Annotated in this window: 49 protein-coding genes (2 of these 49 running past the window's edge); 19 read left to right on the top strand and 30 right to left on the bottom strand. The window is 65.8% G+C overall.

From position 1 onward, the window contains the following. On the top strand, positions 1–1,859 hold the end of the coding sequence (locus DFS21_RS08450) for a hemagglutinin repeat-containing protein (protein WP_111532135.1). The gene continues 2,137 nt to the left of window position 1, outside the view; only the last 1,859 of its 3,996 coding nucleotides appear in the window; its start codon lies beyond the left edge, outside the window; the stop codon is at positions 1,857–1,859. 187 nt (positions 1,860–2,046) lie between these two features. Beyond that, positions 2,047–3,666, top strand: coding sequence for a ShlB/FhaC/HecB family hemolysin secretion/activation protein (locus DFS21_RS08445; protein WP_111532134.1), 1,620 nt, complete (start codon positions 2,047–2,049; stop codon positions 3,664–3,666). A 12-nt stretch (positions 3,667–3,678) separates the two neighbouring features. Here the strand turns inward: DFS21_RS08445 and DFS21_RS08440 are convergent, their stop codons facing one another. The 12 genes from DFS21_RS08440 to DFS21_RS08385 form a co-directional block, all read right to left on the bottom strand. After that, positions 3,679–4,338 (bottom strand): general secretion pathway protein GspN, encoded by a 660-nt coding sequence (locus DFS21_RS08440; protein WP_111532133.1) that lies wholly within the window; start codon positions 4,336–4,338, stop codon positions 3,679–3,681. Then, positions 4,335–4,721, bottom strand: coding sequence for a type II secretion system protein GspM (gene gspM / locus DFS21_RS08435; RefSeq protein WP_102682919.1), 387 nt, complete (start codon positions 4,719–4,721; stop codon positions 4,335–4,337). The genes DFS21_RS08440 and gspM overlap by 4 nt, the downstream gene beginning before the upstream one ends. Further along, a complete protein-coding gene (locus DFS21_RS08430) occupies positions 4,718–5,779 on the bottom strand; it encodes a GspL/Epsl periplasmic domain-containing protein (RefSeq protein ID WP_111532132.1) in 1,062 nt (353 codons plus the stop codon). The genes gspM and DFS21_RS08430 overlap by 4 nt, the downstream gene beginning before the upstream one ends. Further along, on the bottom strand, positions 5,776–6,366 hold the full coding sequence (locus DFS21_RS08425; protein WP_111532131.1) for a prepilin-type N-terminal cleavage/methylation domain-containing protein: 591 nt from the start codon (positions 6,364–6,366) through the stop codon (positions 5,776–5,778). The genes DFS21_RS08430 and DFS21_RS08425 overlap by 4 nt, the downstream gene beginning before the upstream one ends. Beyond that, positions 6,363–6,731 carry a type II secretion system protein gene (locus tag DFS21_RS08420; protein WP_102682922.1) on the bottom strand — a complete coding sequence of 123 codons (369 nt, stop codon included), beginning with the start codon at positions 6,729–6,731 and terminating at the stop codon, positions 6,363–6,365. Before DFS21_RS08420 ends, DFS21_RS08425 begins: the two co-directional genes overlap by 4 nt. Continuing rightward, complete coding sequence (gspH, locus tag DFS21_RS08415; RefSeq protein WP_250888469.1) at positions 6,728–7,162, bottom strand: type II secretion system minor pseudopilin GspH; 435 nt, start codon at positions 7,160–7,162, stop codon at positions 6,728–6,730. Before gspH ends, DFS21_RS08420 begins: the two co-directional genes overlap by 4 nt. A 109-nt stretch (positions 7,163–7,271) precedes the next feature. Next, the gene (gspG, locus tag DFS21_RS08410) at positions 7,272–7,706 is read right to left on the bottom strand and encodes a type II secretion system major pseudopilin GspG (protein ID WP_111532129.1); all 435 of its coding nucleotides are present in this window, start codon (positions 7,704–7,706) and stop codon (positions 7,272–7,274) included. Between the two features lie 14 nt (positions 7,707–7,720). Next, complete coding sequence (gene gspF / locus DFS21_RS08405) at positions 7,721–8,917, bottom strand: type II secretion system inner membrane protein GspF (protein ID WP_110699797.1); 1,197 nt, start codon at positions 8,915–8,917, stop codon at positions 7,721–7,723. A 2-nt stretch (positions 8,918–8,919) separates the two neighbouring features. Continuing rightward, on the bottom strand, positions 8,920–10,368 hold the full coding sequence (locus tag DFS21_RS08400) for a GspE/PulE family protein (protein ID WP_110699799.1): 1,449 nt from the start codon (positions 10,366–10,368) through the stop codon (positions 8,920–8,922). Continuing rightward, positions 10,368–12,317 carry a type II secretion system secretin GspD gene (gspD, locus tag DFS21_RS08395; RefSeq protein WP_111532169.1) on the bottom strand — a complete coding sequence of 650 codons (1,950 nt, stop codon included), beginning with the start codon at positions 12,315–12,317 and terminating at the stop codon, positions 10,368–10,370. The genes DFS21_RS08400 and gspD overlap by 1 nt, the downstream gene beginning before the upstream one ends. Positions 12,318–12,320: 3 nt before the next feature. After that, entirely contained in the window at positions 12,321–12,740 is a 420-nt protein-coding gene (locus DFS21_RS08390) for a pilus assembly protein PilZ (protein ID WP_102682925.1), read from the bottom strand. Next, a complete protein-coding gene (locus DFS21_RS08385; protein WP_111532128.1) occupies positions 12,737–14,383 on the bottom strand; it encodes a lipoprotein UxpA in 1,647 nt (548 codons plus the stop codon). The genes DFS21_RS08390 and DFS21_RS08385 overlap by 4 nt, the downstream gene beginning before the upstream one ends. Before the next feature lie 207 nt (positions 14,384–14,590). Here DFS21_RS08385 and DFS21_RS08380 point away from each other — a divergent pair, with 207 nt between their 5' ends. Next, positions 14,591–16,636, top strand: coding sequence for a PhoX family phosphatase (locus DFS21_RS08380; protein ID WP_102682927.1), 2,046 nt, complete (start codon positions 14,591–14,593; stop codon positions 16,634–16,636). A gap of 72 nt (positions 16,637–16,708) precedes the next feature. Here DFS21_RS08380 and gspK read toward each other — a convergent pair whose 3' ends face one another. Further along, a complete protein-coding gene (gene gspK / locus DFS21_RS08375; protein WP_110699807.1) occupies positions 16,709–17,674 on the bottom strand; it encodes a type II secretion system minor pseudopilin GspK in 966 nt (321 codons plus the stop codon). A 136-nt stretch (positions 17,675–17,810) separates the two neighbouring features. On the opposite strand from gspK, the gene tatA reads away from it, so the two are divergent. Genes tatA through tatC form a run of 3 tightly spaced genes read left to right on the top strand, consistent with a single transcriptional unit; the run spans position 17,811 to position 19,050 of the window. Next, the gene (tatA, locus tag DFS21_RS08370) at positions 17,811–18,029 is read left to right on the top strand and encodes a twin-arginine translocase TatA/TatE family subunit (protein ID WP_046854345.1); all 219 of its coding nucleotides are present in this window, start codon (positions 17,811–17,813) and stop codon (positions 18,027–18,029) included. Continuing rightward, entirely contained in the window at positions 18,029–18,316 is a 288-nt protein-coding gene (gene tatB / locus DFS21_RS08365) for a Sec-independent protein translocase protein TatB (RefSeq protein ID WP_046854344.1), read from the top strand. The genes tatA and tatB overlap by 1 nt, the downstream gene beginning before the upstream one ends. Beyond that, on the top strand, positions 18,316–19,050 hold the full coding sequence (gene tatC / locus DFS21_RS08360; protein ID WP_110699809.1) for a twin-arginine translocase subunit TatC: 735 nt from the start codon (positions 18,316–18,318) through the stop codon (positions 19,048–19,050). The genes tatB and tatC overlap by 1 nt, the downstream gene beginning before the upstream one ends. 101 nt (positions 19,051–19,151) lie before the next feature. Here the strand turns inward: tatC and DFS21_RS08355 are convergent, their stop codons facing one another. Both DFS21_RS08355 and DFS21_RS08350 read right to left on the bottom strand, forming a co-directional pair. Next, positions 19,152–19,391: a DUF3077 domain-containing protein gene (locus DFS21_RS08355; RefSeq protein ID WP_050704173.1), complete on the bottom strand. Its 240-nt coding sequence runs from the start codon at positions 19,389–19,391 to the stop codon at positions 19,152–19,154. Beyond that, a complete protein-coding gene (locus DFS21_RS08350; RefSeq protein ID WP_094011672.1) occupies positions 19,388–19,627 on the bottom strand; it encodes a hypothetical protein in 240 nt (79 codons plus the stop codon). Before DFS21_RS08350 ends, DFS21_RS08355 begins: the two co-directional genes overlap by 4 nt. Positions 19,628–20,088: 461 nt before the next feature. Between DFS21_RS08350 and DFS21_RS08345 the strand changes: the two genes are divergently transcribed. From DFS21_RS08345 to nagE, 5 genes are read left to right on the top strand one after another with little or no spacing between them, the layout of a single operon-like run. Further along, a complete protein-coding gene (locus DFS21_RS08345; RefSeq protein ID WP_038706720.1) occupies positions 20,089–20,820 on the top strand; it encodes a GntR family transcriptional regulator in 732 nt (243 codons plus the stop codon). An 11-nt stretch (positions 20,821–20,831) separates the two neighbouring features. After that, a complete protein-coding gene (gene nagA / locus DFS21_RS08340) occupies positions 20,832–21,920 on the top strand; it encodes an N-acetylglucosamine-6-phosphate deacetylase (RefSeq protein ID WP_110699811.1) in 1,089 nt (362 codons plus the stop codon). Then, positions 21,917–22,939, top strand: a complete 1,023-nt coding sequence (locus DFS21_RS08335) for an SIS domain-containing protein (protein ID WP_110699813.1) — start codon at positions 21,917–21,919, stop codon at positions 22,937–22,939. Before nagA ends, DFS21_RS08335 begins: the two co-directional genes overlap by 4 nt. An 18-nt stretch (positions 22,940–22,957) precedes the next feature. Continuing rightward, complete coding sequence (gene ptsP / locus DFS21_RS08330) at positions 22,958–25,501, top strand: phosphoenolpyruvate--protein phosphotransferase (RefSeq protein ID WP_111532127.1); 2,544 nt, start codon at positions 22,958–22,960, stop codon at positions 25,499–25,501. Between the two features lie 12 nt (positions 25,502–25,513). Further along, positions 25,514–27,175, top strand: coding sequence for an N-acetylglucosamine-specific PTS transporter subunit IIBC (nagE, locus tag DFS21_RS08325; RefSeq protein ID WP_111532126.1), 1,662 nt, complete (start codon positions 25,514–25,516; stop codon positions 27,173–27,175). Positions 27,176–27,285: 110 nt separating this feature from the next. Here the strand turns inward: nagE and DFS21_RS08320 are convergent, their stop codons facing one another. Together DFS21_RS08320 and purL are read right to left on the bottom strand one after the other, a co-directional pair. Next, positions 27,286–27,597 carry an NIF3 1 gene (locus DFS21_RS08320; protein ID WP_023632229.1) on the bottom strand — a complete coding sequence of 104 codons (312 nt, stop codon included), beginning with the start codon at positions 27,595–27,597 and terminating at the stop codon, positions 27,286–27,288. Positions 27,598–27,600: 3 nt separating this feature from the next. Beyond that, positions 27,601–31,500, bottom strand: coding sequence for a phosphoribosylformylglycinamidine synthase (gene purL / locus DFS21_RS08315; RefSeq protein ID WP_110699819.1), 3,900 nt, complete (start codon positions 31,498–31,500; stop codon positions 27,601–27,603). 325 nt (positions 31,501–31,825) lie between these two features. On the opposite strand from purL, the gene mltF reads away from it, so the two are divergent. Then, positions 31,826–33,283, top strand: a complete 1,458-nt coding sequence (mltF, locus tag DFS21_RS08310; RefSeq protein WP_111532125.1) for a membrane-bound lytic murein transglycosylase MltF — start codon at positions 31,826–31,828, stop codon at positions 33,281–33,283. A 57-nt stretch (positions 33,284–33,340) separates the two neighbouring features. Here mltF and tadA read toward each other — a convergent pair whose 3' ends face one another. Together tadA and DFS21_RS08300 are read right to left on the bottom strand one after the other, a co-directional pair. Further along, positions 33,341–33,820, bottom strand: a complete 480-nt coding sequence (tadA, locus tag DFS21_RS08305) for a tRNA adenosine(34) deaminase TadA (protein ID WP_046854335.1) — start codon at positions 33,818–33,820, stop codon at positions 33,341–33,343. Beyond that, positions 33,820–35,202 (bottom strand): multicopper oxidase family protein, encoded by a 1,383-nt coding sequence (locus tag DFS21_RS08300; RefSeq protein WP_111532124.1) that lies wholly within the window; start codon positions 35,200–35,202, stop codon positions 33,820–33,822. Before DFS21_RS08300 ends, tadA begins: the two co-directional genes overlap by 1 nt. Before the next feature lie 150 nt (positions 35,203–35,352). Between DFS21_RS08300 and DFS21_RS08295 the strand changes: the two genes are divergently transcribed. Together DFS21_RS08295 and DFS21_RS08290 are read left to right on the top strand one after the other, a co-directional pair. Then, positions 35,353–36,204, top strand: coding sequence for an alpha/beta hydrolase (locus DFS21_RS08295; protein ID WP_111532123.1), 852 nt, complete (start codon positions 35,353–35,355; stop codon positions 36,202–36,204). Positions 36,205–36,416: 212 nt separating this feature from the next. Next, on the top strand, positions 36,417–38,708 hold the full coding sequence (locus tag DFS21_RS08290; RefSeq protein ID WP_111532122.1) for an autotransporter outer membrane beta-barrel domain-containing protein: 2,292 nt from the start codon (positions 36,417–36,419) through the stop codon (positions 38,706–38,708). Between the two features lie 180 nt (positions 38,709–38,888). On the opposite strand, the gene guaA is transcribed toward DFS21_RS08290, so the two are convergent. The 4 genes from guaA to DFS21_RS08270 all read right to left on the bottom strand — a co-directional run bounded on the left by guaA (position 38,889) and on the right by DFS21_RS08270 (position 43,463). Next, the gene (guaA, locus tag DFS21_RS08285) at positions 38,889–40,466 is read right to left on the bottom strand and encodes a glutamine-hydrolyzing GMP synthase (protein WP_011535447.1); all 1,578 of its coding nucleotides are present in this window, start codon (positions 40,464–40,466) and stop codon (positions 38,889–38,891) included. 77 nt (positions 40,467–40,543) lie between these two features. Then, positions 40,544–42,013, bottom strand: coding sequence for an IMP dehydrogenase (gene guaB / locus DFS21_RS08280; RefSeq protein ID WP_023628475.1), 1,470 nt, complete (start codon positions 42,011–42,013; stop codon positions 40,544–40,546). Between the two features lie 86 nt (positions 42,014–42,099). Further along, entirely contained in the window at positions 42,100–42,657 is a 558-nt protein-coding gene (locus DFS21_RS08275) for a sugar ABC transporter ATPase (protein ID WP_102682938.1), read from the bottom strand. Positions 42,658–42,707: 50 nt separating this feature from the next. Further along, positions 42,708–43,463, bottom strand: a complete 756-nt coding sequence (locus DFS21_RS08270) for a sulfite exporter TauE/SafE family protein (RefSeq protein ID WP_111532121.1) — start codon at positions 43,461–43,463, stop codon at positions 42,708–42,710. Between the two features lie 97 nt (positions 43,464–43,560). Here DFS21_RS08270 and DFS21_RS08265 point away from each other — a divergent pair, with 97 nt between their 5' ends. The 4 genes from DFS21_RS08265 (at position 43,561) to leuA (ending at position 48,850) form a co-directional block, all read left to right on the top strand. After that, on the top strand, positions 43,561–44,439 hold the full coding sequence (locus DFS21_RS08265) for a LysR family transcriptional regulator (RefSeq protein ID WP_111532120.1): 879 nt from the start codon (positions 43,561–43,563) through the stop codon (positions 44,437–44,439). Positions 44,440–44,615: 176 nt separating this feature from the next. Next, positions 44,616–45,995: an exodeoxyribonuclease VII large subunit gene (xseA, locus tag DFS21_RS08260; protein WP_102682974.1), complete on the top strand. Its 1,380-nt coding sequence runs from the start codon at positions 44,616–44,618 to the stop codon at positions 45,993–45,995. Positions 45,996–45,998: 3 nt separating this feature from the next. Continuing rightward, positions 45,999–46,826 carry a M23 family metallopeptidase gene (locus DFS21_RS08255; RefSeq protein ID WP_110699832.1) on the top strand — a complete coding sequence of 276 codons (828 nt, stop codon included), beginning with the start codon at positions 45,999–46,001 and terminating at the stop codon, positions 46,824–46,826. 350 nt (positions 46,827–47,176) lie between these two features. Further along, entirely contained in the window at positions 47,177–48,850 is a 1,674-nt protein-coding gene (gene leuA / locus DFS21_RS08250; RefSeq protein WP_102682942.1) for a 2-isopropylmalate synthase, read from the top strand. Between the two features lie 188 nt (positions 48,851–49,038). Here leuA and DFS21_RS08245 read toward each other — a convergent pair whose 3' ends face one another. The 3 genes from DFS21_RS08245 to zwf are packed head-to-tail and all read right to left on the bottom strand — an operon-like array spanning position 49,039 to position 51,900. Further along, complete coding sequence (locus DFS21_RS08245) at positions 49,039–49,713, bottom strand: bifunctional 4-hydroxy-2-oxoglutarate aldolase/2-dehydro-3-deoxy-phosphogluconate aldolase (RefSeq protein ID WP_046854326.1); 675 nt, start codon at positions 49,711–49,713, stop codon at positions 49,039–49,041. Positions 49,714–49,730: 17 nt separating this feature from the next. Beyond that, the gene (gene pgl / locus DFS21_RS08240; RefSeq protein ID WP_111532119.1) at positions 49,731–50,444 is read right to left on the bottom strand and encodes a 6-phosphogluconolactonase; all 714 of its coding nucleotides are present in this window, start codon (positions 50,442–50,444) and stop codon (positions 49,731–49,733) included. After that, the gene (gene zwf, locus DFS21_RS08235) at positions 50,431–51,900 is read right to left on the bottom strand and encodes a glucose-6-phosphate dehydrogenase (protein ID WP_110699838.1); all 1,470 of its coding nucleotides are present in this window, start codon (positions 51,898–51,900) and stop codon (positions 50,431–50,433) included. The genes pgl and zwf overlap by 14 nt, the downstream gene beginning before the upstream one ends. Positions 51,901–52,091: 191 nt before the next feature. On the opposite strand from zwf, the gene hexR reads away from it, so the two are divergent. Next, on the top strand, positions 52,092–52,955 hold the full coding sequence (gene hexR / locus DFS21_RS08230; protein WP_172670918.1) for a DNA-binding transcriptional regulator HexR: 864 nt from the start codon (positions 52,092–52,094) through the stop codon (positions 52,953–52,955). On the opposite strand, the gene DFS21_RS08225 is transcribed toward hexR, so the two are convergent. The 4 genes from DFS21_RS08225 to DFS21_RS08210 form a co-directional block, all read right to left on the bottom strand. Beyond that, positions 52,948–53,802, bottom strand: a complete 855-nt coding sequence (locus DFS21_RS08225; protein WP_046854323.1) for a D-hexose-6-phosphate mutarotase — start codon at positions 53,800–53,802, stop codon at positions 52,948–52,950. The genes hexR and DFS21_RS08225 overlap by 8 nt on opposite strands. Before the next feature lie 119 nt (positions 53,803–53,921). Beyond that, positions 53,922–55,295 (bottom strand): carbohydrate porin, encoded by a 1,374-nt coding sequence (locus DFS21_RS08220; protein ID WP_371926796.1) that lies wholly within the window; start codon positions 55,293–55,295, stop codon positions 53,922–53,924. 13 nt (positions 55,296–55,308) lie between these two features. Beyond that, positions 55,309–56,463: an ABC transporter ATP-binding protein gene (locus DFS21_RS08215; protein ID WP_111532117.1), complete on the bottom strand. Its 1,155-nt coding sequence runs from the start codon at positions 56,461–56,463 to the stop codon at positions 55,309–55,311. 3 nt (positions 56,464–56,466) lie between these two features. Further along, on the bottom strand, positions 56,467–57,217 hold the 3' portion of the coding sequence (locus tag DFS21_RS08210; RefSeq protein WP_111532116.1) for a carbohydrate ABC transporter permease. The gene runs 95 nt beyond the window's last position; 751 of the gene's 846 nt are visible here — the last part of the coding sequence; the start codon falls outside the window, past its right edge; the stop codon is at positions 56,467–56,469.

The raw sequence follows: 57,217 nt of genomic DNA, 5'->3' as shown, positions 1-57,217 counted from the left end.
AAGACAAAGCGTCCTCACCGAACGCTGGCGCCGAACTATCGCTCCAACACACGTCACGCCTGCACAAGGACACCGACAGCACCGCGCAGGTCACGGCCTTCGATGGCGGCGACATCATCGTTCGGGCCGATCAGCTCAAGGATGAAGGGAGCGCCTACAATGCCGGGGCTGGGCGCTTGCACATCGAGGCTGGAGAACACCAGCTGCTGGCCGCCCGGGATCAGAGCAGCAGCGAAATACGCGACACCACCGGTGGCGGCAGCCTGCGTGTAAGCACCGTCACAGGAACGGATGTCAACGCAAGACTTGAAGGTCATGGCAACACGCTGAACCAGCTAAAGCAGGCAACCACAGCTCGAGTCGGCAGTTTGCAGGGCAGCCAGGGGGTCCAGGTAGAACTCGAACGTAGTGGTCACTATGAGGGTGTCCGCTTCGAGGGCGGCAACGGCGCGGTCAGCCTGCGCAGTGGCGGCGACCTGACACTCGCAGCAGCCCATGATCACAACACTGAACACACCACCACGCTGGACGCCGGATTGGCGGTCAAGGCCGGCACCGGCCTGCTCGGCCCCAACGGCGGCCTGGACGGTAATCTCAAGCGCCACAGCCTGGATACGCAGCACAGCCAGGCACGGGTCGCACAAATCGATGGCAAAGGTGCCGTGGAACTGACCAGTGGCGGTGATATGCGCCTTGAAGGCACGCGCATCGGCAGCCGTGCGGGCACCGGCGACATTACCCTGCACAGCGAAGGCCGGCTGAGCGTGACAGCCGCCAGCGATACCCGCCAGAGCCTGGGCAAGACCTGGGGCGGCAAGCTGAATGTCGACGGCAGCACTACCGGTGGTGGCTTGGGTGGCAAAGGCACCTTCGGCTGGGTCAATGAGCAGGCCAGCACAGCCATTGGCGCGCAGTTCGACAGCAAGGGCTTGGTGCAGATTACCAGCTTCGCCCATGACGATACCGCGCTGCAGGTACAGGGGCTGCAAGCCAACGCCAAACGGATAGCACTGGACGCCCGCAATGGTGGCCTGCTGGTCGAGGCAGCCAGCAACACCGAGCGCCACGACAACCTCGACGTTACCATTGGTGGCGGCCTGAAGGTCGATGCCATGGACATTGGGGGCATCAACGCCCAGGTCAAGGTCGGTCTGGATAAACGCGACAACACCACCTGGCATGACAGCAAGCTGCGCGCCGGCCTGATCGACTTGCGCAGCCAGGGCGATACCCGCATCGAAGGCGCACAGCTTGAGGCGCAGGCAATCGAAGGCAAGATCGACGGCAACCTGCGGGTGGCCAGCCGTCAGGACCAGGTCGACAGCGTAAAGCTAGAGGTCGACGCCAGTCTCGCCCAGAAGCAAGCGGCAGCATCCGAGACTGAAACCCCGGCCTCGCTGGCGAGCGTTTTCGAGGGCGGCAACATCACGGAAATCGCCGGGGCGCTGTGGAACAAAGTCACCGCGAAATTTACCCCGTCGGTCAAGATGGACTACGCCAAGCGCAACAACGACACCGTCAGCCAGCAGACGCTCCTGTCCGGCACGCAAGGCATCGATCTGCAGGTAGCTGGCGACACCCGCCTGGTCGGCGCCACGCTGCAGGCGGCCGATGGCCAGGTCGAACTCGGTGGCGGCGCGGTCTCCCGCGACAACCTGAGCGGTCGGGACTACGCCAAGGATGTGAAGGTCAACGTCGATTTGTCCACGACTGGCCTTGCCAGTACCGCCTATTCGTACCTCTCGAACCTGTTCACCGGCAGCACCGACAAGGCTGACGACCACAAGGCATACAGCAACACCGGTCACGACCGCACTACGGAGTATGTCTCGCAGATAAAGGAGAGCCGCCAGCGCTGACGCTTGCCAGGCAGCGGCCTGTGGGTCGCTGCGCCTCCCACACGGATTCTGCGGGAGCGGGCATACCCGTTCCCACAGGGGCATCGGACCGAACCCCATGAACGCACCGATCTTTTCCTCCCATACTTTCCGCCCATCAAGCGCAGGCATACGCCACATCGCCACTGTCCTGCTGGCTTGCCTCATCATGACGCTATCGGCCAACGCCATCGCCACGGTCGACCCGGCCAGCCAGCAGTTGCGGGATCAGCAACAAGCCGTGCGGCAACTGGAGCAGCAGCAGCGGCTCGAACGCTGGCAGCGCAGGCAACCCGCCAACTCCACTGAAGACAGCGGTACTGCAATGCTCGACCCCGACCAGCACTGCTGGGCGATCAGCGGGGTACGCCTGGCCGGCAACCGCATGCTCGATACCCGGCAACTGCAGCCGATCGTGCGTGCGCTGTCGTCCACTTGCATGGGGGTCGCCGAAATTGACCAGCTACTCAAACAACTGACCCGGCACTACGTGCAAGCCGGATATCCCACCAGCCGCCCCTATGTGGCCCGCGCCCCTGAGCACGGCGCCCCGCTGGACATCGTCATCGTCGAAGGCTTCATCGAATCGATCGAACTGGCTGGCGCCGACCTGCCCCTGTCGCTGCAAGGCGCATTTCCGGGCATGCTCGGCCTTCCCCTGCACCTGCCGGATCTCGAGCAAGGCCTGGACCAACTCAACCGGCTGCGTGCCTATGACCTGCAAATGGCCTTGCTGCCGGGCGAGATGCAAGGCGGCACCCGCGTCGTGCTCGAACCCCGGCGCGTCGCTTCACGCGCCCACCTGGACGCCCTGCTCGACAACCGCGGCGGGGAACTGACCGGCCGCCACCGCCTCAACCTGGGGCTTGGCCTGGACAGCCCGCTGGGCCTGAACGACGACCTGCGCCTTTCGCTGAGTTCGGTGGTGTTCGACGCGTCTGGCCAAAGCGAAGGCGTCAGCCTGTACTACAGCATTCCCCATGGCCGCTGGACCTTCACCCTGAATGCCAGCCAGATGCGCTACCGAGCGCCGATCCCAAACACCCGCTACGCCAGCAGTGGCCGCAGCGAGTTCTACGGCGTCGGCGCCGAGCGCGTGCTGTGGCGCAACCAGCAAGGCATGCTCAGCGCCAGCGCCCGGCTGGACCGCAAGCAATTGCTCAACCGCTTCGGCCCCGCCGTACTGGCGCTGCAGAGCCCGACCCTGGCCACCCTCGAAGCTGGCCTGAACCTGCTGTGGCTCGAAGGTGGACTGTGGAACGCTTACCTGGGCGTAAGCCAAGGGGCACGCTGGTTCGGCGCCGACCGACCGTTCGCCCACAAGCAGGCGCCACGTCCGGACTTCACCAAGTACCGCGCCAACCTGCTGCACCTGCGCCAGGGCCAAGCTCAATGGCCCTGGCGCTGGCAAAGCGAACTGGCCCTGCAATACAGCGCCCATGTGCTGCCCGCCGTCGAGCAACTGCAATTGAGCGATCACTCGGCCGTGCGCGGATTCCGCAAGCACAATGTCGCGGGCGCCAGCGCCGGGGCATGGCGCAACACCTTCAGCCAGCCGCTACCCCTGCCGGTGCAGGTACGCCCGTCCTTCGGCGTGGACCTGGGCTGGGCCCGCTATGCGCGCACCAGCCCGTCGCAGCGCCTGGTCGGTGCCTCGGCAGGGGTCGAACTGAACCTGCCGCACAGCACGGTGCGCCTGGACTACCAACGCGCACTGCACGCCAGCGATCGCCCGCGCAAATCACTGGAGCAAGGCTTCTGGGTCGCGCAATGGTCCCTCGCCCTCTGACCGGCATGTGGGCTACCACCTGAGCCGGCGCTGCCCGACCGTGTCCTCGGGCCCCAGCCATTGCACGCCGCGCAGCACGGGCGTCAAACCGGCATCGGCCTGCAACACGAAATCGACCTGCGCTTGCCGGGCCGCCAGGTCGGCCTCCAGGTTCATCTGGTGCTGGCCCTGGCGAACCAGGCCTGCGCTCAACCGCCAGCCCTGACGGCAGTCCATCGCCAGCGAGCCCTGTCCCAGCGCCAGCGACCAGGGCGTGTTCAAAGCCAGGTCGGCCACGGTGATGCTGCCTGCGGCCGCCCGGCAACCCTGCCCCGAACCTTGCAGCTTGATACTGCCCTGCCATTGCCCGGTCAGGCGATAGTCGCCGCCGACGCTTGGCTGTGAGCCCAGTGCCTGGAGGTCGGCCTGCCAACGCCACGGCCAACCGCTCAGGCGGCCTTGCCAGCCCTGCCCCTGGAAGCCCAGGCGCACCTGCAGGTCGCGCTGCCATGGACGCCATGTCCATTGCACGGGCCCCACCGGTCCCAGCCGGGCAAACTGCCCTTGCCACAGGCTGCCGTCCACCCCCTCCGCCGGTAACCCGAACCCCGCCACCAACCAACGCGCCGGCAGTTCGGCCATCAGGGTCAGGCAGAACACCAGGCCCAGCCAAAGGTACGCCAGCCGCCTCATGGTCGAAGCCGCACAGTGAAACGCAGCCCCTCGGTATCTCGCTCCAGCCCCCATTGCAACGGCTGCGCGCCGTCATCGCGCAGGGTCTGCAACCAGCCCTGCAGGGTTTGCGCATCGACTACCTTGCCGCGCAACAGCCAGCCCTCGTCCTCGGACTGCACCTCGGCCAATTCGATATGCCGGGCCTGGGCCGATTGGTGCAGCGCTTCAAGGGTCAGCGCAGGCTGGCGTGGCTGTGCCGCCAGCGATTCGGCCAATGCCTGCCATTGCCGCTGTTCCTGCCAGAAGGCCACGCCCTCGCGCAGCGCCAGCAACCCCAGCAACAGCGCGACGACGGCCCAGGCCAGCGATAGCCGATGCTGTCGCACCCATTCACGGCTCATGCGGCGCTCCCCAGGTCGAACACCACGCGGCGCGCTTCGTCTTCCACCTTGACCTGCACGCCGGCCGCCGTGGCCATCTCCTGCCAAGGTGCCACTGCACCCTCTCCGAACAGCTCAAGGTACCAACGCTGACCATCAAAGCGCACCACCCGCAGGTGCCAGCCGGGATGATCGTTCAACCACCCATGGACCTGCGCCTGCAACGCCTCGAGCTGGCGCAGACGCACCTGGCTTTCACGCGCCTCCTTTTGCAGATGCGCCAACACCCGCGCAGCCTGGCGAGGCGTCGGCTGGACGCCGGTAACGGCCTGCACCTGGGCGCGATAGAGCTGGGCCTGGCGCCATTGTTGCGCGCTCCACAGCCCGCCCCACGCCAACGTCAACGCCAGGCAGGCAAGTGCCAGGCGCGCCTGCCCCTTTGCCAGGCGCAGAACTTGGCGTGGCCGGCGGGCCTCGAACAAGCCGGGCAAGCCATCGAGCGGGGCCAGCACATCGGGCCAGTCGCCTTCCAGGCATGTGATCTCAGCGGGCAGCCAGGCAGGCGCAGGTGTCACGCCGAGCCTCAGGGGCCAGGCCAACCAGTGCGCGTGGCCCTTGTACAGGCTCATCGCGCCCCGTCGCCAATGCCAAGCCGCTTCCGGCGCGCAATCGGGCAGAAGCTGGAACTCAGCCCAGCAACGTTCCACGGCCAAGCCCCAGGCGGCGCACTGCCCACGCCACTCGCTCAACCTGTCCCGCGCCACCACCAGCAGGCGCAACTGCCCTGCGTGGCGCCCGATACAGGCACACAGCACGTCATCGTCGCCTTGCAGCAAGCGGTCCTCGAGCAGCAAAGGCCATTCCTCGCGTTTCAGCCCAGGCGGAGCGGGCAGCAAGAAATGACTGCAATGTTCACCAGGAACGATCAGGGCAACCCGCGCACCGAGCCCGGTCGGGGGCTCGCCCCGGCCTTGGCGCAACGGGCGGCCTTGGGTGACCAGCAGCCACTCCCAGACATCGCCGGGGCGCAGCAGCAACCAGGGTTGTGCCGGCGCCCGCCGGCGCCATTCAAGCTTCATGCGCGCCCCCAGGGCAAAACGAAGGTACAGGTATAAGGTGCTCCATCACGCACTAGCTCCACGCGCACGCCCCTACCGGGGTGCGCCGGTTGATCGGAAGGCCAGGCCAGCCAACGGCCGGCCTGGTGGTAGAGAACATTCATCGCGCTGACCCGCTCCAGCCGTTCGCGTAGCACCCAAGCCGGGGCCGCGGCGGCGTACAGGTCGGCCGAGGTTTCCAGCAGCAGCCGTTGTTCACGCGGCTCGAAGCGCAGGCGCTGGCGCTGCAGGCGCGATCCCCCTTCGGCCTGCGGCCAGGCGGCGGCGGCCACCCACAGCAGTTGCTGACGGTCGGGCTGCCAGTCGAGCCAGCGCGCCGCCAACGGCAAACGCTGCTCGTACAGGCGGCGCAGCACCGGGCTGTCGAAACGCCGCTCCAGGGCCAGGCAAAAATCCAATACGCCGGTTTCGCTCACCTGTTCATCGAGCCGCTCGCGCACCTTCAGCCAGCCGTTGACCAGCGCCGACAGCATCACCCCGAGCAAGGCCGTGAGGGCCAGAGCCACCAGCAGTTCGATCAGGGTCATGCCCGCCTGGCACCGTTTCATGGCCGCTCCAGGAACACAGTGAACTGCCCCAGCGGCAGGCGCTGGTCACGATCGGCATGCAACAGCAGTTCGCCACGGCGCAGGTCGCGCACACCGGTGCGGCGCAGTTGCAACTGCCAATGACAGGCCTGCCCGCCCTCCACCAGCACACCGTTGTCCTGGTTGGTCACCGGCCAATACTGCTCGACCACGAAGCGTGCCTGCAGCTCACGGGCGCATAGCAGGCCCAGGCGATGCTGCTGCACGGTGTCCTGCACCGCCAGGCGCTGGCGCAGGACCTGGCTGGTGATCACCGCCAGGACGGCGGCGATGCCCAGGGCCACGCTCACCTCCAACAGGGTGAAGCCGCGTTGCCGGCGCTTCATGGCATCGCGCTCACGCGCAATTGCCCGCCGCGGTCCCAGTCCCAGCGCTGACCGCCCTCGGCCCAGCGCCAGCGCACAGTGCCCGGACGTGACCAGCCATCGGGGGTAAACAGCAGCGCTGGCGCCTGGCTGACGGGCCAGTCCGGGCGCAGGCCTTTGGGCCAATCGCCGAGCGCCACGGTTTCCACCTGCCAGTGCTCGCCTTGCCGACGGACGAACTCGGGGCGTTGACCGTTCCAGCGCAGCCCGCGCAACTGCCCAGCATGGCGCGCCAGGTCGGCCTGGGCCACGGTGGCGGCGGCCAGGCGATCGAGCGCCTGGTCGATGCTGCTTCTGCCGCTGTCGAGCCAGGCAACGGCCAGGCTGGTCATCAAGGCGGCGATGGCCAGCACCACCAGCAGTTCGAGCAGGCTGAAACCGCGCTGTTGGATCGGGACAGCGTGGGAGCGGGCTTGCCCCGCGATGGCGGTGGCGTGGCCAACATTGCCATCGCGGGGCAAGCCCGCTCCCACGCAGTTGCGCTCCCCTCGACCCATCACCTCAAAGCGCCCAGTTGCCCAGGTCGGCATCCAGCCCTTCGCCGCCCGGCACGCCATCGGCCCCCAACGAATACACATCGACCCGACCATGCTCGCCGGGCGTGCGGTACTGGTATGGGGTACCCCACGGGTCTTCCGGCAGGCGGCGGATATAACCGTCACTGCGCCAGCTGCGCGGCAGCGGTTCCTGGGTCGGCTTCTTCGCCAGCGCCGCCAGGCCCTGTTCGTTGCTGGGAAAGCGCAGGTTATCGAGGCGATACATGTCCAGCGCCTGTTCCAGGGTCGCGAGGTCGGCCATGACTTTCTGCTTCATGGCCTTGTCCTGGTTGCCCAGCACGCTGGGCGCGACCACGGCGATCAGCAGGCCGATGATGAAGATCACCACCATGATTTCCATCAGCGTGAAGCCCCGCTGGCGGTTACGTCGTTGCGGCATCGAAGTTCTCCTTGTCACAGTTGCAATCCCTGGTTGAGCTGCATGATCGGCAGCAGCACCGCCAGCACGATGAACAGCACCACGGCGCCCATCACCAGGATCATCAGCGGTTCGAACAGCGCCATGGCAGTGTCCACCTGGCGGGCGAAGCCGCGCTCCTGGTCGTCGGCCACCCGTTCGAGCATGTCGGCCAGGGTGCCGCTGGCCTCGCCGCTGCCGACCATGTTCACCAGCAGCGGCGGAAACTCCCCGGCGTTGTCCAGCGCCCGGTGCAGGCTGGTGCCGCCCTGCACCTGCTGGCGTACCTGCTCCATGGCTGCGCGGATGCGCCGGTTGCCGACTGTCTCGGTGGCCACCTGCAGGGCTTCGAGCAGGGCCACGCCGCTGCCGCAGAGGATCGCCAGGCTGCGTGCCAGGCGCGCGCTCTCCAGCACTTGCAGCAGCACACCCATACGCGGCAGGCGCAGCAGCAGGTCGTCGCGGCGCAGGCACCAGTGCGGCTTGCGCAGCAGCCAGCCGCCCAACAGCGCGGCCAGGATCGCCAGTGCCAGCAGATAGGGGCCGGCCTGCACCAGCCCCTGGCTCAAGCCGATCAGTAGCGACGTGATGAACGGCAGGCTCTGCCCGGAGTGGGCGAACTGCTCGGTGAGCTTGGGCACCACGAAGGTCATCAGGCCGACCACCACGGCCAGCGACACGCCCATCAGCACCGCCGGGTAGATCAGCGCGGTGCGCGCCTTGTGGCGCTGGCGCTGCACTTGTTCGAGGTGGTCGGCCAGACGGCTCAGCACCTGGCCAAGGCGTCCGGAGCGCTCGCCGGCCTCGACCAGCGCGCAATACAAACCGGTGAACGGCGCGCCCTGTCGCGCCAGGCTACGCGCCAGCCCCAGGCCCTCGGCGAGGGAGCCGCGCAAGGCCACCAGCACCGCGTGCAAGGCCGGCTGGCGTAGTTGCCGCTCCAGTGTGGCAAGGGCATCGACCAGGGGGATGCCAGCGCCAACCAAGGTCGCCAATTGGCGGGTCAGCTCGCACAGTTGGCCACGGGTCAGGCGCTGACGACGTGGCTGGTGGCTGTCGTGGCGTTGCAAGTGCCGGGTGAACAGCCCCTGCTCGCGCAGCAATTGCCGCGCATGGCGCTCGCTGTCGGCCTGCACGCTGGCCTTGTGCGCCTTGCCGGCAAGATCCACGGCCTGGTAGCGATAGGTCGGCATGGCTAGCCCTGCACCACGCGCAGCACTTCGGCCAGGCTGGTCTCGCCACGGGCCAGACAGTCGCGGGCCTCAGCCACCAGGCTCTGCCGACGGCCATCCAGGTAGGCCTGCATGGCCAGTTCGCTCTCGCCGTCGTAGAGCAAGGCAACCAGCCCGGCGTCCAGCTCGATGAATTCGTACAGCCCCAGCCGGCCGACATAGCCGCTGCCCTGGCAGTGCTCGCAGCCGACCGGGTGATAGCTTTCGCGCAGGCTGCCCAGCTCCGGCCACAGTTCACGCTCGGCGCTTTGCAGCGGCTGCGCCACCGCGCAGGTGCACAGGCGCCGCACCAGGCGCTGGGCCAGCACGCCACGCAGGCACGAGGCAATCAGGAACGGCTCGATGCCCATGTCACGCAGGCGGGTCACCGCACCGACGGCACTGTTGGTGTGCAGGGTCGACAGTACCAGATGCCCGGTGAGGCTGGCCTGCACGGCGATCTGCGCAGTCTCCTGGTCGCGGATCTCGCCCAGCATGATCACGTCCGGGTCCTGGCGCAGGATGGCGCGCAAGCCACTGGCGAAGGTCAGCCCGGCACGCGGGTTGATGGCGGTCTGGCCGATGCCGGCGATGGCGTATTCCACCGGGTCCTCGACGGTGAGGATATTGCGGCTGCCGTCATTCAGGCTGTTGAGGCTGGCGTACAGCGTGGTGGTCTTGCCCGAACCGGTGGGGCCGGTGGACAGCACGATGCCATTGGGCCGCGCCAGGCAACCACGCAAGCCACGCAGCACCGTGGCAGGCATGCCCAGGTTGTCCAGCGCCAGCAGGCTGGCCTGCTTGTCGAGCACGCGCATCACCACCCGCTCGCCATGGATACCGGGCAAGGTCGAGACCCGCACATCCACCTCGCGCCCGGCGGCGCGCAGAGTGATGCGGCCATCCTGGGGCTGGCGCTTCTCGGCGATATCGAGCCGCGCCATGACCTTGATCCGCGACACCAGCATCGCCGACAACGCCCGTGGCGGGCGCAGCACCTCGCGCAGGTGGCCGTCGATGCGCAGGCGCACCACCAGGCTCTGCTCGAAGGTCTCGATATGGATATCCGAAGCGCGCAGGCGCAGGGCCTGGCCGAACAGGCCGTTGATCAGGCGGATCACCGGTGCCTCGTCATCGCTTTCCAGCAGGTCCTCGATGCGCGGCATCTCGCTCATCAGGCTGTCCAGGTCGACCTGCTCGCCGATGCCTTCGATCAAGGCCTGGTTCGCCGCCTCGCCAGCCTGGTAAAGCTGGCCGAGACGCTCGTCGAAGCTCGCGCTGTCGAGCTGCTCGACGGCCACCGGCTGGCCATGCACGCGCAGCAGTTCCTGCAATTGGTCACTGTCGGCGTCGCCGCGCAGCCACAACTGCCAGCCGTTTTCAGCTGGTGCCATGGCCACCCCGCTCTGCCGTGCCAGGCGATAGGGCAGCATCACCAGTCACCGCCTTCCAGACGTGCCCGGCTGGCGGGGAACACTTGCAGCAACGGCAGGCCCTCGGCCAGCGCCGGCAGCTTGAGCGGAGTGTTTTGCTGAAGGCTCTGGTACTTCTGCTGGCTCAGTCCGGCCAGGCTCTCGCCGTCACGCAGGATGCGCGGGCGGATGAACACCATCAGGTTCTGCTTGGTGTTCTTGCTGGCGTCGGAGCGGAACAACCGGCCCAGGTAGGGAATATCGCCGAGCAGCGGCACGCGCTGATTGCGGGTGGCCATTTCGTCGCTGATCAGCCCGCCGAGGATCACCAGGCCGTTGTCCTCGACCATGACCTTGGTCTTGATCTCGCGCTTGTTGGTGATCACGTCACTGGCGGCGCTGGAGTCGGCGATCGACGACACCTCCTGGACGATGTCCAGGCGCACGCTGTCGTCGATGCTGATCTGCGGCTTGATGCGCAGCTTCACCCCGACTTCCTTGCGCTCGATGGTCTGGTAGGGGTTGGCGTTGTTCTGGGTGACGGAGCCGGTGACGAACGGCACCTCCTGGCCCACCAGGATCGACGCCTCGGCATTGTCCAGGGTCAGCAGGGTCGGCGTGGACAGCAGGTTGAAACCGCTCTTGCCCTTGAGTGCGTTGACCAGCATGGCGAAGTTGAAGCCACCACCGATATGGCCGATGCCGGCGGTGGCGCCGGTGGTGGCCGAAAGCAGCTTGCCGAGTTTCTCGTTGTCTCCGCTGCTGGCGGCCCCGGCGATGCTGGCGATGTTCACCCCGTTGCCGCCGAAATTGACGATGCCGGCGCCGAACTTCTCGTCGGCGAACAGCCACTGCACGCCCAGTTCCTGGGCGCTGCTGTCGGAGACCTCGGCGATGATCGCCTCGACCACCACCTGCGCCCGGCGAATGTCCAACTTCTCGACGATACTGCGGTAGGCGGCCAGTTCGCTGTCCGGGCCGACCATCACCACGGCGTTGGTGCCCTCCTCGTACTCCAGGCGAATGCCCGAGTCGCTGGCCGCCGGCACCGGCGTATCCTTGCCCTCGCCTTCCGCCGCCGGCACCGTGCCAGTCTGGCTCAGGCCGCGCAGCACCTTGACCACCTCGGCGGCATTGGCGTGGCGCAGATAGATGACCTGGGTATTGCTGCTGCGCAGACTGTCGCTGGGCCGGTCGAGCTGCACCAGCAGCGCCCGCACCCGCTCCCGGCTGTCGGCGCTGCCGCGCACCAGCAGCGCATTGCTGCGCGGGTCGGCAACCACCTGGGCGCTGTCGGCGCCCTGCTCGCGGGCCAGCAGGCGGGTCACCAGGCCAGCGGTGTCGGCAGCGCTGGCATGCTTGAGCGGCATCACCTGCAACGGCTCGTCGCTGACCTGGTCGAGCTGGCGCAGCAGGCTTTCGATGCGCTCCAGGTTACTGCGCCAGTCGGTGACCACCAGCAGGTTGGCCGCCGGATACGGGGTGATCACCCCGACCCGTGGGTCGATCAGCGGCTTGAGAATGCCGAGCATCTGCTCGCTGGCGGCGTTGCGCACATTGAACACGCGGGTGGCCACGCCGTCGCTGCCTTCGGCCTTCTTGCCCGCGGTTTCCACCGGCACCGGCTCCAGGCGCGCGGCCTGGTCGGGCACGATCTTCACGCTGCCGTTGGGCAGGTCCACGGCCGCGAAGCCCTGGGCGCGCAGCTGGGCAAGGAAGATGTCGTAGATGGCGTCGGCGTCGTGGCGATCGACCGTGCGCACGGTGACCTTGCCCTGCACCCGGGGGTCGACGATGAAGGTGGTGCCGGTGATGCGCGACACGCTGTCGATGAACTCACCGAGCTCGGTGTCGACGAAGTTCACCTCGTACAGCGGCGTGCCGTCGTCGGCAAAGACCTCCGGCTCTTCGGCCCAGGCCAGGGACATGCCGAGCATCAGCAGCCCGGCCAGACAGTACCTTGCGATCATCATTCATCCTTGGCGCTTGAAGCCGGTCACGGCGGGGCGTGGTGGCCAGGGCAGGCGTTCGCGCCGCCCGTTGTTGTCGAAGATCAGGCCATCGGCGTCGATGTCCTGCAGCACGATGCCCGGCGCCAGGCGCTGGCCACGGCCGAGGGTGCGCACCTGTTGGCCATGGCGCAGTACCACCACGCTGGCCGACAGCGGCTGGGCCTTGAGCCCGCCCAGGTAGGCCAGGGGCAGGCGAGTGAGCGGGATGCGCCCGTCATCGACAGGCGTCTGCCAGTGCTCGGCCAACAAGCCTGGCAACGGTGCCGGCGCCGGCACCGGCGCATTGGCCGGTTGCGGCTGGCGGCTGAGCAGCAGCACGCACTGCGCCGCCAGCCAGCCGGCGAGGGTCAGCAACGCGAAGCTGAAAAGACGCGAGATCACGCGACCACCTGGCGCGGGTGCCAGCCAGGGTGGCCCTGCACGTAGCGCACGGCCGGCAGTTGCAAGGGAGCCAGGGCCCAGCCCGGCGCCTGGCGGGTCAGCCAGGCTTCGAGGGTCTGCCACAAGGGCGCGCCGGCCTGGGCATCGAAGTGCAGGCCAAAGGTGCGGCACAGGCCCTCGACGGGTTGCAGGCCGATGATGCGCTTGCCGTTGGGGCTGTAGCTCACCTGCCAGTCCTGGCTTTGCCAGCGCGGCAGGTCCTGGCTGTTGTCCAGCAGCAACGGGTCGCCGAACAGCTGCTCGGCGGCGTTCTCCAGCACCTGCTCGACCTGGCGCGCCGGGGCCTCGACAACCGGGGCGGGATAGCCGCCAGTCAGGCTGATCAGATGCTCGCGGGTGATCGCTTCACCGGCTTGCAGAGGGTAGTCGTAACGCAGGCCGGGCAGCAGCACCGGCATGCTCGAGTCGTCGGCCAGGGCCTGGTGCAGCAGGCGGTCCCAGCTGCCGCCACGGGTATCGCGGCGCCACAATGCTTCAGGGGCACGCGCCAGCGGCTGGTCAAGCCAGGCGGCATGACCGCTGCGCTGGCGTTGCAGTTCGCTGCGCAACTGGCTGGCACGGGCCAGGGCCTGCGGTGCGAGGCTGTGCTCGAAGGCCGGGAAGAACCGCGCCTCGAACTGCCATTGGCCGCCTGCCTGGCGGCAGCGCAGGCGAAACGCGCCACTGGCCCGGCAACCGGCGAACAGCACCGGTACCCGGCGGCCGCTGGCTTGGGTGGCCAGCACCGGCGCCGGCCACAGGTCCTGGCCACGGGCACACAGCAGCACATCCACCTCGGGTATGCGCTCGGCCAACCACAAGCCCGGGCCGGTGCCGACATCCGCCAGCGCCACCACCAGGTCGGCCTCGCGCCGGGCTTGCTGGAAGCTCGGTTGCAAGGATTGGTACCACTGTTTCAGGGAGGCTTTCTGGTCCTGGGCGTAGGGGTCGGTGACGCCGACCACTGCGATGCGCACACCGCCACGCTGGAACACCTGCAGCCCCTTGACGCCCAGCGCCTTGCCCTGGGCATCGGCCAGCCCGGCGCCGAGGGTAATCGAGGAGGACTGCCGATAGAGCCCGGCACTGCGCTGCGGCCACAGCACACGCTCATCACTGCTGACCCGCGCTTCGCTGCCCAGCAGTTGGCTGCCCTGCACACCGCTTTCGCCCTGGGTGAGGTAGGCCAGGCCGCTGCCGTTCCAGCATTGGCCGTTCTCCAGGGTCAGGCACTGTTCGCTACCGGCCTCGCGCCGCAGCTGTTCGAGCAGCGCGGCCAATACTGCATAGCCTCCAGTCTGGGCCTGGCCGGCAAGGCCAGCATCGAGCAACGGCGCCAGCGCCGGCTGCCCGGCGCTGGCATTCGGCCCGCTCATCCAGGGTGCACGGCCCAGGTGGCTGACCGGGCCCAGGCGTGTGGCCGGCACAACGGCCTGGCCCGGTTGGCGGGCGTCGAGGGTGTCGGCGACATACAACAGGTCCAGCGCCCGATCGGCCCCGCCACGCGGCAGGGGCAAAGCCGAGCAGGCGCCGAGCAACGGTGCCAGGGCACCGACACCCATCCAGCTGATCACTTCGCGCCTGCTCGCCATCGACTCCGCCATCCCTGTTCACGTAGGGCTCCGGATATTGCGGCGCTTGCGTGACAGTTTGATGGCAGAAAACCGACGTTAATTCCAAAACAGCGCAGGTTAACGCTTTAGTAATAGCGGTGAGTTTTAAAGGCTCTTTAACAAATCTGACAATCAATCATCATACTTGCCCTCTACAGTCGCGGTTTCCTTCAACTCAGCCAAAAAAAGGACACCCTGATGAGTCGAGATACCGGCGATAACCTGGACCGCAACCAGAGCGGCAACCTGCCGATGGCCAGTGTCATGGACACTTACCTGAGCCGTCGCTCCGTGGTGCGCGGCAGCCTCGGCGCGGCCATCGCCATGATCGCCGGTGCCGGCCTGACCGGTTGCTTCGACAGCGGCGGCGGCTCGGATCACGACGATCCAGCGCCGCAGCCGGAGAAACCCAAACTCAAGCTGGGCTTCAACTCCATCGCCGGCTCGCGCACCGACGCCTGCGTGGTCGCCGCCGGCTACAGCGCCTACGTGCTGGCCCCTTGGGGCACGCCGCTGAACGCCACCGCCAACCCATGGAAGGCCGACGGCAGCAACACCTCCACCGACCAGGCCAACGCCATGGGCATGCACCACGACGGCATGCACTTCTTCCCCATCAACGGCAGCTCCAGCGATGGCCTGCTGGCGATCAACTTTGAATACATCGACACCGCCGCCCTGCACCCGGCCGGCCCCACCACCGTTGCCGGCAAACGCCCGGTCGAAGAGGTGCGCAAGGAGATCAACGCCCACGGCGCCGGCGTGGTGCGCATCAGCAAGGTCGCCGGGCGCTGGCAGGTGGTCGACAACGACCCGCTCAACCGCCGCTTCACCACCGTCTCGCTGATGGATATCGCCGGCCCGATGCGCGGCACCGACCACGTCAAGACCAAGTTCTCGCCCACCGGCACCCAGTGCCGCGGCACCAACAACAACTGCGGCAACGGCTACACCCCGTGGGGCACCTACCTGACCTGCGAGGAGAACTGGCCCGGCATCTTCGTCAACAAGGGTGTGCGCCCGGCCGACCAGGTGCGCATCGGCGTCTCTTCGAGCAGCGGCCAGTACAAGTGGGAAACCGCGGCGGGTGATGCCAGCGAAGTGGCCGGCGAATTCGCCCGCTTCAACATCACCCCCAGCGGCGCCAGCGCCACCGATGACTTCCGCAACGAAGCCAGCACCTACGGCTACATCGTCGAGATCGACCCGTACACTAACAACACCCTGGCGGTGAAGCGCACCGCCCTGGGCCGCTTCCGCCACGAAGGCTGCTGCCCGGGCCTGCCGGTGGCCGGCAAGCCGCTGGTCTGGTACACCGGCGACGACTCCAACAACGAGTACCTGTACAAGTTCGTCTCCGACGCGCTGTGGGACCCGGCCGACGCCAATCCGGCCGACCGCCTGGCCACCGGCGCCAAGTACATGGACAAGGGCAAGCTGTATGTCGCCCGCTTCGATGCCAACGGCACCGGCGCCTGGCTGCTGCTCGACGTGGCCACCCCGACCACTGCCGGCAGCACCCTGGGCGCGCAGTTCGGCGACCTGCCGGGCATCATCCTCAACACCCGTGGCGCTGCCGACGCCGTGGGCGCCACGCCCATGGACCGCCCCGAGTGGACCGCCGTCAACCCACTCAACGGCGATGTCTACCTGACCCTGACCAACAACAGCGCGCGCACCGCGGCCAAGGTCGACGCGGCCAACCCGCGCGGGCCGAACCGCCACGGCCACATCATCCGCTGGCACGACAGCGACGACCACAAGACCTTCACCTGGGACATCTTCGTGTTCGGCGCCAACGCCGCCGGTGCGCCAGACATCAACCGCTCGGGCCTGACCGAACTGAACCAGTTCGCCAGCCCCGACGGCATGAGCTTCGATAGCCGCGGCGTACTGTGGTTCGAGACCGACAACGGCGAGGCCACCCTGACCAGCTACACCAACGACCAGGTGCTGGCAGTGATCCCCACCGACCTGGTGGACGCCAACGGCAAGCAGGTCCCGGTCAACGCCACCAACCAGGTGGACCTGCGCCGCTTCTTCGTCGGGCCGAATGGCTGCGAGGTGACGGGGATTGCCTTCACCCCGGACAACAAGACCATGTTCGTCAACATCCAGCACCCAGACAACTGGCCAAGCACCGACAAGGCCACCGACGTCACGCCGGCCGGCACCTCGGTGCGGCCACGGGCTTCGACGGTGGTGATCCAGCGTAATGATGGCGGGGAGATCGGCACCGTCTGATCGATCAGCTTTCACCTCAATCGCGGGACAAGTCGCATCGGTACGCCGATGCGACTTGTCCCGCGATTTTTTCTACCAGGCCACCGCCTCCCTGCCCCTGACCCGCACCTGCTGCGCCGGCACCCGCGCATGCCATTGCACCACGCCCAGCGCCTCGATCTGGAACTGGCTGCGCAGCGTGCGCCCCTCTTCTTCGAACGACAGCTGCAGGACGAAATGGCCGCTGTTGAGCAGCAACCCTTCGCTTAGCCGGGCGAAGGTCTCGTCATCCACCGCCCCCAGCGCCTGGCGCAAGGCCGCGGCATCGACATACCCGGCCGCCGGGCGGCCACTGATCACACGGCTGAGCATCGAACGGGAAAACCGTCCTTCGTACATCGCCTCCAGCAACGGCAGATGCTCCAACCCCAGGGCATTGGCATTGAGCCGCCAGCCGCTGGTCGACGGCAGCGCGCAGAGCATTCGATAGCGGCCTTGCCGACCACTGTCCGGCTCCAGCAGCAGGTTGAGCTCACTGGTGTCGAGCATCGGCTGGTTGGCCGCCAGTCGCGGTGGTTGCTGGCGCAGGTACTGGGCGCTCTCGGCGCCCTGCAGGCGGGCATCGCTGTCGGCATCCAGCCAGTCGGCCAGGGCATCGACCAGCCGTTCTGCAGCCATGTCATCGCCCAACAGCTGGCGCAACTGGCGCTCGGCCCGTGGGCCATCCTCCCCCAGCAGGGCGTTGACGTTGAAGCAGCTGTGCTGGTCGATCACCCGCAACTGTGCCTTGCCGGCACCAAAATCATAGGCCAGCGGCTGCCCACGCAGGGCCTGCCAGAACAGCGGGCTGGCGCGCCAGGCCGGATCACGCAGGGCCTGGGAGGCGTAGGCCAGCCCCGCCTGCTCCATGGCCCGCACCTGCACCCGCTGGTGCAGCAGCCGCACCGCGTCCACCTGGCGCCGGCCATCCTCCACCAGCCAGGCCAGCCCCGCTGCGAGCATCGCCAGTACCACCAGCACCATCAGCAGTGCCGCGCCCTGTTGTCGCCTGCGCCCCATCCCTGTCTTCCCGTGGCCGCTGAAAAGCGCCAGTCAACACGCCAGTTGTTGCAGGCAGATGGCAGTCATGTGCCCGTCATCTGCACAGGGCAGGATTGGCCTTTCTTTTTCTTTGACCTGACAGGAGTGGTCTTACATGGGTGGCATTGGAATCTGGCAATTGGTGATCGTGCTGTTGATCGTCTTCCTGCTGTTCGGCACCAAGCGTCTCAAGGGGCTGGGCGGTGATGTCGGCGAGGCGATCCAGGGCTTTCGCAAGTCCATGGGCGGCACTGCCGACAACACTGTCGAGCAACAGCCGCAGGTGCTGAACAATCAGCCGGTGCAGCAGACGCAAACGGATCGTCAGGCCTGATGTTCGAGATCGGCTTCACCGAACTGCTATTGGTGGGCATCGTCGCGCTGCTGGTGCTCGGCCCCGAGCGCCTGCCGGTGGCGGCGCGGACCCTGGGCCGTGGGCTGGGTCAGGCCCGTCGGGCACTGAATGCGTTGAAGGCGCAGGTGGAACGGGAGATCGACATGCCCGCCCTGGATGCCGCGCCGTTGCAGCGCCTGGAGCAGGAGCTGCGCCAGGGCATCCAGCTCGACGCGACGCCGGCCAATGACCCGACACCAGTCGCCCATGCCAAGGAGAGCGCTTGATGTCCCTCGCTCTCGACCAGGCGACGCGCATGCCACTGACCGATCACCTGCGCGACCTGCGCAAGCGCCTGGTGCGCTGCCTGCTGGTGATCGCGCTGGTGTTCTGCGGGCTGTTCCCCTTTGCCCAGACGCTGTACACGCACATTTCCGAACCGCTGCGCCGTTACCTCCCCGAAGGCGCCAGCATGATCGCCACCAGCGTCACCTCGCCGTTTCTTGCGCCGTTCAAGCTGACGGCGATGTGCGCGCTGTTCGTCGCCATGCCGCTGCTGCTGCACCAGGCCTGGGGCTTCATCGCCCCGGGGCTGTACCGCCGCGAACGGCGCATCGCCCTGCCCCTGCTGGTGTCGAGCATCGTGCTGTTCTACGGCGGCATGGCGTTCGCGTTCTTCCTGGTGTTCCCGATGATGTTCGGTTTCTTCGCCAGCGTGACCCCGGACGGGGTGGCGATGATGACCGACATCGGCCTGTACCTGGACTTCATCCTGGCGCTGTTTTTGGCGTTCGGCCTGGCCTTCGAGATCCCGGTGGCGACCTTCATCGTGGTCTGGGCGGGGCTGACCGACGTGGCCACGCTGCGGCGCAGCCGGCCTTATGTGATCGTCGGCTGCTTCGTGGTGGGGATGATCCTGACGCCGCCGGATGTGTTTTCCCAGACCATGCTGGCGGTGCCGATGTGGGTGCTGTTCGAGGTGGGGTTGCTGGCGTGTGGGTTGGTGCGCCGGGCGGAGTAAAGCTGTACCGGCCTTATCGCGGGGCAAGCCCGCTCCCACGCCAATCGCACATTTGCACTCTCTGCGTGGGAGCGGGCTTGCCCCGCGATAGGGCCATCAGCTCAACCAGAACGGTTCAACCCCACCTCCATGTCATCGATCAGCGCCTTGGCCATGGCGCTGAGGATCCGCGCCGAGCTGCCGGCCAGCAGGTCACCCTCCATTTCCGCCTCGCAAGTCAGGTGGCGGATGCAGCCGAGCAGCACCGACAACTCGCTGAAAGCGTCCTCGAAGGAAACACCCGGCTCGACCTTGAACAGGTCCAGGCAGACCGTGCGACCTGCGGTATGTCCGCGAGTCATGGTCGCAGCTCCGGCTTGTGTTCGAGCAGGGCGCAAGCCAGTTGGCCGAGGTAGTCGCTGGCGGTGAACAGACGGTCCTGAACTTCACCGGGTTCGGTCTGGAAGTAGATATCGAGCACATCGGAGATGGCAGTGGCTACCTCGACGGCGGCGGCCATCGCCTCCTCGCGGGCGAGCGTGGGACGGATACTGATGAAGGGTGCGAGACGGGGTGGGTCAGGTACGCGTTTTTTCATTGGGAAGTTCCTTCGTGATTAACAGGAACCGCCACTTGATCGTTCTCACATGATTGGGTGGCAGCCGTACACGGAGTGAGAACCCGGTCACGAAGAAAACCGGTCAGGCAGAGCCTGCCCGCGCACGGCTGCCATAGCAGAGCGGCGTTCTTCGTGATGCGGGTTCTCACACCCTGTCACCACAATGTGGCGACCCGGTGAAGTTATCCCTGAGGTCTTTCCCCGACAACGCAGCAGCTTCCGGCAAGCACGTAGGATAGTTCCCAAGCTTTTCCGGTTGAAGCATTTGGTTTCAAGTTCGGAAATTTCCGACAGGAGATTTGGGGGACGGGGCGTTCATCGATAGGCGCCAAATCTCTATCGATATACATCCCCATCGACACACCAATCCAGACCAGTGGTATTGACCTGGTATTAAAGTGGTATTAATTTTCATCCCACAACAATATCGGACACCGCCCATGCGTCCTCTAACCGCCCTGCGTCCCGACGACACCAGCGCCACCCCGCTCTACCTACAGCTGGCACGCAACCTGGAGCAGGCCATCCACGCCGGCCAGTGGACCGCCGACCAGGCCCTGCCCTCGGAGCGCACCCTCAGCGAAACCCTGGACATCTCCCGGGTCACCGCGCGCAAGGCCCTGGAAGTCCTGCTCGAACAAGGCCTGATCCAGCGCATCCAGGGCTCCGGTACCTTCATCACGCCACGCCTCGAACAACCCCTGTCACGCCTGTCGAGCTTCAGCGAAATGCTGCGCATGAAAGGCTTCGTGCCCAGCTCGCAGTGGCTGGAGCGCAGCATCGGCACGCCGAGCAGCGACGAACTGATCCGCCTCGGCCTTTCACCTACCGACCAGGTGGCCCACCTCAAGCGCCTGCGCAAGGCCGACGACATCGTCATGGCGGTGGAGGTCAGCACCCTGCCCGCCCGCCTGCTCGGCGACCCGCAGGCCATCGGCGATTCGCTGTACCAGCACCTCGACCAACTCGGCCGCCCGGTGGTCCGCGCCCTGCAACATATCCGCGCGATCAACGCCAGCGACGAACTGGCCGCCCAGGTGGGCATCGCCCCCGGCACCGCCATGCTGCTGATGACCCGCATCGGCTACCTCGACGACAACACCGCCATCGAGCTGACCGACACCTACTGCCGCAACGACTACTACGACTTCGTCGCCGAACTGCGACGCTGACCGGAGCCCCCATGGACATCGCCAACATCCTCACCCCCGACGGCTGGGTGCGCGGACAACTGCACCTCGAAAACGGCCGCATACAGGCCATCGAGGGCACGCCGTGCGACCCGCTGACCAACGACCTGCCCTACCTGCTGCCCGGTTTCATCGACCTGCATGTGCACGGCGGCGGTGGCAGCGACATCATGCAAGGCGGTGGGGCCTTCGCCACCATCGCCCGCACCCATCGGCGCTTCGGCACCACCTCGCTGCTGGCCACTACCATGACCGCACCACGCGAGGAACTGGCCCGCGTGCTGGGCGAGCTGGGCACGTACCTCAGGCAGCCACGCCAGGGCGCGCGCATTCTCGGCGTGCATCTGGAAGGCCCGTATATCAATCCCGGCAAGCTCGGCGCACAGCCGAACTTCGCCCACCAGGCGCTACTCGACGAGGTCGAGGAGTACCTGGCCCTGGCACCGATCAAGGTCATCACCATCGCCCCGGAAATCGCCGGGCACCTGCTGCTGATCCAGGCCTTGAGCCAGCGCGGCATCCGCCTGCAGATCGGCCACACCCTGGGCAGCTACGAGGAAGGCGTGGCGGCGCTGGAAGCCGGCGCCAGCAGCTTCACCCACCTGTACAACGCCATGAGCCCGCTGCACCACCGCGAGCCGGGCATCGTCGGCGCGGCCCTGGCCCACGCCCGCTACGCCGAGCTGATTCCCGACTTGCTGCACGTACACCCCGGGGCGATCAAGGTGGCCCTGCGCGCGATCCCGTGCCTGTACTGCGTCACCGACTCCACTGCCGCCGCCGGCATGCCCGACGGCGAATACCGCCTGGGCAGCCACACCGTGACCAAGTGCCTGGGTGGCGTGCGCCTGCCCGACGGCACCCTGGCCGGCAGCACCCTGACCATGGACCAGGCCCTGCGCAACCTGGTGAAGATCGGCCTGCCGCTGGCCGAGGCCTCCGCGCGCCTGTCCCGCCACCCCGCCGATTACCTCGGCATCGCCGACCGTGGCCGCCTGCAACCGGGCGCCTGGGCCGACGCGGTGCTGCTCGATCGCCAACTGAACCTGACCGCCGTGATGGTCGAAGGAGAAACCGCATGAGCTCAAGGATGCTCGAAGAAGCCCGCAGCTGCGCCAATGTCGTCGAACGACAGAACCAGGCGCTGGACCCGCGCCTGGAAACCCTGAGCGAACAGCTGCGCCGGCTCGACCCGCAAGTGGCGCTGACCGTGGCCCGCGGCAGTTCGGATCACGCCGCCAGTTACTTCGCCTATGTCGCCATGCAGCAACTCGGCCTGCCAGTGGCCTCGCTGCCGATGTCGGTGGTGACCTTGCAACAGGCGCCGCTACGAGTACGCGGCCAGGTGGCGCTGGGCTTCTCGCAGTCGGGCCAGAGCCCGGACCTGGTCGACAGCCTGCGTCGCCTGAACGAGTGCGGCGCGACCACCGTGTCGCTGGTCAATGCCGAGGGCTCGCCGCTGGAGCAGGCCTGCCAGCACCACCTGCCGCTGGGCGCCGGCCCCGAGCTGTCGGTGGCGGCGACCAAGAGCTTCGTCGCCACCCTGAGCGCCAGCGCCCGCCTGGTCGCCCATTGGGGCCAGGACCGCGCCCTGCTGGCAGCCGGCCTTGCCCTGCCCGCGCAATTGCGTGAAGCCGCCGCCCAGGACTGGAGCCCGGCCCTCGCCACCTTGCGCGATGCCGAACGGCTTATGGTGATCGGCCGTGGCGCCGGCTTTGCCATCGCCCAGGAAGCGGCGCTCAAGCTCAAGGAAACCTCGGTGATCCAGGCCGAGGCCTTCAGCAGCGCCGAGGTGCGCCACGGCCCCATGGCGCTGATCGACGCCCAGTACCCGCTGCTGGTGTTCGCCCCGCGCGGCGTCGAGCAGGCCGGCCTGCTGCAACTGGCCGCCGACATGCGCCAGCGCGGCGCTCATGTGCTGCTGGCGGCGCCGGCCGATATCGCCGGGCGCGACCTCACCCTGAGCTGCGCCGAACACCCGGCCCTGGACCCGCTGCTGGCGATCCAGAGCTTCTACGTCATGGCCGCGGCCCTGGCCGAGGCCCGTGGCCTCGACCCCGACCAGCCGCGCCACCTGAGCAAAGTGACCTGCACGCAGTGAAGCCGCGAGGAACCGCGCATGCCCGACAATAACAAGATCATCCTCCATGCCCCGCTCGCCGGGCCGCTGGTGCCGCTGGAGCAAGTGCCAGACCCGGTGTTCAGCAGCGCCACCCTCGGTGACGGCGTCGCCATCGACCCACTCAACGACGTGCTGCACGCCCCGTGTGCCGGCGAGGTGGTGCAACTGGCCCGCACCGGCCACGCGCTGACCCTGCGCGCAACCAACGGCGCGGAAATCCTCCTGCATATCGGTGTCGACACCGTGCAACTGCAGGGCCGTGGTTTCTCGCCGTTGGTGGCGCTGGGCGACCAGGTCAGCCAAGGCCAGCCGCTGGTGCGCTTCGACATGGACCAAGTGGCGCAGCACTGTGTCAGCCTGGTTACGGTGATGCTGATCAGCAATGGCCCTGGCTTTGGCCTGAGGCGACTGGAGGCAGGCAATGCGCAACTTGGCGCGGCGCTGCTGGAGGTCGAGGCCACGGGTCGTGAAGCGAATGCCCGGCCGGTCAGCCATGAAAGCGCGCGCGGTCATGCCCGGGTCGCTCATCACGGCGGCCTGCACGCCCGCCCCGCCGCCTTGCTGCGCCAGACTGCGCAAGGCTTCCAGAGCCGAGCCATGCTGCGCTTAGCCGAGCGCGAGGCCGACCTCGACAGCCTGGTGGCGGTCATGGGCCTGGGTGTTGGCGAAGGTGCCGAAGTCGAACTGATCTGCACCGGGCCGGACAGCCAGGTCGCGCTGCAGGCGTTGATCGCCGCCGTACAGACGGCCTCGGTCGGTGAGCGCCATGCCGCGCATGCGCCAACCAGCACCGCCATGCCCAAGCCCGCTGCCGGGCCCGGCATGCTAACCGGTGTCTGCGCCGCCCCCGGCCTGGCCCAAGGGCCGCTGGCCCGGCTGGACGGGGTCAGCCTGCCGCCCGACAACGGCGACAACGACCCCGCCGCACAGCACCAGGCGTTGAACACGGCCTTGGCCGAAGTGCGCCACGCCATCGACCGCGACTGGCGCCACCTGCCGCGCGGCCAGGAGGACGCGGCGGCGATCCTCGAGGCCCACCTGGCCTTGCTCGACGATCCGGCCCTGCTCGGCGACGCCCGCCAGCATATCGCCGACGGCGTCGCCGCCAGCCATGCCTGGAGCCGTGCCATCGATGCCCAATGCCAGATCCTGCGTAGCCTGGGCAACCCGTTGCTGGCCGAGCGCGCCAACGACCTGTACGACCTGCAGCAGCGTGTTCTGCGGGCCTTGCTTGGTGAAACCCGGCAACTGCGCCTGCCGCCCTCGGCCATTGTCGTCGCCCATGAACTGACGCCCTCCGACCTGCTGCTACTGGCCCGCCATGAGGTCGCCGGGCTGTGCATGGCCGCCGGCGGCGCCACCTCGCACGTCGCCATCCTTGCCCGCGCCCGCGGCCTGCCGTGCCTGGTGGCCGTAGGCGAAGCGCTGCTGGAACTGCCCACCGGCACGCCGCTGGTGCTGGACGCCGACTTGGGCCGCCTGGAAACCGAGGCTGATGCGCAGCGCCTGGCCGAGGTGCAGCGTCATGTGCAACAGCGCCGCGAAACCCGCCAGCGCCAGCAGGCCGCCGCCCAGCAAAGCGCCCGCACCCGTGATGGCCAACTGATCGAGGTCGCTGCCAATGTCGCCAGTGCCGAGGAAGCCGCCGAGGCCTTGGCCCAAGGCGCCGACGGCATCGGCCTGCTGCGCAGCGAGTTCCTGTTCATCGACCGCCCCACCGCGCCGGACGAGACGGAGCAGCGCAGCGCCTACCAGGCCGTGCTCGATGCCATGGGCGAGCGTCCGGTGATCATCCGTACCATTGATGTAGGCGGCGACAAGCAGCTCGACTACCTGCCCCTGCCGGCCGAGGCCAACCCGGTGCTGGGCCTGCGCGGCATCCGCCTGGGCCAGGTGCGCCCGGAGTTGCTTGACCAGCAGTTGCGCGCGCTGCTGCAAGTCAGCCCGCAACAGCGTTGCCGGATCATGCTGCCGATGGTGACCGAAGTCGACGAGCTGATCGCCATCCGCCAGCGCCTGGACCGGCTGGCCGGCGAGCTGGGCATCGCGCAAAGCGCCGAGCTGGGGGTGATGATCGAAGTCCCCGCCGCGGCGCTGCTCGCCGAGCGCCTCGCCGAACACGCGGACTTCTTCTCCATCGGCACCAACGATCTGTCCCAGTACACCTTGGCCATGGACCGCGATCACGCCGGCCTGGCCGCGCGAGTGGATGCCTTGCACCCCGCCTTGCTGCGCCTGATCGAGCTGACCTGCCAGGGCGCGGCGAAGCACGGGCGCTGGGTCGGCGTGTGCGGCGCGCTGGCCTCCGACCCGCTGGCCACGCCGGTGCTGGTCGGGCTGGGCGTGGCCGAGCTGTCGGTCAGCGCGCCGCAGATCGGCGAGATCAAGGCGCAGGTCCGTCAACTCGACGCCGCCGCCTGCCGCCGCTTCAGCCAGGGCCTGCTGGGCTTGACCAGCGCCGCCACGGTGCGCCAGGCCTGCCGCGACTTCACCGCCCAGTCCCACGCCCAACCGACCGCCGCCGCGGCCCTACAACAATAATCGGAGCGCACCATGTACCAGCACTTCATCCAGGGCCTGCAACGGCTCGGCCGCGCCTTGATGCTGCCCATCGCCATCCTGCCCATCGCCGGCCTGCTGCTGCGCCTGGGCGACACTGACCTGCTCGACATCGCCCTGGTGCATGACGCAGGGCAAGCGATCTTCGCCAACCTGGCGCTGATCTTCGCCGTCGGCATCGCCGTGGGCTTCGCCCGCGACAACAATGGCACCGCCGGGCTGGCCGGGGCCATCGGCTACCTGGTGCTGGTGGCGACGCTGAAGGTGATCGACCCGAAGATCGACATGGGCATGCTCGCCGGGATCATCTGCGGTCTGCTCGGCGGCGGCCTGTACAACCGCTTCAAGGACATCCAGTTGCCCGACTACCTGGCGTTCTTCGGCGGCCGGCGCTTCGTGCCGATTGCCACCGGGGTGTCGGCGGTGTTCCTCGGGCTGCTGTTCGGACTTATCTGGCCACCGATCCAGCATGGCATCAACGACCTCGGCCAACTGATGCTGGAGAGCGGCAGCATCGGCGCATTCTTCTTCGGCGTGCTCAACCGGCTGCTGATCATCACCGGCCTGCACCACATCCTCAACAACCTGGTGTGGTTCGTGTTCGGCAGTTTCCAGGCGGCCAGCGGCCAGGTGGTAACCGGCGACCTGGCGCGCTTCTTCGCTGGCGATCCGCACGCCGGGCAGTTCATGGCCGGCATGTTCCCGGTGATGATCTTCGGCCTGCCCGCCGCGTGCCTGGCCATGTACCGCCACGCCGTGCCGGCACGGCGCAAGCTGATCGGTGGCGTGCTGTTGTCGATGGCACTGACCTCGGCGTTGACCGGGGTGACCGAGCCGATCGAGTTCGCCTTCATGTTCCTCGCGCCGCTGCTGTACCTGATCCACGCGCTGCTCACCGGGGTGTCCATGGCGGTCTGCGACCTGCTGGGCATCCGCCTGGGCTTCACCTTCTCCGGCGGCGCCATCGACATGGCCCTGGGCTGGGGGCGCTCAAGCAACGGCTGGCTGGTGTTCCCTGTAGGCCTGCTGTATGCCGTGGTCTACTACTTCGTGTTCGACTTCTGTATCCGCCGCTTCGACCTCAAGACGCCAGGGCGCGAGGAGCAACCCGGCAACGAAGCGGCCGCCAGCGCGGATGCGCCCAGGGCGCGGCGCTTTATCGACGCACTGGGCGGCGCCGCCAACCTGCAAGGCGTTGATGCCTGCACCACGCGCCTGCGTCTGGTACTGGCCGATCGCGGCCTGGCCCAGGACCAGGCCTTGAAAGCCCTCGGCGCCATGGCGGTGGTACGGCCTGGCAGCGGCGGTAGCCTGCAGGTGGTGGTGGGGCCGATGGCCGATGCGCTGGCCGATGAGATCCGTGGTGAGCTACCCCATGCGCGGGTGACGGCACCGGTGGCCGAGAAGACCGCCGTGGTCACCGAGGCGGTCGTCGTGGATGAATGGCTGCAGGCCCTGGGCGGGCGCGACAATCTGCTGGAAGCGCAGTGCGTGGCCTCGAGCCGGGTGCGGGTGCAAGTCAGGGATGAGAGCAAGGTGGCACAGGATCACCTGGCTGCCTTGGGATGCCTGGGAGTGAGTCCGCAGGCGGGCGGCGTGTGGCATCTGCTGGTAGGTGGCAAGGCGCCTGCGCTGGGCGCCGCCTTGCAAGGCTGAAAAGCATCGCGGGGCAAGTCGCATCGGCGCACCGCCGCTCCCACGAATTTGCTTCGTGAGAGCGGCGGTGCGCCGATGCGACTTTCCCCGCGATGTCATTCAACGTTTTCCTAGAAATCGGCCAGCGGCCAGACCTCATAGGCAGGTGTTTCATACGGGTGGCTCTGCTTAAGCGCAGCGACCACCTGGGCGATCAGCGCATCAGCCACCACCAGCTCCACCTTCCACTCCTCAACCACCTCGACCTGACCGGTCTGCCCGAGGTACGGCTGGCTGCCGTGCAACGGGCGGAACTGGCCCTGGCCGAGGGTCTGCCAGGCGCAGTGGTCATAGTCGCCAATGCGCCCGCCTCCAGCGGCGAACACGGCGGCCTTGACCACTTCGACATGGCTGTCGGGGACGAAGAAGGCGAGCTTGTACACGCCTTAGTTCACCCACACACGTGCATTGCGGAACATGCGCATCAGGGCTGCGTCTTCCTGCCACTCATCCGGGCGCCAGGAGTTCTGCACGGCGCGGAACATACGCTCCGGGTGCGGCATCATGATGGTCACGCGGCCGTCGCGGCTGGTCAGGCCGGTGATCCCGCGCGGCGAGCCGTTCGGGTTGGCCGGGTAGGCTTCGGTGACCTTGCCGTGGTTGTCGACGTAGCGCAGGGCCACGCAACCGGACAGGTCGGCTTCCAGCAGTGCCTCTTCGCTGGCGAATTCGGCATGGCCTTCACCGTGGGCGATGGCGATCGGCATGCGCGAACCAGCCATGCCCTGCAGGAAGATCGAGTTGGACTTCTGCACCTCGACCATGGCCACACGGGCTTCGAACTGCTCCGAGCGGTTGCGCACGAAGTGCGGCCAGTACTCGGTGCCCGGGATCAGCTCGTGCAGGTTGGACATCATCTGGCAACCGTTGCACACGCCCAGGGCGAAGCTGTCGGTACGCTCGAAGAAGGCCTGGAAGGCATCGCGGGCACGGGCGTTGAACAGCGCCGACTTGGCCCAGCCCTCACCGGCACCGAGCACGTCGCCGTAGGAGAAGCCGCCGCAGGCCACCAGGCCCTTGAACGCTTCGAAATCGACACGACCCGACAGGATGTCGCTCATGTGCACGTCGACGGCGGCGAAGCCGGCGCGGTCGAAGGCCGCGGCCATCTCGACCTGGCCGTTGACGCCCTGCTCGCGCAGGATCGCCACTTGCGGGCGCACGCCTTTCTTGATGTACGGCGCGGCGATGTCTTCGTTGACGTCGTAGCCGAGCTTGACCGACAGGCCTGGGTTGTCCTCCTCGAGCAGCGCGTCGAACTCCTGGTCGGCGCAGTCGGCGTTGTCACGCAGGCGCTGGACCTGGTAGCTGGTCTCGGCCCACTGGCGCTGCAGCAGGCGACGGTCGCCCTTGAACAGCTCTTCGCCTTCGAACTTGATCAGCACTTCACCGTTGTTGATCGGCTGGCCGATCACCGCGACGCAATCCTCGCCCAGGCCTGCGGCGCTGAACTGCGCCAGCACATCCGGCGTGGCGTCCTGACGGACCTGGATCACCGCGCCCAGCTCTTCGTTGAAGAGGATGGCCGCGACTTTCTCGCGCTTGCTGGTCAGGTTGCCCAGTTCCAGCTCCAGGCCACAGTGGCCGGCGAAGGCCATCTCCAGCACGGTGGTCAGCAGGCCACCGTCGGAACGGTCGTGGTAGGCCAGCAGGTGGCCGTCTTCGTTGAGGCCCTGGATCACCGCGAAGAACGCCTTGAGGTCTTCGGCGTCGTCGACGTCCGGCGCCTGGGCAGCCAGCTTGCCGTGGGTCTGCGCCAGGATCGAGGCGCCCATGCGGTTCTTGCCGCGGCCCAGGTCGATCAGGATCAGGTCGGTCTCGCCCTTGTCCATGCGCAGCTGCGGGGTCAGGGTCTTGCGGATGTCGGTGACCGGGGCGAAGCCGGTGATGATCAGCGACATCGGCGAGGTGACGCTCTTCTGCTCGCCGGCTTCGCTCCACTGGGTCTTCATCGACATCGAGTCTTTACCCACCGGAATGGTGATGCCCAGCTCCGGGCACAGCTCCATGCCGACGGCCTTGACGGTGTCGTACAGGCGAGCGTCTTCGCCCGGGTGGCCGGCGGCGGACATCCAGTTGGCCGACAGTTTGATATCGGACAGCTTCGCGATGCGCGAGGCGGCCAGGTTGGTCAAGGTTTCGCCGATCGCCATGCGCCCGGACGCCGGGGCGTCGAGCAGGGCCAGCGGGGTACGCTCGCCCATGGCCATGGCTTCGCCGGTGTAGACGTCGAAGCTGGTGGCGGTGACGGCGCAGTCGGCCACCGGAACCTGCCACGGGCCGACCATCTGGTCGCGGGCCACGAGGCCGGTGATGGTGCGGTCGCCGATGGTGATCAGGAAGCTCTTGCTGGCCACGGCCGGGTGACGCAGCACGCGCTCGACCGAGTCGGTCAGGTCCAGCGTGCTCGGGTCGAACTCATCGCCCAGCTCCGCTTCGCGAGCGACCGAACGGTGCATGCGCGGCGGCTTGCCCAGCAGCACGTCCAGCGGCATGTCCACCGGGGTGTTGTCGAAGTGGCTGTCGGTAACGGTCAGGTGTTTCTCTTCGGTGGCCTCGCCGACCACCGCGAACGGGCAACGCTCGCGCTCGCAGATGGCCTGGAAGCGCTCGAAGTCCTCGGCGCTGACCGCCAGCACGTAGCGCTCCTGCGATTCGTTGGACCAGATCTCGTGCGGGGCCATGCCCGGCTCGTCGTTGGGCACGTTGCGCAGTTCGAAGCGGCCACCGCGGCCACCGTCGTTGACCAGCTCGGGGAAGGCGTTGGAAATACCGCCAGCGCCGACGTCGTGGATAAAGGCGATGGGGTTCTTGTCACCCAGCTGCCAGCAGCGGTCGATGACCTCCTGGCAACGGCGTTCCATTTCCGGGTTCTCGCGCTGCACCGAGGCGAAGTCCAGGTCGGCGGAGCTGGCGCCGGTGGCAACCGACGAAGCGGCGCCGCCACCCAGGCCGATCAGCATGGCCGGGCCGCCAAGCACGATCAGCTTGGCGCCGACGGTGATCTCGCCCTTCTGCACGTGGTCTTCACGGATGTTGCCCATGCCGCCGGCGAGCATGATCGGCTTGTGGTAGCCACGGACTTCCTCGCCGTGCGGGGTGTTGATGCCCTGCTCGAAGGTACGGAAGTAGCCGGTCAGGGCCGGGCGACCGAATTCGTTGTTGAACGCGGCGCCGCCCAGCGGGCCTTCGATCATGATGTCGAGGGCGTCGACGATGCGCTCGGGCTTGCCGTACGGCTTTTCCCAAGGCTGCTCGAAACCGGGGATGCGCAGGTTGGAAACGGTGAAACCGGTCAGGCCGGCCTTGGGCTTGGCACCACGGCCGGTGGCACCTTCGTCGCGGATTTCGCCGCCGGAGCCGGTGGAGGCGCCGGAGAACGGGGCGATGGCGGTCGGGTGGTTGTGCGTCTCGACCTTCATCAGGATGTGCACCGGCTCCTGCACCGCGCCGTACTGGCGGGTCTCAGGGTTCGGGAAGAAGCGCCCGGCCACCGAACCAACGATCACCGAGGCGTTGTCCTTGTAGGCCGACAGCACGCCTTCGCTGTGCATCTGGTAGGTGTTCTTGATCATGCCGAACAGGCTCTTCTCTTGCGCCTGGCCGTCGATGTCCCAGCTGGCGTTGAAGATCTTGTGGCGGCAGTGCTCGGAGTTGGCCTGGGCGAACATCATCAGTTCGATGTCGTTCGGGTTGCGCGCAAGGCCCTGGAAGGCGGCGACCAGGTAGTCAATCTCGTCTTCGGCCAGGGCCAGGCCCAGGTCGATGTTGGCCTGGGCCAGGGCGGCGCGGCCACCGGCCAGGATGTCGACCGAGGTCATCGGCTTGGGCTGGGCGTGGCTGAACAGGTCGGCGGCGTCTTCCAGCTTGCCCAGCACGCGCTGGGTCATGCGGTCGTGCAGCTCGGCGGCGATGGCCTGGGCGTCGGCGTCATTGATGCTGCCGGCGACGTAGTAGGCGATGCCGCGCTCCAGGCGCTGGATCGACTGCAGGCCGCAGTTGTGGGCGATGTCGCTGGCCTTGGATGCCCAGGGCGAGATGGTGCCCAGGCGCGGCACGACCAGGAACAGGCGGCCGCTCGGCTCCTGTACCGGCACGCTCGGGCCGTACTTGAGCAGACGGCCCAGCACCTGCTGCTGGTCGGCGGTCAGCTCGCCGTCGACGTCGGCGAAGTGGGCGAATTCGGCATACAAACCAGTAACAGCGGGGACTTTCTGGCTCAGTTGCTCGAGTAATTTACCGTGGCGAAAGGCAGAAAGGGCAGGAGCGCCGCGCAGGATCAACATCGTCGGGACAGCCTCAGGAAGGGGTGTGCTTAGAGGCCGTGCATTCTAGCCTAATTCGCAGGCTTTCGGCACCCGCTCTAAGCCAATGCTGCCGGGCGGTGGAACCGGACTTGCGGGTCAAAAAAATCGCGGGTATTTCATCGTGGGAGCGGGCTTGCCCCGCGATGACACCTACCGGCAAAGAGACTGCCTGAGCGGGCGAATCGCGGGGCAAGCCCGCTCCCACGACCTGCTCCGCCCTGTCGCAGGCACAGTGACGTGCTAGCAGACCTGCCAACCATTGTCGAGATATGGCGCCGACAGTCCTTTGCGTATACTGCACCCTATGTTCGCCCACACTGCTTTGCGCCAGCGTTGCGCCAAATGGCTCTTCGCAACCGGACTCTTCCTGATGCTCGGTGCCTGCGTTGAAAAACCCAGCACCCTCGAGCGCGTCAAGGAGGATGGCGTATTGCGCGTGATTACCCGCAACAGCCCGGCCACCTACTTCCAGGACCGCAACGGCGAAACCGGTTTCGAGTACGAACTGGTCAAGCGCTTCGCCGATGACCTGGGGGTGAAGCTCGAGATCGAGACCGCCGACAATCTCGACCAATTGTTCGACCAACTGGGCAAGCCCTCCGGCCCGGTACTGGCCGCCGCCGGCCTGGTCAGCAGCGAACGCCGCGCCAGCCAGGCGAAGTTCTCCCACCCGTATCTCGAGGTGACCCCGCAGGTCATCTACCGCAACGGCCGCTCGCGCCCGACCAATGCCAAGGGCTTGGTGGGCAAGAAGATCATGGTGCTCAAGGGCAGCAGCCACGCCGACCAGCTGGCCGAGCTGAAAAAGCAGAATCAGGGGCTGGAATACGAAGAATCCGACGCCGTCGAAGTGGTCGACCTGCTGCGCATGGTCGACGAGGGCCAGATCGACCTGACCCTGGTCGACTCCAACGAGCTGGCCATGAACCAGGTCTACTTCCCCAACGTGCGCGTGGCCTTCGACCTGGGCGACACCCGTGACCAGCGCTGGGCGGTGGCCGCCGGCGAAGACAACAGCCTGCTCAACGAGATCAACGAGTTTCTCGACAAGTCGCAGAAGAACGGCACGCTTCAACGCCTGAAGGACCGCTACTACGGCCATGTCGATGTGCTGGGCTACGTCGGTGCCTACACCTTCGCCCAGCACCTGCAGCAACGCCTGCCCAAGTACGAGAAACACTTCAAGACCAGCTCCAAGGTCGAACAGGTGGACTGGCGGCTGCTGGCCGCGATCGGCTACCAGGAATCGATGTGGCAGCCGGAAGTCACCTCCAAGACCGGTGTGCGCGGCCTGATGATGCTGACCCAGCGCACCGCCCAGGCCATGGGCGTGTCCAACCGCCTGGACCCCCGGCAGAGCATCCAGGGCGGCGCCAAGTACTTCATGCTGGTCAAGGACCAGCTCGACGACAGCATCAAGGAGCCGGACCGCACCTGGTTCGCCCTGGCGGCCTACAACGTTGGCAGCGGCCACCTCGAAGACGCCCGCACTCTGGCCAGGCGCGAAGGCCTGAACCCGAACAAGTGGCTGGACGTGAAGAAGATGCTGCCGCGCCTGTCGCAGAAGCAGTGGTACAGCAAGACCAAGTACGGTTATGCCCGGGGCGGCGAGCCGGTGCATTTCGTCGCCAACATCCGCCGCTACTACGACATCCTCACTTGGGTCACGCAGCCGCAGCTCGAAGGCCAAGTGGCCGAGGGCAACCTGCATGTGCCTGCGGTGAACAAGGACAAGCCAGCGGAGCAAGCAGCGCCGATGTGATGGTGTCCGCAGCCAAAGCGTGGGAGCGGGCTTGCCCCGCGATAACGTGGCTGCAGGTTAACCTTTGGCCCGCCGAGCCTTGAAAAACTCGCTGAGTATCGCGCCACATTCCTCGGCCAACACCCCGCCCTCGTACATCACCCGATGATTGAGAAAGCCCTGGGTGAAGAACTGCCCCTGGCTCTGCACGATCCCCGCCTTGGGCTCCAGCGCCCCATACACCACTCGCGCCACTCGTGAATGGACGATCAGCCCCGCGCACATGCTGCACGGCTCCAGCGTCACGTACAGGGTGCTGCCCGGCAGGCGGTAGTTGCTGGCGGACTTGGCCGCAGCGCGGATCGCCACCATCTCGGCGTGGGCGCTGGGGTCGCTGTCGAGGATCGGCCGGTTGAAGCCCTGGCCGAGCACCTGGCCGTGCTGCACCAGCACCGCACCCACCGGCACCTCGCCCAGGGCCGCGCCCTGGGCCGCCAGCTCCAGGGCCAGACGCATGAATTCCTGATCGCGGCTGCGATCGATGATCTGCGGGCGCATCAGACCACCGCTATCGCGGCCATCAGGCCGGTTTCCATGTGGTCGATGACATGGCAGTGGAACATCCAGGTGCCCGGGTTATCCGCCACCAGCGCCACCTGCGCCCGCTCGTTCTTGCCCAGCAGGTAGGTATCGGTGAACCACGGCTCGACGATCTTGCGCCGATTGGAGGCGATCACCTTGAAACTCATGCCGTGCAGGTGGATCGGGTGCTGGTACTGGGTCATGTTCTTCAGCTCGAGGATATAGCTCTTGCCCTTCTGCAGCGTAGCGATGGGCCGGTCGGCGCAAGTCTTGTCGGTGATGTCCCAGGCTTGGCCGTTGATCTGCCACAGGCTCGGCGGCTTGCCGTTCTCGGTGTTCACCGAAACCTTGCCGACCCATTCGAAATTGAAGTTGAGCTTCTCGGCGTTCTCCAGGTCCGGCTCGGCAACCGGGTTCGGCGGCAGCGCCTTGGGCCAGTCGCCGGGAGCGTCGCTGCTGGCCACCGAGCGCAAGGTGCCCAGGCGCACGAAGCCGTCACGCAACGATACCTCCTCGCCCGCCTCGGGAATGCGGATCGCCAGGCAAATGCGCATGCCGGGGCCAAGCCAGTACTCCTCGTCCAGCGGGCGCGGGGTGATCGGATTGCCATCGAGGGCGTAGATCATCGCCTCGCAGTTGCCTTTGAGGTTCAGGCGGTAGGTCCAGGTGTTGTCCAGGTTCAGCAAGCGCACCCGCACCACCTGCCCCGCCGGCAGCTCGGTGACCGACTCGGCCTGGCCATTGATGGTGATCAGCCGCCCGGCCGTGCCGTTGCGCGCCGCCTCGCGGGGGATGCTGAACGGCAGCCAGGCGCCCTGCTCGTCCACGTGCCAGTTCTTCAGGCTCAGGGTACGTTCGTGCTTGAAACCGGTCGGTTCGCGCTCTTCGACGATCAGCGGGCCAACCAGCCCGCGCCCCAGTTCCTCGGAGCTGCTCACGTGGGGGTGGTACCAGTAGCTGCCGGCATCCGGCACCTTGAACCTGTAGTCGAAGTATTCGCCCGGCTTGACCGGCAACTGCGAGACATAGGGAACACCGTCCATCTCCAACGGTAGGCGGATACCGTGCCAATGGATGGTGGTCTCGACGGGTAGATGGTTGATGAAGCGCACCCGCAGCCAGGTACCCTGGCGCACCCGCAGCTCGGTCCCCGGTGCCGACGGGCCGAAGGCCCAGGCCTCGGTCTTGAAGCCCGGCACCAGCTCGACGTCCAACGGTGCGGCGATCAGCTCGTAGTCATGCCCGTCGTTGTCGTCCTCGACCTTGCCCAGCCAGTAACGCGCCGCGCCACCGGCGCCCAGGCCTACCACTACAAGGCCGGTCAGGCCCTTGAGCATTTGTCGACGGGTAAAGGACATCGGTGCGGGTACCTCGTTTCTGCGCGATCAAGCTGCCAGCAGGGCTGGCGATGAAGGGCGAATACGATACACCTGCATTTGCGAAATATTAAGTGAAGTCTTGTCGCAGGGCGGTAGGTTGCCGAAGCGACGTGATCGTACACTGCACACATGATGAGTAGAGATTTTCCCAGTCGTCGGACAGTGGCCGGCTTCCCTATGGCGTGTGTGTTGATAATCAGCGCACTTCTCATCGCCTGCCAATCGCCGCGCGAGGCACTGCAACAACTGGCTCAAGAACACGGCCGACAATGGGAGGTCCTGCCGGGACAAGACTTCCCTCTCTTCATCCTTGTGCCGCGCACCGCAGAAAAAATGACTCGCCTGCGTGTCTACCTGGAAGGCGATGGGCATTCCTGGTCGACGGCCACTCAACCCAGCCTGGATCCGAGCCCGCACAATCTGCTGGTGCCACGGCTGGTGGTCAACGATCCTACGCCGAACGCGTATCTCGCACGCCCCTGCCAGTTCGTCATGGCTGCAGCGTGTCAGACCGCACTCTGGACCCATCGACGCTACGCCCAGGAAGTGATCGACCGCCTCAGCCAGGCGCTAGACCAACTGAAACAACGATATGGCAACAGTGAATTCGAACTCGTGGGATATTCGGGTGGCGCCGCGCTGGCATTATTGTTAGCGGCGCAGCGCAATGATATTACCCAGGTGCAAACCCTGGCTGGCAACCTTAGCCCGCGTATGTGGGCGACGATGAAAGGACTGTCGCCACTCCACGGATCCTTGGAACCGCTGGACTACCGAGATCGACTCGCCTTGTTACCTCAGCGTCATTTCATTGGAGACGCTGACTCGATCATTCCGGGTGATTTGGCTGCCAGGTATCAACAGGCACTTGGCTCTCCATTATCCCAGTGTATTCATGTCCCTGAAGCGAGCCACGACAGTGGCTGGGAAGCAGCATGGAGCCGATGGGCCAAGACTCCATTGGCACATGAAAATCCTTGAACCAGGACGGCCACGGCTTCAGAAAACAACTGAAACGGCGCATTTATGTTTTTTTCGCCATTAGTTGTTTTCATGATGAATATCCTCACCCGCATCGTGTAGATTCGGCGCGCTTGAATCAGCACATCACTGACAAGCTGACAGGGATGCCGAAAACAGACGCTGACGCGCGCGTTGCCCCCTGTCAGTTTCTACCCTGTAAGGATACGGTCTTGAACATCTCCCACCTGCGCCGCTCGTTGTTGGCGCTGTCCGTCACGGCTGCCACAGTCCATGCCGCACCCGACCTCAACCACGACCTGGGCACAGAGGCATACATCAGCTCCGGCGGTGGTTTCAATAACGCCACCTTTACCGGAACGTCACAAAACGCAGGTGTGACGCTGACCAATGTGACGCTGGCGGGCAGCTTGATCAATCAGGGCAAGATCAACCTAACGGCCGCAACCCCCAGTGACGTCCCATCCGGCATCTCCATGACCCTCAACTCCACCATCGCTGGCAATTTGGTCAACGAGGGCGACATTACGGTGAGCGGCACCACTGCCATGGGACTGGACCTGTACCTGGCGAAAATCGCCGGTGAAGTCAACAACAACGGCAACATCAGGGTAACCGGCGAAGATGCCAATGGCATGATGATCACCTCGGCCCAGGCTCGCATCAATAACTCGGGCACCATCACTGCCAGCGGCGCCGGCTCGGCAGGTATCGAGATAGAAAACGCCAGTTTCACCGGTAAAAACACAGGCGACCCTTCCAAGAGTGATATCAACAACAGCGGGACTATCTCCGCCGAGGGCGTCGGTATCCACTTGGTCAACCTCGACCCCTCAGCCGGCTTCAGCATCTTCTCAATCAGGCAGACCGGTGGCCTGATCGAAGGCGGCACCGCGGCAATTCTGGCGGATGACCACGCCTCCCCTTCTTATTTCTACTGGGAGGGTGGCCAGGTCAAGGGTGACCTGCTGGGCCTGAGTGGGGTACTGGTGCAAGGGGATGCACAATTCGACGGCTCGACCATCCGTGCCGGTTACGTCGATATCGACGGTGGCCGCCTGACGCTGCTTCGCCCACAGACCACGATTGTCGGCAACCTCGACCTGGATAGCGAAACTGCTCGCTTGCGCCTGCTGCTGGATAACAACACACTGCCCAACACGCCGATCCTGACAGTCACCGGCGATACCTACTTCTCTCCCGGCAGCCAGGTCGAACTGCAGGCTCGCTCCGACGATTTCCGCACCTCGGCCCAGGGCAACCGCTACACCCTCATCAATTCCGGCACGTGGGAAGATCCACAGAACCTTTCCGTGGTTTCATCCTCGGCGCTGCTTGAAGTGAAAAGCTTTGGCATTGAAGGCCAGGATGTAAAAGCAACGGTTGCGACCCGCAGCGATGAGGCTGTAACTCAAGACCTGCTGGGCGCCCATGGTTCGCGCAATGCGGTGAACGCCATCCAGCCGCTCAAGAACACAGTCCTGGGCCAGATGGACGAAAGCGACCCGGTATTCCAGCATTTTGCCAACGCCGCCACCTCCGAAGATCTGGCGAAACTTGCCGAAACCTTGGCCCCGGACGTCAGCCGTGGAGTCATCAACGCCGCCACCAACAGTCAAAACCTGGTCGCAGGTGCCATCGAGCACCGCGCCAGCAAAGTACGCAGCGGCCTGTCGTCGGGCGACGTCCTGGCAGAACAAGGGGTATGGCTGCAAGCGCTGTCCAGCGATGCCAATCAGGATAGCCGCCACGGTATCGGCGGCTTTGACGCCAACACCCAAGGCATCGCCTTGGGTGCCGACGGCAAGCTCAACCCCAATACCACCGTGGGCCTGGCGTACAGCTACCTGACCAGCGACGTCAAGTCGGACCTTGGCAACAAGACCGACGTCAACGGCCATGCACTGACGCTGTACGGCAACTGGGCCCGTGACAACTTCTTTGTCGACACCTCGCTGACCTATGGCTGGAACGACAACGAGTCCAGACGCTACATCGCCGGTACCCGCGCCAAGGCCGATTACGACAGTGCAATCTTCGGCGTCAAAGCACTTGCAGGCTACACGTTCCGGCTAGACAAGCATTGGCTGCTGGAGCCACAGGTCGGTGCGCGTTATGCCAAGGTTTCGATTGATTCGTACCATGAGAAAGGCAGCTCAGCCGCCCTCAACGTTGGCAGCCAGCGCTATGAAATTGGCGAAATGGGCCTGGGCGCCCGTCTGGCGGCCGCTTTTGACATCGGCGTGGGCAGCCTGGAGCCGGAAGCCAAGCTGATGGCCTGGCACGATTTCATCGGCGACAAGGCCAGCACCACCTCGACCTTCGTGCTCGGCGGTACCCCCTTCACCACCCAAGGCGCCACCCCCGCGCGCGACAGCTACGAGCTGGGACTGGGTGCCAACTACCGGGTAGGCGCCTGGAGCGTGGGAGGGATGTACAACTACCTGGCCAGCAGTGGTTTCAACGCCGACACCTTCACTGCCAACGTGCGTTACGACTTCTGACCAACGTCTGCGCGTCAAACAACAAAACCCGCATTGGCGGGTTTTGTTGTTTGGGGCTGAGGGTGAAGCCCATAAGCGTCTGGCTATTTCACCTGCCCGACTGAATGCCAAAAGCCCGCAGTTATGCGGGCTTTTGGGGTGTTTCCTGCCACTCGCTTCCGGTCTACGCCGGGCGCGAGATCATTCCCACTCGATAGTGGCCGGCGGCTTGCTCGACACGTCGTAGGTGACGCGGGAGATGCCGTCGATTTCGTTGATGATACGGCCGCTGACGGTTTCCAGCAGCTCGTACGGCAGGTGCGCCCAGCGCGCGGTCATGAAGTCCACGGTCTCGACGGCACGCAGGGCCACGACCCAGGCGTAGCGACGGCCGTCACCGACGACGCCGACCGACTTGACCGGCTGGAACACCACGAACGCCTGGCTGGTCTTGTGGTACCAGTCGGCCTTGCGCAGCTCTTCGATGAAGATGTGGTCGGCGCGACGCAGGATGTCGGCGTATTCCTTCTTCACTTCACCGAGGATGCGCACGCCCAGGCCTGGGCCCGGGAACGGGTGGCGGTAGACCATGTCGTACGGCAGGCCCAGTTCCAGGCCGATCTTGCGCACTTCGTCCTTGAACAGCTCACGCAGTGGCTCGACCAGCTTGAGGTTCATTTCCTCCGGCAGGCCGCCGACGTTGTGGTGCGACTTGATCACGTGGGCCTTGCCGCTCTTGGCGCCGGCCGACTCGATCACGTCGGGGTAGATGGTGCCCTGGGCGAGGAACTGGATGTTCTCCAGCTTGCTGGCCTCGGCATCGAACACGTCGATGAAGGTGCGGCCGATGATCTTGCGCTTCTTCTCAGGGTCCGCTTCGCCTTCCAGATTGTCGAGGAACTGCTTCTCGGCATCGGCGCGGATCACCTTGACGCCCATGTTCTCCTTGAACATGGCCATCACCTGGTCGCCTTCGTGCAGGCGCAGCAGGCCGTTGTCGACGAACACGCAGGTCAGCTGGTCGCCGATGGCGCGGTGCAGCAGCGCGGCAACAACCGAGCTGTCGACGCCGCCGGACAGGCCCAGCAGGACGTTGGCCGAACCAACCTGTGCACGTACCTGGGCGATGGCGTCCTCGACGATGTTCGAGGCAGTCCACAGGGCTTCACAGCCGCAGATGTCCTGGACGAAGCGCGAGAGGATGCGACCGCCTTGCTTGGTATGGGTCACTTCCGGGTGGAACTGCACGCCGTAGTAGCCCAGGGCATCGTCGTACATGCCGGCGATCGGGCAGCTCGGGGTGCTGGCCAGCACGCTGAAGTTGCCTGGCATCTGGGTGACCTTGTCGCCGTGGCTCATCCACACGTCCAGGCCCAGCACGCCGTCATCGTCGACATGGTCTTCGATGCCGTCGAGCAGGCGGCTCTTGCCGACCACGTCGACGCGGGCGTAGCCGAACTCGCGCAGGTCGGAGCCTTCGACCTTGCCGCCCATCTGCTCGGCCATGGTCTGCATGCCGTAGCAGATGCCCAGCACCGGGACTTTCAGGTCGAACACGGCCTGCGGCGCGCGCGGGCTGTTGGCTTCGTGGACCGACTCGGGGCCACCGGCCAGGATGATGCCGCGCGGGTTGAATTCGCGGATCGCCTCATCGTCCATGTCGAACGGGTGCAGCTCGCAATACACACCGATCTCGCGCACGCGGCGGGCGATCAGCTGGGTGTACTGGGAACCGAAATCGAGGATCAGGATACGGTGAGCGTGAATGTCGAGGGCCATGACTCAATCTCGTCAGTGGAAATCGGAAACGACGCGGGGCTGTGTATGACAGCCCCGTTCGGTAATTGCTGGAAGCCTCAGCCTACGCGGTAGTTAGGGGCTTCCTTGGTGATCTGCACGTCATGCACGTGGGACTCGGCCATGCCGGCACCGGTGATGCGCACAAACTCCGGCTTGGTACGCATCTCTTCGATGGTCGCGCTGCCGGTGTAGCCCATGGACGAACGCAGTCCGCCCATCAGCTGGTGGATGATCGCGGCCAGGGCGCCCTTGTACGGCACGCGACCTTCGATACCTTCCGGCACCAGCTTCTCGGCGCCGGCCGAGGAGTCCTGGAAGTAACGGTCGGACGAGCCTTGCGCCTGTGCCATGGCACCCAGCGAGCCCATGCCACGGTAGGCCTTGTAGGAACGGCCCTGGAACAGTTCGACTTCGCCCGGCGCTTCTTCGGTACCGGCGAACATCGAGCCCATCATCACGCAGGACGCACCGGCGACGATGGCCTTGGACAGGTCACCCGAGAAACGGATGCCGCCGTCGGCGATCAGTGGCACGCCAGTGCCTTCCAGTGCGGCGGCGACGTTGGCGATGGCGCTGATCTGCGGCACGCCGACACCGGCGACGATACGGGTGGTGCAGATCGAGCCTGGGCCGATACCGACCTTGACCGCGTCGGCGCCGGCTTCTGCCAGGGCCTTGGCGGCGGCGCCGGTGGCGATGTTGCCGCCGATCACCTGCACTTGCGGGTAGGTTTCTTTCACCCAACGCACGCGGTCGATCACGCCTTTGGAGTGACCGTGGGCGGTGTCGACGACCACCACGTCAACGCCGGCGGCTACCAGGGCGGCAACGCGCTCGCCGGTGTCCTTGCCGGTGCCGACCGCGGCGCCGACGCGCAGGCGACCCTGGTCGTCCTTGCTGGCCAGCGGGTAGGCCTTGGCCTTCTCGATGTCCTTGACGGTCATCATGCCCTTGAGGGCGAACTTGTCGTCGACGATCAGGACTTTTTCCAGGCGGTGCTTGTGCAGCAGCTCGCGGACTTCGTTCTTGTCGGCGCCTTCGCGGACGGTGACCAGACGCTCTTTGGGGGTCATCACGTCGCGGACCTTGGCGTCCAGGCGGGTTTCGAAGCGCACGTCGCGGGAGGTGACGATGCCGACCAGGTCACCGTTTTCCAGCACCGGAACACCGGAGATGTTGTTCAGGCGGGTCAGGTCGAACAGGTCGCGCACGGTGGCGTCGGCGTCGATGGTGATCGGGTCCTTGACCACGCCAGCCTCGAACTTCTTGACCTTGCGTACTTCGCCGGCCTGCTGCTCGATGGTCATGTTCTTGTGGATGATGCCGATGCCGCCTTCCTGGGCCATGGCGATGGCCAGGCGCGCTTCGGTCACGGTATCCATGGCGGCGGAGACCAGGGGAATGTTCAGCTCGATGCCACGAGTCAAACGGGTCTTGAGACTGACTTCATTGGGCAGTACCTCGGAGTAGCCAGGTACAAGGAGGATATCGTCGAAGGTCAGGGCTTCTTGGCTGATACGCAGCATCGCGGGGGCTCCCGGGAGGGAAAAATGGAAGCGCGCCATTATACCCATCCATGGCGCGCCGCTCAATGCAAAATAAGGGCCTTCGGTCAGCCTTGCGGCAGTTTTACCTGCACCACCGCCACCGGCTGGTCCAGCCAGTCGGCGAAGCTGTCGAGGAAGGCCTGGGTAAACCCGGCCTCGCCCCAGTTATTGAAGATGAACCCCAGGTTGGAAAAGGCACACGGCTGCAAATAGAGAAAGCCATTGATGTCGTCTTCGAAGCCGCACAACGGGCAGGTGAAGTTATCGCTCACCCCCGGCATCCACTCCTCCAGGCTCTCGAACAGCGGCTCGCCGACCTCGCGCCGGCACTCCGGGCAACCGGCTTCTTCGAGAAAACCGTCGGTGGGGGTGTAGATGCAGCGCTTGAGCATCACTTCCAGGCCGTTGACCTGCTCGCCGAACGGCAACCTCTCGGGATGCAGGGCCACCTTGCGCGCCCCCTCCGCCAGGGCATGGCCCATGCGGTTGCCGGTGCGCCCACAGGTGCTCAACTGTTCCTCGACGATTTTTTCGCGCACCAGCCAACGCAGGATGGCGCGGGCGCGCGCCTCATGGACGGGCACGGTGGACAGTTTGGGGACGATGATGCTCTGCGTATTCATGCGTGAGGCGGGCCTGGGGACTGCGGTAATGGCGCAATTCTAGCGCCTGCTCAGGCGCTCAGGTAGCGACCGATCAACGCCAGGCCGCTGGCCAGGACCAACCAGGTGACCAGGCGGATGAAGGCCTCGCGGGACAGTTTCAAGGTCAGTCGCCGCCCCAGCCAGGTGCCGACGAACATCACCGGCAGCAGGCAGGCGGCGAGCAGCAGCAAGCTGCTATCGGCATACACCCCGGCGATCAGGAACAGCGACAGTCGCACCACCGTGCTGCAACTGATCAGGGCGACCTGGGTCGCACGCACCTGTTCCTTGGCCTCCAGGCGGGCGCTGAGGTAGATCGCGTAGAGGAATCCACCACTGCCGAACAAGGCGCCGAACAATCCGCCCACCGTGCCCATGGGCACCGCCCAGGCGCCCGACAGGCTAGCCGGGCGTACCTTGACCGCCAGGCCATAGACCGCATAGGCGGTCACGAAGATGCCCATCAGCAACAGCAGCAGATCGGACTTGAGCCGTAGCAGGAACACCACGCCGAGGGTGCAACCCACGGCCATGAACGGCAGCAGGCGCAGCAACTCGCCGCGCACCACATCGCGCCGCGAAGGCAGGAGGTTGCCGAAGGCGGCGACGAAATCCAGCAGCACCAGCAGCGGAATGATCCGTGACAACGGCATGAAATGGATCAGCACGGGGCCGGCGACCAGCGCGGTGCCGAAACCGGCAATACCGAAGACGATATAGGCCACCCCCACTCCCAGCAGGATGGGCAGCCAGTCGAACGTGGAAAACGACAGTTGAGCAAGCATCGCGGCAGTTCCCTTGAAGACAACTGAAGGTTAGCCAGTGACGAGCCATGCCGACTAATATGCCTTTTCGCCATGAGCCATCTAGAAAAGGCATGACATGACTTCGATCCGCCAGCTGCGCTACTTCGTCGAAATCGCCGAGGCCGGCAGTTTCAGCGCCGCCGCCGAGCGGCTGTACATTGCCCAGTCGGCCCTCAGCCGGCAGATCAAGGAGCTTGAGCTTCAGCTGGGTACCGTATTGTTCGAACGTACTGCGCGCCTGCCACGCCTGACCGTGGCCGGTCAGGCCTTTCTCGAGCGCGCCCGCTATCTGCTGGCCGACCTGGACAAGGCCGAGCGCCTGGCCCGGGAAATCGGCCAGGGCCTGCGCGGCAGCCTGCGGCTGAACCACTCCAGCACCGTGCCGCTGACCGGCCATTTGCTGCAGCGCCTAGGCGGCTACCTCGAGGACAACCCCGGCGTTTCCCTGGAGATCGCCCAGCAATCGTCGGAGGCACAACTGGAGGACATCGCCGAAGGCCGCCTGGAAATCGGCCTGCTACGTCTGCCGGTGCTGCGCCAGCATGAGGGCGTTGAGTTGCATGCGTTGTTCGATGAGCCCCTGCTGCTGGCTGTGGCGGCGAACCACCCACTGGCCGCGGCAGCCAGTGTTCGGTTGGGGCAACTGCGCGAGGAACGCTTCATTTCCATACCCCACCGCCAGCGTGGCGGGCTGAGCTACCTGTCGGCGTCGTTATGCATGAACGAAGGGTTCTTTCCCCGGGCAGCACAGGTGGTATCGCGCAAGACCACACAACTGCAACTGATCCAGGCCGGGTTCGGCGTGGCGTTGTTGCCGGCGAGCATGCGCGAGATTGCCCCGTCGGCGGTGCATTTCGTGCCGCTGGACCAGGCATGCCAAAGTACCGTGGCGCTGGCTTGCCGGCGGGATGCCGGGGAACTGGTGCGCCAGTTCGTGGCGATCATGCAAGGCTGAAGGCCTCATCGCGGGGCAAGCCCGCTCCCACGCACCTACCGACTTAGAATGGACTGCCTCCAAGCATTGGATTGGTGTCCCGCTTCTTGGGGACAGTCCAGAACGTGGGAGCGGGCTTGCCCCGCGATAGAGGCCGGCACAGACATCCGGGCCTTCGCTCATTTATGATGCCCGCCATGATCAGAGACCCTTTCGAACGACTCGGCCTGGACCGCGAGGTCCTCACCGTCAGCCAGCTCAACGGCCGCGCCCGCGTGCTGCTTGAGGACGTGTTCCGCAGCGTCTGGGTGGAAGGCGAGATTTCCAACCTCGCCCGCCCGGCCTCCGGCCATATGTACTTCACCCTCAAGGACAGCGGCGCGCAGATCCGCTGTGCGCTGTTCCGGCAGAACGCCGCCCGGGTGCGCCAGGCCCTGCGCGACGGCCTGGCGGTACGGGTGCGCGGCAAGGTCTCGCTGTTCGAAGGGCGTGGCGACTACCAGCTGATCCTCGATACGGTCGAGCCGGCCGGCGACGGTGCCCTGCGCCTGGCGTTCGAGGCGCTGAAGGAAAAGCTCGGCGCCGAGGGGCTGTTCAGCACCGAACGCAAGAAGCCGCTACCGGCGCACCCGCAACGCATCGGCATCATCACCTCGCCCACCGGCGCGGTGATCCGCGACATCATCAGCGTGTTCGGCCGCCGTGCGCCGCAGGTCGAGTTGAACCTGATCCCCACCGCGGTGCAGGGCCGCGAGGCGATCAACCAGATCGTCCGCGCCCTGCAGATGGCCGATCGGCAAGGCTTCGACGCGCTGATCCTGGCCCGTGGCGGCGGCTCGCTGGAAGACCTCTGGTGCTTCAACGAAGAGGCCGTGGCCCGCGCCGTGGCCGCCTGCGTCACGCCCATCGTCAGCGCCGTGGGCCATGAGACCGACGTGTCGATCAGCGACTTCGTCGCCGATGTGCGCGCCCCCACGCCATCCGCCGCCGCCGAGCTGCTCGCCCCCGACAGCAGCGGCCTGCAGCAGCGCCTCGACAGCCTGCAACGGCGCCTGCTGCTGCGCATGCAGAACCGCCTGGCCCACGACCGCCTGCGCCTCGACGGGCTGGCCCGACGCCTGCGCCACCCCGGCGAACGCCTGCGCCAGCAGGCCCAGCGCCTGGACGATCTGGACATGCGCCTGCGTCGCGCCTTCATGCTCGACATGAACCAGCGCCAGCAACGCCTCGGCCGCCTCGACACGCGCCTGGCCGCGCAACATCCGGGACGCAGCCTGAAACTGCTCAAGCAGCGCCTGGACAGCCTCGCCGAGCGCCTGCCGCGTGCCATGCGCGAGGTGCTCAAGGACCGCCGCCAGCGCTTCCAGGCACAACTACAGACCCTGCAGGTGGTCAGCCCGCTGGCCACCCTCGCCCGCGGCTACAGCATCCTCCTGGATGAGCGCGGCCAGGCCATCCGCAGCGCCGCGCAAACCCACAACGGCCAACGCCTGACCGCCCGCCTCAACGAAGGCGAGCTCAAGGTGCGGGTCGAGGACAACCACCAGACCCCGGTCACCCTCTCGCTACTGGACTGACACATGCCACGCCTGTTCGCGCCCCTGCTTGCCCTCGCCCTGCTGCTGCCGGTCACGGCCGCCCACGCCAGCTACATTACCCGCGCCCTCAACAAGCCCGTGCCCGGCGGCGTGGCGGTGATCGACCTGGGCACAGGCGCCAGCGCCCCGACCGCGCGCTTCGATGGCAAACCGGTATTGGTGGTCAGGGAGCAGGACAACTGGCTGGCCATCGTCGGCATTCCGCTTACGCAAAAGCCTGGCAGTGCCGTGCTGACCCAGGGTGGGCGCAACATTCCTTTCAGTGTCGGCAGCAAGAAGTACCCCGAGCAGCACATCACCTTGAAGAACAAGCGCCAGGTCAACCCTGAACCGCAAGACCTCAAGCGCATCGACCGCGAACTGGCCGAGCAGATCAAGGCCTATCGCAGTTTCAGCCCCGTGCTTCCGAGCAACCTGATCCTCGACAAGCCGGTCAACGGCCCGCTGTCGAGCAAGTTCGGCGTGCGCCGCTTCTTCAATGGCGAGGAGCGCAACCCCCATGCCGGCCTGGACTTCGCAGTGCCCGCCGGCACGCCGATCAAGACCCCGGCCAATGGCAAGGTGATCCTGGTGGGCGACTACTTCTTCAATGGCCGTACGGTGTTCGTCGACCATGGGCAAGGGTTCATCAGCATGTTCTGCCACATGTCGAAGATCGACGTGAAGCCGGGCCAGGCGCTGCGCCGTGGCGAGGTGGTGGGCCGCGTAGGTTCGACCGGCCGGGCTACCGGGCCGCACATGCACTGGAACGTCAGCCTGAACGATGCGCGGGTGGATCCGGCGATCTTCATCGGCGCGTTCCAGCCCTGAAATCGCAATCGCGGGGCCAGCCCGCTCCCACGCAGCCAACGCTGGCCCCGCGATTTGCGCAATGAAAAAGCTTAAAGCAATAAAATCTCAACAAACCGAAATTAATGGCCATAAAAACTCTGTAAAATCGTTTTTTTAAGCATTTATCTCAATTTTCCGGCAATACTTGCCATCCCCCAACCCACTGGTTAGGGTTGAGCCTATGAACATCTTCAGCACCCTCCTCCAACAACACCGCAGCCTCTGCCTGGTCAGCGCCCGACTACCAGGGTGAATCGCGTCGCCTCGCCTTTTCATCTCGTACACGTTCGGCAGGCCCGATCACGGCCGCACATAAAAGGATTGCTTCCATGACCATGCTCAAAGACCCATCGAAGAAGTACCGCGCCTTCCCGACCATCGACCTGCCTGACCGTACCTGGCCGTCGAAGGCCATCACCCAGGCGCCGATCTGGTGCAGTTCCGACCTGCGTGATGGCAACCAGTCGCTGATCGAGCCGATGGATGCCGAGAAGAAGCTGCGTTTCTGGAAGACCTTGGTGCAAGTAGGCGTGAAGGAAATCGAGGCGTCGTTCCCGTCCGCATCGCAGACCGACTTCGACTTCGTGCGTACCCTGATCGAAGACGGCCATATCCCGGACGACACCACCATCCAGGTGCTCACCCAGGCCCGTGAAGACCTGATCGCCCGTACCTTCGAATCCCTGCGCGGCGCCAAGAAGGCCATCGTTCACCTGTACAACGCCACCTGCCCGTCGTTCCGCCGCATCGTCTTCAACCAGGACAAGCAGGGCGTCAAGGACATCGCGGTCAACGCCGCCAAGCTGTTCGTCAAGTACGCGGCGCAGCAGCCGCAAACCCAGTGGACCTTCCAGTACTCGCCCGAAACCTTCAGCGCCACCGAACTGGAATTCGCCAAGGAAGTGTGCGACGCGGTAATCGAGGTGTGGAACCCGACCCCCGAGCACAAGATCATCCTCAACCTGCCGGCCACCGTCGAAGTCGCCACGCCGAACGTCTACGCCGACCAGATCGAGTGGTTCTGCCGTAACGTCAACCGCCGCGACAGCGTGATCATCAGCCTGCACACCCACAACGACCGTGGCACCGGCATCGCCGCCACCGAGCTGGGCCTGATGGCTGGCGCCGACCGTGCCGAAGGCTGCCTGTTCGGCAACGGCGAGCGCACCGGCAACGTCGACCTGGTGACCCTGGCACTGAACCTCTACACCCAGGGCATCGACCCGCAGCTGGACTTCTCCGACATCGATGGCGTGCGCAAGGTCGTCGAGGAGTGCAACCAGTTGCCGGTGCACCCACGTCACCCGTACGTTGGCGACCTGGTCCACACCGCCTTCTCCGGCTCGCACCAGGACGCCATCCGCAAGGGCTTCGCCAAGCAGCAGGACGGCGAGCTCTGGGAAGTGCCGTACCTGCCGATCGACCCGGCCGACATCGGCCGCAGCTACGAGGCGGTGATCCGTGTCAACAGCCAGTCGGGCAAGGGCGGCATCACCTACCTGCTCGAGCAGGAATATGGCATCAGCCTGCCGCGCCGCATGCAGATCGAGTTCAGCCAAGTGGTACAGGGCGAGACCGACCGTCTCGGCCTGGAAATGACCGCCGAGCAAATCTACAAGCTGCTGCAGAAGGAATACCTCCAGGCCAACGCGCCATATGCCCTGGTCAGCCACCGCCTGCAGGAAGAAAACGGCAGCAGCCACGTGCAAGTGGAAGTCTCTGGTGAAGGCGAAACCACCTTGCACTGGCACGGCAAGGGCAACGGCGCCCTCGAGGCACTGGTGGCCGGCCTGCCGATCGCCGTGGAGATCATGGATTACAACGAACACGCCATCGGCGCCGGCACCAATGCCAAGGCCGCGGCCTACATCGAGCTGCGCGTAGCCGGCGGGCGTCCGGTGCACGGCGTGGGCATCGACGAGAACATCACCACCGCCAGCTTCAAGGCGCTGTTCAGCGCACTGAACCGGTCGCTGAGCCAGCAGCAGGCCAAGGCGGCGTAAGCCATCGCTGATGACCGGAGCCCGCATCCTCGATGCGGGCTTTTTTGTTGGTTTTCCGACGCTATCGCGGGCTCGTGGGAGCGGGCTTGCCCCGCGATAGGGCCAGAACCGGTTGTACCCAAATCACAGGCAAAAAAAGGGGCGCCGACCAAGCGCCCCACAAGCCGTGTAGCACACAACGAAATCTGTCAGTCCAGCAACGCCATCGCCTCGGCGCTGCACGCCTCGATCCGCGCCCAGTCACCGTTCTTGATCCAGCTGCTGTCGAGCATCCAGGTGCCGCCCACGCACATCACATTGGGCAGGGCCATGTAGTTGCGCACGTTGGCCGGGTTGACCCCGCCGGTGGGGCAGAAGCGAATGTCGCCGAACGGGCCGCCGAATGCCTTGATCGCCGCCACGCCGCCACTGATCTCGGCGGGGAACAGCTTGAAGCGGCGGTAGCCCAGGGCGTAGCCCATCATGATCTCCGACGGCGTGCTGATGCCCGGCAACAGCGGAATATCGCTGTCCACGCCCGCTTCGAGAATGTCCTGGGTGATGCCCGGGGTAACCACGAACTGCGCGCCCGCCGCCTCGACGGCGGCGAACATGCCGCGGTCGAGCACGGTACCGGCGCCGACGCACAGCTCCGGGCGCTGCTCACGCAGCACCTGGATGGCCTTCAGGCCGTGCTGCGAGCGCAGGGTCACTTCCAGGGTACGGATGCCGCCGGCAGCCAGGGCGTCGGCCAGGGGCAGGATGTCTTCCTCACGGGCGATGGTGATCACCGGCAGGATGCGCGCCTTGTTGCAGATCGCGTCGATCCGTGCGGCTTTGTCGGCCATCGAGAGCAAAGGCTGTGGGCGTTCGAGGGTGGTCATGACAATGGATCCTTGGCTCATGGGCACCAGTAGATGTCCAGGGGGTCGTGAAGAAAGGCGCGAATCGGCATTTCGGTTGGGTCTTCGGCCGCCAGCGCGGTGCGCAGGGTGGCAAGCTTGCCCGCGCCCTGCACCGACAACAGGGTCAGGCCGGCAGTGGCCAGCAGCGCGCGGGTCATGCTCAGGCGCTGGTGCGGCACGCTGGGCGCCAACATCGGCAGGCAGCGGCGCTCACCGACCTTGGCCAGGCCCTGGCGCAGGTTGGGGCTGGCCGGGAACAGCGAGGCTGTATGGCCATCGTCGCCCATGCCCAGCACCAGCACATCGATCAGTGGCAGGTCGGCCAGCACCTGGTCGGCCTGCTCGGCAGCGGCTTCGAGGCTGGCGGCGGGTTGGTAGAGCCCGATAAAGCGCGCCTTGGCCGCCGGCCCCTTGAATAGGTGACGAGCCAGCAGGCCGGCGTTGCTGTCGTCGTGCGCCACCGGCACCCAGCGCTCATCGGCCAGGCTCACGGTGACCCGGGACCAGTCCAGCGCCTCGCCAGCCAGCTTCTCGAGGAAGGGCACCGGGCTACGCCCGCCAGACAGCACCAGGCAAGCCTGCCCCTTGCTGGCGATCGCCTGGCGCAGGCGCTCGGCCACATCATGGGCCTGGGTCGCCGCCAAGGTTTTCGGGTCGGCCAGCTGATGAACCTTCACGGTCGCCGGCAGTTGCAGTTCAGATATCGCCATACCAGGCCCTCCCATCACGTGTAATCAATGCAATCGAGCTCATCGGCCCCCAGGATCCGGCCGCATAGGGCTTTGGCGCGTCACCGCTGGTCTTCCAGCCTGCAATCAGCTGGTCGCACCACTTCCAGGCGTATTCGATCTCGTCCTTGCGCACGAACAGGTTCTGGTTGCCGCGCATCACTTCCAGCAACAACCGCTCATAGGCATCCGGGATCCGCGCGCTGCGCCAGGTGTCGGAGAAATTCAGCTGCAGCGGGCCGCTGCGCAGTTGCATGCCCTTGTCCAGGCCCTGCTCCTTGGTCATCACCCGCAGCGAAATGCCCTCGTCCGGCTGCAGGCGAATGATCAGCTTGTTGCCGATCTGCAAACGCTGTTCCGGGGCGAAGATGTAGTGCGGGGTTTCCTTGAAATGGATGACGATCTGCGACAGCTTCTGCGGCATGCGCTTGCCGGTGCGCAGGTAGAACGGCACGCCCGACCAGCGCCAGTTGCGGATATCGGCACGCAGGGCGACGAAGGTCTCGGTGTCGCTCTGGGCGTTGGCGTTGTCCTCTTCGAGGTAACCCGGCACCGGCTTGCCGTCACTGAAACCAGCGATGTACTGGCCACGCACCACATGGGTGCTCAAGCCCTCGCCGGTGATCGGCGCCAGTGCCTTGAGCACCTTGACCTTCTCGTCGCGGATGCTGTCGGCCGAAAGGTCGCTGGGCGGGTCCATGGCGATCAGGCAGAGCAGCTGCAGCAGGTGGTTCTGGATCATGTCGCGCAGCTGGCCGGCCTTGTCGAAGTAGCCCCAGCGGCCCTCGATGCCGACCTTCTCGGCAACGGTGATCTCCACGTGGGAGATGGAATTCTGGTTCCACTGGGTTTCGAACAGGCTGTTGGCGAAGCGCAGGGCGATCAGGTTCTGCACCGTCTCCTTGCCCAGGTAGTGGTCGATACGGTAGACACGGCTCTCGGGGAAGAACCGCGCCACGGCGTCGTTGACCCGGCGCGACGACTCCAGGTCGTGGCCGATGGGCTTTTCCAACACCACCCGGGTGCGCGACGCCAGGTCGGCCTTGTCGAGGTTCTCGCAGATCGCGCCGTAGACCGCCGCCGCCGTGGCGAAGTAGGCGATCAGCGGCTGCCCGCTCGGTGCCTGCTCAGCCAAGGCCTGGTAGCCCTCGGGCTCGACGAAGTCCAGGTGCAGGTAGCTCAGGCGCGCCAGGAAGCGCCCCAGGGAGGCGGCATCGATCTCGGCCTCCGGCACGTGGCGGCGCAGATGGGCTTCGATGTTGTTCAGGTGTTCCTGCACGCTGCCCGGCTCGCGGGCCAGGGCCAGCAGGCGGGTGTCGGGGTGCAGGAGGTCGGCGCGGTCGAGCTGGTAGAGCGCGGGGAACAGCTTGCGCAATGCCAGGTCGCCTAGGGCGCCAAAGAGGGCGAAGGTGCAGGGTTCGACACTGATCGCGGCCATGATGTTGGTTCTTTTATAAATGTTGGACTAGGAATACCGGTTTCAACCCTGCTTTTCAAGGGGTAATGTAGTAAAAACCACAACATCCAATACAGCTATTACAGACAAGTGGTGTGACAATCTTACCGACAGTAGGATACACACCAGCGCAAAAAGCCTGCTTCCCGACCCAAGGACACACCATGGACCGCGTGCGAAACCTCCTGGAACAGATCCAGGGCCGCCTCGACGAGCTGAACAAGGCCGAACGCAAGGTCGCCGAAGTCATCCTGCTCAACCCGCAGCAAGCCACCCGCTTCAGCATTGCCGCCCTGGCCCAGGCGGCCAGTGTCAGCGAACCGACGGTCAACCGCTTCTGCCGCTCGTTCGGCGTCAGCGGCTACCCCGAGCTCAAGCTGCAACTGGCGCAGAGCCTGGCCAGCGGCGCCGCCTATGTCAGCCGCGCGGTGGAGGCCGACGACGATCCGGCCGCCTACACCCAGAAGATCTTCGGCAGCGCCATTGCCTCGCTCGACAGCGCCTGCCAGGCGCTCGACCCGCAGCAGGTCAGCCGCGCCGTGGACATGATGATCCAAGCCCGACAGATCCACTTCTTCGGCCTCGGCGCCTCGGCCCCCGTGGCCCTCGATGCGCAGCACAAGTTCTTCCGCTTCAATCTCGCCGTGTCGGCCCACGCCGATGTGCTGATGCAGCGCATGCTGGCTTCGGTGGCCCACACCGGCGACCTGTTCGTGATCATTTCCTACACCGGGCGCACCCGCGAACTGGTCGAGGTGGCGCGCCTGGCGCGGGAAAACGGCGCCTCGGTGCTCGGCCTGACCGCCGCCGGCTCGCCCCTGGCCCAGGCCTGCAGCCTGAGCCTGCATATCCCGCTGCCGGAAGACACCGACATCTACATGCCGATGACCTCGCGGATCATCCAGCTCACCGTGCTCGATGTGCTCGCCACCGGCATGACCCTGCGCCGTGGCGTGGACTTCCAGCCGCACCTGCGCAAGATCAAGGAAAGCCTCAACGCCAGTCGCTACCCGATCGAGGACGACGACCTCAACTGAGCCGGTGCGCCTGCAAACGCAGGTGCGCCCGCTCGCCCGGCGCCAGGCTCAGGCCCTCGCCACTGCCGCTGGCCGCTTCCACGCAGACAAAGCCTTGGCACTCGCGCCCGCTCACGCCCATCAACGGCCGATTGCCAGGGTGCCAGACCACGGTGTCGTCACTGTCGCCGGTGTCGATGCACAGTTCGCGCTGCCATGCCGGGTCCTGCAACTGCACCCGCGGAGTGCCGGGATAGACCCGCTGGCAACCGCCCTTGAGGGTCAGCGCGCCGTCTTCGCGGCAGGCCTGGCGATTGAGGCGATCGTAGCCGTCGATGTCCTCCAGCCCAGACAGCGCTATCTTCGACACGTCGCTGATCCGCCAGTAGGCCAGCAGCGCATGGCTCAGCTGGCACGGTTCGCTGTCCTGGTGCTCGGTGCTCAGGCTCAGCTCCATGCTCGCCCCGAGCCGGGCATGCAGGTCGACCTGCCAGTCGCACAGGTCCAGGCGCCATTTCAGGGTCACCCCTTCCTCGTCCTCGCGGCTGTCCACCAGCTTCCAGTCCAGCAGGCGCGCCCAGCCATGGGCCGGCCACAGGTCTTCGCTGGGATGACGGCCATACCAGGGCCAGCACACCGGCACGCCGCCACGAATGGCCCCTACCTGCGGCCACTGCTCGGCGCACCACAACCAGGGCTTTTCACCGGCTGGTTGAAAGTGCAGGAGCTGACCGCCCTGGCGGCTGAACACCGCCTGGCAGCGAGGGTGGTCGATGATCAGCACATCGCGCTGCTGGTAACGCTCCCACTCGAAGGTCGGCCTGGGCCGTTGCGAGGTGAAGAAGCGATGTAGCGGATGTTCAGGCATGGTTCCAAGCTCTTTTGTTGTTCGAGATAGCGCTGTCTCAGCCCGTGCCCGCTAACCACTGCAGACCAGTGGTTAGCGGGAAGGCCGAAATGGATGGCGTAAATTTACAACAATTTTTCTCAGAATGACGACTGAATCTTCAACCCCGCGACCAGCGCGTTGTCCACTTCATCCACACCGCCCGGGCTCTTGATGTACTGCAGGTTCGGGCGCACGGTCAGCCAGTTGGTGACGTGGAAGCCGTAGTAGAGCTCGGCGTTGTACTCGGTGCGCTGCAGCGGCGCGAAGCCTGGGTTGTCATAGTCGTTGATGCCGGACTGGGCATTGAGCAGCTCGGCACGCTTCTTCACATCGTCATTGACGTGGATGCGGGCGATGCCGAAGCCGATGTCGTCCTTGGGCCGGGCATCGAAGGCGCCCTTGTAGACCAGGCCGACCTGCTGGTAGTTGTCGACCACGTTGGTGGCCTTATCGTGCACGGTGAAGTTGGCGAACAGGCTCAGGCCGCGGTTGACGTCGCCGGCATGGGCGGTGACCTGCTGCTGGGCCACGACCCACCAGCCGTGCTTGCTGGAGTGCGACTTGAACGCCGCGCCGGTCAGCGCCTGCGGGTTGCCGTTGATGTCGTCGTACACGTCGTCGGCCTTGGCGGTGCTGTAGTAGTAGCCCAGGCGGTACTCGCCCGGCAGGCCGTTGACCTTCGGCGACCAGACCGCCTCCACCGGCAGGATCGCACCCTTGGTGCCGCTGCCGCTGAGTTTGAAGCCGTTGCCGGTCTCCAGGTTCGACGGGTTCTGCTCGTACGCGCCGACCTGGACGAAGAATTCCGGGGTGATGTTGTACTTGACCCGCAGTGCCCACTGGCTGACCGGCCAGTTGTACCAGATGCCGCCGACCCAGTTGCCCACTTGCGAGCCGCAGAAGGCCAGGTTCTGGAAGTCGCAGGGGAAGCTGTTGAAGTCCTCGCCCTCGCCGAAGCGGCCGAATTTCACGTCCAGCGCGCCGTCGAAGTACTTCTGCTTGACCCACATCTGCGTCAGGCGCCAGGTCTGGCCACGGCCCCAGACTTCCTGAACCGAGCTGAACTGCCCGGCACGCGGGTCGCTGATGCGGTCGTTGGACAGGTTGCGGCCGCTACGCTCGGTGATCGCCAGCTTGAACTCGGTGTCCTTCCAGCCGAAGATCTTCTCCAGGTCCAGGTGCGCGCCCAGGGCGAACTGGTCGCTGTAGCGCGCGGTCTTGTCGTCGTTGTAGCCACCGTGCAGGTTGCCGGCCACTTCGCCAACGTAGTCGAGGGTGAAGTCGTAGCCCTTCTCCAGCAGCTCGGTACGGGTGCCGCCCCAGTCGCCGGTCATCCATTTCGATTCCGACGAGAAAGCCTCGGCGGCCTGGGCCCCGCTGCTGCCGACCAGCGCCAGCAAGGCGAGCGATCCCAGGGTCTTGATGCGATTGCGATGTTCCATCCCTTTGCGTCCTCTTTTCTTGTTATGCATTGTTCTAGACGATTCAACGGCCTTTGAAGCGAGTCACGTTGTCCTTGATGGCAGTGCCGCTGGCGGTGAGGTCGAGACGTTCGCCGCTGCCGGCGTCGAACAGCAGCACCCGCGCCGGGTCGAACTGCAGGTTGAGGCTGTCGCCCACCCGGCACGCTACATCCGGCGCCAGGCGGCAGCAGACCTTGGTCTGGTTGAGGGTGACGAATACCAGCAGGTCCGGGCCGGTGGGTTCGGTGACCTGCACTTCGGTGCGGATGGCGGGCATGCCGTTGCCCTCGGCGGCCCCCAGCGAGATTTGTTCAGGGCGCACGCCGAGGATGATCTCGCGCCCTTCCAGCTCGTCCGCCGCCACGCCCAACGGCAGCTCGCAGCGCGCCTGGCCGCTGTCGAGCAGCGCCAGCACCCGCCCGTCCTGCTTCATCAGGCGCACGGGAATGAAATTCATCGGCGGCGAGCCGATGAAACTGGCGACGAACAGATTGGCCGGGTCGTTGTAGATCTGTTGCGGGGTGCCGAACTGCTGAATGATGCCGTCCTTCATCACCGCCACCTTGTCGCCCAGGGTCATGGCCTCGATCTGGTCATGGGTGACATACACCGTGGTGGTCTTCAGGCGCTGGTGCATCAGCTTGATCTCGGTGCGCATCTCCACCCGCAGCTTGGCGTCGAGGTTCGACAGCGGTTCATCGAACAGGTAGATCTTCGGCCGCCGCGCCAGCGCCCGGCCCATGGCCACGCGCTGCTGCTGGCCGCCGGACAGCTGCCCGGGCTTGCGCCCCAGCAGGTGCTCGATCTGCAGCAGCTTGGCCACCCGCGCCACCTCCTCGTCGATGGCGGCCTGGGACATCTTGCGGATCTTCAGGCCAAAGGCGATGTTGTCGCGCACGTTCATGGTCGGGTACAGCGCGTAGGACTGGAACACCATGGCGATGTCGCGATCCTTGGGGCTCATGCCGCTGACATCCTCGTCGTCGATGAGGATCGCCCCGCCGCTGATGCTTTCCAGGCCGGCGATGCAGTTCATCAGCGTCGACTTGCCGCAGCCCGAGGGCCCGACCAGGATCAGGAACTCGCCGTCCTTGATCGCCAGCTGGATGTCCTTGAGCGTGTCCGGCAGGCCCGCGCCATAGGTCTTGTGCACATTGCGAAGTTCGAGTGTTGCCATGACTTACCCCTTGACCGCGCCGGCGGTCAGCCCGCGCACGAAATACTTGCCCGCAATCACGTAGACCAGCAGCGTCGGCAGCCCGGCGATCATCGCCGCGGCCATGTCGACGTTGTATTCCTTGGCCCCGGTGCTGGTGTTGACCAGGTTGTTCAGGGCCACGGTGATCGGCTGCGAGTCGCCGCTGGAGAACACCACGCCGAACAGGAAGTCGTTCCAGATCTGGGTGAACTGCCAGATCAGGCAGACCATGATGATCGGCGTCGACATCGGCAGGATGATCCGCCCGAAGATGGTGAAGAACCCGGCGCCGTCCAGACGCGCGGCCTTGACCAGCGCCTCGGGGATGCTCACGTAGTAGTTGCGGAAGAACAATGTGGTGAAGGCCAGGCCGTACACCACATGCACCAGCACCAGGCCGCTGGTGGTGCTGGCCAGGCCCAGCTTGCCGAGGGTGAACGAGGCCGGCAGCAGCACGGTCTGGAACGGCAGGAAGCAGCCGAACAGCAGCAGGCCGAAGAACAGCTGCGAGCCACGGAAGCACCACATCGACAGCACGTAGCCGTTGAGCGCGCCAACGGCCGTGGAGATCAGCACCGCCGGCACGGTGATCAGGATCGAGTTGAGAAAATAGCCATTGACCGTGGCCCAGGCCTTGGCCCAGCCAATGCCGGTGAACACCGCAGGCCAGCTCAGCAGGTTGCCGGTGCTGATGTCCTCGGGGGTCTTGAAGCTGGTCAGCAGCATGACCACC

This window comes from Pseudomonas sp. 2848, from assembly GCF_003253945.1.
GTDB lineage: Bacteria > Pseudomonadota > Gammaproteobacteria > Pseudomonadales > Pseudomonadaceae > Aquipseudomonas.
This window is presented reverse-complemented; position numbering and strand designations above follow the sequence as displayed.

Excerpts from the sequence above, each read along its gene's own strand:
- DFS21_RS08275 (WP_102682938.1), bottom strand. The coding sequence starts at position 42,657 with ATGAATACGCAGAGCATCATCGTCCCCAAACTGTCCACCGTGCCCGTC.
- DFS21_RS08400 (WP_110699799.1), bottom strand. The coding sequence starts at position 10,368 with ATGCTGCCCTATCGCCTGGCACGGCAGAGCGGGGTGGCCATGGCACCA.
- DFS21_RS08300 (WP_111532124.1), bottom strand. The coding sequence starts at position 35,202 with ATGTCCTTTACCCGTCGACAAATGCTCAAGGGCCTGACCGGCCTTGTA.
- DFS21_RS08355 (WP_050704173.1), bottom strand. The coding sequence starts at position 19,391 with ATGACTCGCGGACATACCGCAGGTCGCACGGTCTGCCTGGACCTGTTC.
- gspM (WP_102682919.1), bottom strand. The coding sequence starts at position 4,721 with ATGAGCCGTGAATGGGTGCGACAGCATCGGCTATCGCTGGCCTGGGCC.
- tatB (WP_046854344.1), top strand. The coding sequence starts at position 18,029 with ATGTTCGAGATCGGCTTCACCGAACTGCTATTGGTGGGCATCGTCGCG.
- DFS21_RS08245 (WP_046854326.1), bottom strand. The coding sequence starts at position 49,713 with ATGACCACCCTCGAACGCCCACAGCCTTTGCTCTCGATGGCCGACAAA.
- gspF (WP_110699797.1), bottom strand. The coding sequence starts at position 8,917 with ATGCCGACCTATCGCTACCAGGCCGTGGATCTTGCCGGCAAGGCGCAC.
- tatC (WP_110699809.1), top strand. The coding sequence starts at position 18,316 with ATGTCCCTCGCTCTCGACCAGGCGACGCGCATGCCACTGACCGATCAC.
- DFS21_RS08270 (WP_111532121.1), bottom strand. The coding sequence starts at position 43,463 with ATGCTTGCTCAACTGTCGTTTTCCACGTTCGACTGGCTGCCCATCCTG.
- mltF (WP_111532125.1), top strand. The coding sequence starts at position 31,826 with ATGTTCGCCCACACTGCTTTGCGCCAGCGTTGCGCCAAATGGCTCTTC.
- purL (WP_110699819.1), bottom strand. The coding sequence starts at position 31,500 with ATGTTGATCCTGCGCGGCGCTCCTGCCCTTTCTGCCTTTCGCCACGGT.
- DFS21_RS08430 (WP_111532132.1), bottom strand. The coding sequence starts at position 5,779 with ATGAAGCTTGAATGGCGCCGGCGGGCGCCGGCACAACCCTGGTTGCTG.
- leuA (WP_102682942.1), top strand. The coding sequence starts at position 47,177 with ATGACCATGCTCAAAGACCCATCGAAGAAGTACCGCGCCTTCCCGACC.
- pgl (WP_111532119.1), bottom strand. The coding sequence starts at position 50,444 with ATGGCGATATCTGAACTGCAACTGCCGGCGACCGTGAAGGTTCATCAG.
- xseA (WP_102682974.1), top strand. The coding sequence starts at position 44,616 with ATGATCAGAGACCCTTTCGAACGACTCGGCCTGGACCGCGAGGTCCTC.
- DFS21_RS08445 (WP_111532134.1), top strand. The coding sequence starts at position 2,047 with ATGACGCTATCGGCCAACGCCATCGCCACGGTCGACCCGGCCAGCCAG.
- nagA (WP_110699811.1), top strand. The coding sequence starts at position 20,832 with ATGGACATCGCCAACATCCTCACCCCCGACGGCTGGGTGCGCGGACAA.
- DFS21_RS08385 (WP_111532128.1), bottom strand. The coding sequence starts at position 14,383 with ATGGCGGAGTCGATGGCGAGCAGGCGCGAAGTGATCAGCTGGATGGGT.
- DFS21_RS08420 (WP_102682922.1), bottom strand. The coding sequence starts at position 6,731 with ATGAAGCGCCGGCAACGCGGCTTCACCCTGTTGGAGGTGAGCGTGGCC.
- DFS21_RS08295 (WP_111532123.1), top strand. The coding sequence starts at position 35,353 with ATGATGAGTAGAGATTTTCCCAGTCGTCGGACAGTGGCCGGCTTCCCT.
- DFS21_RS08345 (WP_038706720.1), top strand. The coding sequence starts at position 20,089 with ATGCGTCCTCTAACCGCCCTGCGTCCCGACGACACCAGCGCCACCCCG.
- tatA (WP_046854345.1), top strand. The coding sequence starts at position 17,811 with ATGGGTGGCATTGGAATCTGGCAATTGGTGATCGTGCTGTTGATCGTC.
- guaB (WP_023628475.1), bottom strand. The coding sequence starts at position 42,013 with ATGCTGCGTATCAGCCAAGAAGCCCTGACCTTCGACGATATCCTCCTT.
- nagE (WP_111532126.1), top strand. The coding sequence starts at position 25,514 with ATGTACCAGCACTTCATCCAGGGCCTGCAACGGCTCGGCCGCGCCTTG.
- DFS21_RS08380 (WP_102682927.1), top strand. The coding sequence starts at position 14,591 with ATGAGTCGAGATACCGGCGATAACCTGGACCGCAACCAGAGCGGCAAC.
- DFS21_RS08425 (WP_111532131.1), bottom strand. The coding sequence starts at position 6,366 with ATGAAACGGTGCCAGGCGGGCATGACCCTGATCGAACTGCTGGTGGCT.
- gspD (WP_111532169.1), bottom strand. The coding sequence starts at position 12,317 with ATGATCGCAAGGTACTGTCTGGCCGGGCTGCTGATGCTCGGCATGTCC.
- DFS21_RS08265 (WP_111532120.1), top strand. The coding sequence starts at position 43,561 with ATGACTTCGATCCGCCAGCTGCGCTACTTCGTCGAAATCGCCGAGGCC.
- gspK (WP_110699807.1), bottom strand. The coding sequence starts at position 17,674 with ATGGGGCGCAGGCGACAACAGGGCGCGGCACTGCTGATGGTGCTGGTG.
- DFS21_RS08225 (WP_046854323.1), bottom strand. The coding sequence starts at position 53,802 with ATGCCTGAACATCCGCTACATCGCTTCTTCACCTCGCAACGGCCCAGG.
- zwf (WP_110699838.1), bottom strand. The coding sequence starts at position 51,900 with ATGGCCGCGATCAGTGTCGAACCCTGCACCTTCGCCCTCTTTGGCGCC.
- DFS21_RS08335 (WP_110699813.1), top strand. The coding sequence starts at position 21,917 with ATGAGCTCAAGGATGCTCGAAGAAGCCCGCAGCTGCGCCAATGTCGTC.
- DFS21_RS08255 (WP_110699832.1), top strand. The coding sequence starts at position 45,999 with ATGCCACGCCTGTTCGCGCCCCTGCTTGCCCTCGCCCTGCTGCTGCCG.
- DFS21_RS08440 (WP_111532133.1), bottom strand. The coding sequence starts at position 4,338 with ATGAGGCGGCTGGCGTACCTTTGGCTGGGCCTGGTGTTCTGCCTGACC.
- gspG (WP_111532129.1), bottom strand. The coding sequence starts at position 7,706 with ATGCCGCAACGACGTAACCGCCAGCGGGGCTTCACGCTGATGGAAATC.
- DFS21_RS08220 (WP_371926796.1), bottom strand. The coding sequence starts at position 55,295 with ATGCATAACAAGAAAAGAGGACGCAAAGGGATGGAACATCGCAATCGC.
- ptsP (WP_111532127.1), top strand. The coding sequence starts at position 22,958 with ATGCCCGACAATAACAAGATCATCCTCCATGCCCCGCTCGCCGGGCCG.
- guaA (WP_011535447.1), bottom strand. The coding sequence starts at position 40,466 with ATGGCCCTCGACATTCACGCTCACCGTATCCTGATCCTCGATTTCGGT.
- DFS21_RS08215 (WP_111532117.1), bottom strand. The coding sequence starts at position 56,463 with ATGGCAACACTCGAACTTCGCAATGTGCACAAGACCTATGGCGCGGGC.
- tadA (WP_046854335.1), bottom strand. The coding sequence starts at position 33,820 with ATGCGCCCGCAGATCATCGATCGCAGCCGCGATCAGGAATTCATGCGT.
- DFS21_RS08350 (WP_094011672.1), bottom strand. The coding sequence starts at position 19,627 with ATGAAAAAACGCGTACCTGACCCACCCCGTCTCGCACCCTTCATCAGT.